Annotated in this window: 52 protein-coding genes, 2 tRNA genes and 3 pseudogenes (1 of these 57 only partly in view); 50 read left to right on the top strand and 7 right to left on the bottom strand. The window is 62.1% G+C overall.

Going from position 1 to position 56,520, the window contains the following annotated elements:
• Positions 1-280: pseudogene (gene ndhC / locus G9C89_RS19815) on the bottom strand (NADH-quinone oxidoreductase subunit A); it reaches 49 nt to the left of the window's first position.
• A gap of 228 nt (positions 281-508) precedes the next feature.
• Entirely contained in the window at positions 509-847 is a 339-nt protein-coding gene (locus tag G9C89_RS19810; RefSeq protein WP_172151329.1) for a DUF190 domain-containing protein, read from the bottom strand.
• A gap of 292 nt (positions 848-1,139) precedes the next feature.
• Here G9C89_RS19810 and pqqA point away from each other — a divergent pair, with 292 nt between their 5' ends.
• From pqqA to G9C89_RS19760, 10 genes are all read left to right on the top strand, one after another.
• Positions 1,140-1,211, top strand: a complete 72-nt coding sequence (pqqA, locus tag G9C89_RS19805; RefSeq protein WP_003284930.1) for a pyrroloquinoline quinone precursor peptide PqqA — start codon at positions 1,140-1,142, stop codon at positions 1,209-1,211.
• Positions 1,212-1,256: 45 nt separating this feature from the next.
• Positions 1,257-2,171, top strand: a complete 915-nt coding sequence (gene pqqB / locus G9C89_RS19800) for a pyrroloquinoline quinone biosynthesis protein PqqB (protein ID WP_172151327.1) — start codon at positions 1,257-1,259, stop codon at positions 2,169-2,171.
• 105 nt (positions 2,172-2,276) lie between these two features.
• Complete coding sequence (gene pqqC / locus G9C89_RS19795; RefSeq protein ID WP_172151325.1) at positions 2,277-3,029, top strand: pyrroloquinoline-quinone synthase PqqC; 753 nt, start codon at positions 2,277-2,279, stop codon at positions 3,027-3,029.
• Between the two features lie 77 nt (positions 3,030-3,106).
• Positions 3,107-3,385 carry a pyrroloquinoline quinone biosynthesis peptide chaperone PqqD gene (gene pqqD / locus G9C89_RS19790; protein WP_172151323.1) on the top strand — a complete coding sequence of 93 codons (279 nt, stop codon included), beginning with the start codon at positions 3,107-3,109 and terminating at the stop codon, positions 3,383-3,385.
• Positions 3,357-4,511 (top strand): pyrroloquinoline quinone biosynthesis protein PqqE, encoded by a 1,155-nt coding sequence (gene pqqE, locus G9C89_RS19785; protein WP_172151321.1) that lies wholly within the window; start codon positions 3,357-3,359, stop codon positions 4,509-4,511. The genes pqqD and pqqE overlap by 29 nt, the downstream gene beginning before the upstream one ends.
• 8 nt (positions 4,512-4,519) lie before the next feature.
• Positions 4,520-6,382, top strand: a complete 1,863-nt coding sequence (locus tag G9C89_RS19780; protein ID WP_172151319.1) for a S9 family peptidase — start codon at positions 4,520-4,522, stop codon at positions 6,380-6,382.
• A 129-nt stretch (positions 6,383-6,511) separates the two neighbouring features.
• Positions 6,512-7,675: an alcohol dehydrogenase-like regulatory protein ErcA gene (ercA, locus tag G9C89_RS19775; protein ID WP_172151317.1), complete on the top strand. Its 1,164-nt coding sequence runs from the start codon at positions 6,512-6,514 to the stop codon at positions 7,673-7,675.
• Positions 7,659-9,404, top strand: coding sequence for a PAS domain-containing hybrid sensor histidine kinase/response regulator (locus G9C89_RS19770; RefSeq protein WP_172151315.1), 1,746 nt, complete (start codon positions 7,659-7,661; stop codon positions 9,402-9,404). The genes ercA and G9C89_RS19770 overlap by 17 nt, the downstream gene beginning before the upstream one ends.
• A 119-nt stretch (positions 9,405-9,523) precedes the next feature.
• Positions 9,524-9,931, top strand: a complete 408-nt coding sequence (locus G9C89_RS19765) for a PA2779 family protein (protein WP_172151313.1) — start codon at positions 9,524-9,526, stop codon at positions 9,929-9,931.
• The gene (locus G9C89_RS19760; protein WP_172151311.1) at positions 9,916-10,890 is read left to right on the top strand and encodes a PA2778 family cysteine peptidase; all 975 of its coding nucleotides are present in this window, start codon (positions 9,916-9,918) and stop codon (positions 10,888-10,890) included. Before G9C89_RS19765 ends, G9C89_RS19760 begins: the two co-directional genes overlap by 16 nt.
• A gap of 56 nt (positions 10,891-10,946) precedes the next feature.
• On the opposite strand, the gene G9C89_RS19755 is transcribed toward G9C89_RS19760, so the two are convergent.
• On the bottom strand, positions 10,947-12,230 hold the full coding sequence (locus G9C89_RS19755) for an NAD(P)/FAD-dependent oxidoreductase (RefSeq protein ID WP_172151309.1): 1,284 nt from the start codon (positions 12,228-12,230) through the stop codon (positions 10,947-10,949).
• A 184-nt stretch (positions 12,231-12,414) separates the two neighbouring features.
• On the opposite strand from G9C89_RS19755, the gene G9C89_RS19750 reads away from it, so the two are divergent.
• The 10 genes from G9C89_RS19750 (at position 12,415) to G9C89_RS19705 (ending at position 20,179) form a co-directional block, all read left to right on the top strand.
• Positions 12,415-12,491: transfer RNA gene (locus tag G9C89_RS19750), tRNA-Val, on the top strand.
• Positions 12,492-12,730: 239 nt separating this feature from the next.
• Entirely contained in the window at positions 12,731-14,653 is a 1,923-nt protein-coding gene (gene thrS, locus G9C89_RS19745; RefSeq protein ID WP_172151307.1) for a threonine--tRNA ligase, read from the top strand.
• Positions 14,653-15,204, top strand: a complete 552-nt coding sequence (gene infC, locus G9C89_RS19740) for a translation initiation factor IF-3 (protein ID WP_170862287.1) — start codon at positions 14,653-14,655, stop codon at positions 15,202-15,204. Before thrS ends, infC begins: the two co-directional genes overlap by 1 nt.
• Before the next feature lie 59 nt (positions 15,205-15,263).
• The gene (gene rpmI / locus G9C89_RS19735; RefSeq protein WP_079202156.1) at positions 15,264-15,458 is read left to right on the top strand and encodes a 50S ribosomal protein L35; all 195 of its coding nucleotides are present in this window, start codon (positions 15,264-15,266) and stop codon (positions 15,456-15,458) included.
• A gap of 25 nt (positions 15,459-15,483) precedes the next feature.
• Complete coding sequence (gene rplT, locus G9C89_RS19730; RefSeq protein WP_079202155.1) at positions 15,484-15,840, top strand: 50S ribosomal protein L20; 357 nt, start codon at positions 15,484-15,486, stop codon at positions 15,838-15,840.
• Between the two features lie 95 nt (positions 15,841-15,935).
• Positions 15,936-16,952 (top strand): phenylalanine--tRNA ligase subunit alpha, encoded by a 1,017-nt coding sequence (gene pheS, locus G9C89_RS19725; RefSeq protein WP_172151305.1) that lies wholly within the window; start codon positions 15,936-15,938, stop codon positions 16,950-16,952.
• 38 nt (positions 16,953-16,990) lie between these two features.
• The gene (gene pheT / locus G9C89_RS19720) at positions 16,991-19,369 is read left to right on the top strand and encodes a phenylalanine--tRNA ligase subunit beta (protein ID WP_172151303.1); all 2,379 of its coding nucleotides are present in this window, start codon (positions 16,991-16,993) and stop codon (positions 19,367-19,369) included.
• A gap of 3 nt (positions 19,370-19,372) precedes the next feature.
• A complete protein-coding gene (gene ihfA / locus G9C89_RS19715; protein ID WP_003243414.1) occupies positions 19,373-19,675 on the top strand; it encodes an integration host factor subunit alpha in 303 nt (100 codons plus the stop codon).
• Complete coding sequence (locus tag G9C89_RS19710) at positions 19,656-20,012, top strand: MerR family transcriptional regulator (RefSeq protein ID WP_079202152.1); 357 nt, start codon at positions 19,656-19,658, stop codon at positions 20,010-20,012. Before ihfA ends, G9C89_RS19710 begins: the two co-directional genes overlap by 20 nt.
• 90 nt (positions 20,013-20,102) lie before the next feature.
• Positions 20,103-20,179: transfer RNA gene (locus G9C89_RS19705), tRNA-Pro, on the top strand.
• Between the two features lie 127 nt (positions 20,180-20,306).
• On the opposite strand, the pseudogene G9C89_RS25590 reads toward G9C89_RS19705, so the two are convergent.
• Positions 20,307-20,447: pseudogene (locus G9C89_RS25590) on the bottom strand (hydrolase or metal-binding protein); the annotation flags it as partial.
• 567 nt (positions 20,448-21,014) lie between these two features.
• Here G9C89_RS25590 and G9C89_RS19695 point away from each other — a divergent pair.
• The 15 genes from G9C89_RS19695 (at position 21,015) to G9C89_RS19625 (ending at position 36,653) form a co-directional block, all read left to right on the top strand.
• Entirely contained in the window at positions 21,015-21,863 is an 849-nt protein-coding gene (locus G9C89_RS19695) for a TauD/TfdA dioxygenase family protein (protein ID WP_172151301.1), read from the top strand.
• Between the two features lie 45 nt (positions 21,864-21,908).
• Entirely contained in the window at positions 21,909-22,964 is a 1,056-nt protein-coding gene (locus tag G9C89_RS19690; RefSeq protein ID WP_172151299.1) for a BKACE family enzyme, read from the top strand.
• A gap of 246 nt (positions 22,965-23,210) precedes the next feature.
• Positions 23,211-24,191 (top strand): quinone oxidoreductase family protein, encoded by a 981-nt coding sequence (locus G9C89_RS19685; protein ID WP_172151297.1) that lies wholly within the window; start codon positions 23,211-23,213, stop codon positions 24,189-24,191.
• 14 nt (positions 24,192-24,205) lie between these two features.
• Positions 24,206-25,054 carry a TauD/TfdA dioxygenase family protein gene (locus G9C89_RS19680; protein WP_172151295.1) on the top strand — a complete coding sequence of 283 codons (849 nt, stop codon included), beginning with the start codon at positions 24,206-24,208 and terminating at the stop codon, positions 25,052-25,054.
• A gap of 73 nt (positions 25,055-25,127) precedes the next feature.
• The gene (locus G9C89_RS19675) at positions 25,128-26,180 is read left to right on the top strand and encodes a BKACE family enzyme (RefSeq protein ID WP_172151293.1); all 1,053 of its coding nucleotides are present in this window, start codon (positions 25,128-25,130) and stop codon (positions 26,178-26,180) included.
• Between the two features lie 204 nt (positions 26,181-26,384).
• The gene (locus G9C89_RS19670) at positions 26,385-27,713 is read left to right on the top strand and encodes an MFS transporter (protein WP_172151291.1); all 1,329 of its coding nucleotides are present in this window, start codon (positions 26,385-26,387) and stop codon (positions 27,711-27,713) included.
• Positions 27,710-28,372 (top strand): DsbA family oxidoreductase, encoded by a 663-nt coding sequence (locus G9C89_RS19665; protein ID WP_172151289.1) that lies wholly within the window; start codon positions 27,710-27,712, stop codon positions 28,370-28,372. Before G9C89_RS19670 ends, G9C89_RS19665 begins: the two co-directional genes overlap by 4 nt.
• On the top strand, positions 28,369-28,695 hold the full coding sequence (locus tag G9C89_RS19660) for a Rieske (2Fe-2S) protein (protein WP_172151287.1): 327 nt from the start codon (positions 28,369-28,371) through the stop codon (positions 28,693-28,695). Before G9C89_RS19665 ends, G9C89_RS19660 begins: the two co-directional genes overlap by 4 nt.
• Positions 28,692-29,702 carry a YeiH family protein gene (locus G9C89_RS19655; protein ID WP_172151278.1) on the top strand — a complete coding sequence of 337 codons (1,011 nt, stop codon included), beginning with the start codon at positions 28,692-28,694 and terminating at the stop codon, positions 29,700-29,702. Before G9C89_RS19660 ends, G9C89_RS19655 begins: the two co-directional genes overlap by 4 nt.
• Positions 29,703-29,859: 157 nt before the next feature.
• A complete protein-coding gene (locus G9C89_RS19650) occupies positions 29,860-31,539 on the top strand; it encodes an alpha/beta fold hydrolase (RefSeq protein ID WP_390623850.1) in 1,680 nt (559 codons plus the stop codon).
• Positions 31,540-31,572: 33 nt separating this feature from the next.
• Positions 31,573-32,268, top strand: coding sequence for a CoA transferase subunit A (locus G9C89_RS19645; RefSeq protein ID WP_172151275.1), 696 nt, complete (start codon positions 31,573-31,575; stop codon positions 32,266-32,268).
• Positions 32,269-32,270: 2 nt separating this feature from the next.
• Positions 32,271-32,900: a CoA transferase subunit B gene (locus G9C89_RS19640; RefSeq protein ID WP_172151273.1), complete on the top strand. Its 630-nt coding sequence runs from the start codon at positions 32,271-32,273 to the stop codon at positions 32,898-32,900.
• A gap of 469 nt (positions 32,901-33,369) precedes the next feature.
• Positions 33,370-34,107 (top strand): hypothetical protein, encoded by a 738-nt coding sequence (locus G9C89_RS19635; RefSeq protein ID WP_172151271.1) that lies wholly within the window; start codon positions 33,370-33,372, stop codon positions 34,105-34,107.
• Between the two features lie 495 nt (positions 34,108-34,602).
• A complete protein-coding gene (locus G9C89_RS19630) occupies positions 34,603-35,817 on the top strand; it encodes a multidrug effflux MFS transporter (RefSeq protein ID WP_172151269.1) in 1,215 nt (404 codons plus the stop codon).
• On the top strand, positions 35,814-36,653 hold the full coding sequence (locus G9C89_RS19625) for an SDR family oxidoreductase (protein ID WP_172151267.1): 840 nt from the start codon (positions 35,814-35,816) through the stop codon (positions 36,651-36,653). Before G9C89_RS19630 ends, G9C89_RS19625 begins: the two co-directional genes overlap by 4 nt.
• 15 nt (positions 36,654-36,668) lie before the next feature.
• Here G9C89_RS19625 and G9C89_RS19620 read toward each other — a convergent pair whose 3' ends face one another.
• Positions 36,669-37,688, bottom strand: a complete 1,020-nt coding sequence (locus tag G9C89_RS19620) for an AraC family transcriptional regulator (RefSeq protein ID WP_172151265.1) — start codon at positions 37,686-37,688, stop codon at positions 36,669-36,671.
• A 274-nt stretch (positions 37,689-37,962) separates the two neighbouring features.
• On the opposite strand from G9C89_RS19620, the pseudogene G9C89_RS19615 reads away from it, so the two are divergent.
• Positions 37,963-38,184, top strand: a pseudogene (locus tag G9C89_RS19615) (PAS domain-containing protein); the annotation flags it as partial.
• Positions 38,185-38,198: 14 nt separating this feature from the next.
• Complete coding sequence (locus G9C89_RS19610; RefSeq protein WP_172151261.1) at positions 38,199-38,447, top strand: hypothetical protein; 249 nt, start codon at positions 38,199-38,201, stop codon at positions 38,445-38,447.
• Between the two features lie 167 nt (positions 38,448-38,614).
• On the opposite strand, the gene G9C89_RS19605 is transcribed toward G9C89_RS19610, so the two are convergent.
• Entirely contained in the window at positions 38,615-39,637 is a 1,023-nt protein-coding gene (locus tag G9C89_RS19605) for an AraC family transcriptional regulator (RefSeq protein ID WP_172151259.1), read from the bottom strand.
• Between the two features lie 152 nt (positions 39,638-39,789).
• Between G9C89_RS19605 and G9C89_RS19600 the strand changes: the two genes are divergently transcribed.
• The 13 genes from G9C89_RS19600 to G9C89_RS19540 all read left to right on the top strand — a co-directional run bounded on the left by G9C89_RS19600 (position 39,790) and on the right by G9C89_RS19540 (position 55,853).
• Positions 39,790-40,770, top strand: a complete 981-nt coding sequence (locus G9C89_RS19600; protein WP_172151257.1) for a quinone oxidoreductase family protein — start codon at positions 39,790-39,792, stop codon at positions 40,768-40,770.
• Positions 40,771-40,784: 14 nt separating this feature from the next.
• The gene (locus G9C89_RS19595; RefSeq protein WP_172151255.1) at positions 40,785-41,633 is read left to right on the top strand and encodes a TauD/TfdA dioxygenase family protein; all 849 of its coding nucleotides are present in this window, start codon (positions 40,785-40,787) and stop codon (positions 41,631-41,633) included.
• Positions 41,634-41,695: 62 nt separating this feature from the next.
• Positions 41,696-42,751, top strand: a complete 1,056-nt coding sequence (locus G9C89_RS19590) for a BKACE family enzyme (protein ID WP_172151246.1) — start codon at positions 41,696-41,698, stop codon at positions 42,749-42,751.
• Between the two features lie 138 nt (positions 42,752-42,889).
• Positions 42,890-44,230, top strand: a complete 1,341-nt coding sequence (locus G9C89_RS19585) for an MFS transporter (RefSeq protein WP_172151244.1) — start codon at positions 42,890-42,892, stop codon at positions 44,228-44,230.
• Positions 44,231-44,271: 41 nt separating this feature from the next.
• Positions 44,272-45,003, top strand: a complete 732-nt coding sequence (locus tag G9C89_RS19580) for an SDR family NAD(P)-dependent oxidoreductase (protein ID WP_172151242.1) — start codon at positions 44,272-44,274, stop codon at positions 45,001-45,003.
• Positions 45,004-45,060: 57 nt separating this feature from the next.
• Positions 45,061-45,939, top strand: a complete 879-nt coding sequence (locus G9C89_RS19575) for an SDR family NAD(P)-dependent oxidoreductase (protein WP_172151240.1) — start codon at positions 45,061-45,063, stop codon at positions 45,937-45,939.
• 75 nt (positions 45,940-46,014) lie between these two features.
• Entirely contained in the window at positions 46,015-46,596 is a 582-nt protein-coding gene (locus G9C89_RS19570; protein WP_172151238.1) for an HD domain-containing protein, read from the top strand.
• Positions 46,597-46,706: 110 nt separating this feature from the next.
• A complete protein-coding gene (locus G9C89_RS19565; RefSeq protein WP_172151236.1) occupies positions 46,707-47,567 on the top strand; it encodes a fumarylacetoacetate hydrolase family protein in 861 nt (286 codons plus the stop codon).
• Positions 47,568-48,088: 521 nt separating this feature from the next.
• Complete coding sequence (locus tag G9C89_RS19560) at positions 48,089-48,655, top strand: RBBP9/YdeN family alpha/beta hydrolase (RefSeq protein WP_172151234.1); 567 nt, start codon at positions 48,089-48,091, stop codon at positions 48,653-48,655.
• 140 nt (positions 48,656-48,795) lie between these two features.
• A complete protein-coding gene (locus G9C89_RS19555) occupies positions 48,796-50,757 on the top strand; it encodes a DUF1302 domain-containing protein (protein ID WP_172151232.1) in 1,962 nt (653 codons plus the stop codon).
• 39 nt (positions 50,758-50,796) lie between these two features.
• Complete coding sequence (locus G9C89_RS19550; RefSeq protein WP_172151230.1) at positions 50,797-52,155, top strand: DUF1329 domain-containing protein; 1,359 nt, start codon at positions 50,797-50,799, stop codon at positions 52,153-52,155.
• Between the two features lie 158 nt (positions 52,156-52,313).
• Positions 52,314-53,387 carry a WD40/YVTN/BNR-like repeat-containing protein gene (locus G9C89_RS19545; protein ID WP_172151228.1) on the top strand — a complete coding sequence of 358 codons (1,074 nt, stop codon included), beginning with the start codon at positions 52,314-52,316 and terminating at the stop codon, positions 53,385-53,387.
• Positions 53,388-53,414: 27 nt separating this feature from the next.
• Positions 53,415-55,853, top strand: coding sequence for an efflux RND transporter permease subunit (locus G9C89_RS19540; RefSeq protein WP_172151226.1), 2,439 nt, complete (start codon positions 53,415-53,417; stop codon positions 55,851-55,853).
• Positions 55,854-56,340: 487 nt separating this feature from the next.
• Here G9C89_RS19540 and G9C89_RS19535 read toward each other — a convergent pair.
• On the bottom strand, positions 56,341-56,520 hold a 180-nt coding region (locus G9C89_RS19535), incomplete at its 5' end, for a hypothetical protein (protein WP_172151224.1).

The following is a 56,520-nucleotide window of genomic DNA, read 5'->3' as shown; positions in this document are numbered from 1 at the left end:
AACACCGGGGCCTCGATAAATCCGGGCCAGCCGCTTTCGCACAGCGAAATGGCCCAGGCAAAGAGAAGCAGGGCTTCGACATCGAAGGTCGCGAGCAGCATTGCAACCAGATAGAGCTTGGCGGAAAAGCGCAGGCGCGTGTCGCCGGTAGAAACGATGCCGGACTCGAATGGCTCGTTCTTGCTATGTCCCAAGCTTTACTATCGAGCAGACTGGAGGCCCCGAGCATGAAGGCGCACAAGCCGGCTACGCCCAACAGAAAAACCGCAAACCCCAGTATGGGTCAGGCTCGCTACCACATCAGGCATGCCGTACTCCTCGACAAGGATGGGGGTTGCTGACGCATCACTCCCTGTGACTCAGTCACAGCGGTTTACTTGATACCAGGCGGGCTTCGGCGAGTCAGTGGCTTTCTGCTGAAAAATCGTTCGAGGGACCCGGCTCAAGACCTGCGCCCTGGTCGGCGGCGAATGTGATCTGCGTGCGGGCCTTGCCTGCCTTGAGGGTTTCAACCGGTCGTATCGGCCCCGGCCTGCTTGCCGAGGGTGCCGAATTCGACTGGTGTCTTCACGTAGAACAAGGCGAGAGCTTCCTGTTGCAAACGCTCAAACAGCCGACTGCATTCCTCTTCGCTGAGCACCAGGGAGACTTCCATCGGCTGATCGGCAAGTTCGAAGAAGTGGTAGGAATGGAGCTTGCCCGTATGGCCGAAGCCCTCGATCCCGGACACCAGGGTGGCGCCGCGCAAGTGCATGTCCTTGGCCAGGGCGACCAGCCAGTCCGCGAGCATCTTGCCCTTGTAACGGCGATTCTGTTGGGTAAAGAAGGTCACCTGATAACCGTGCATGATCGTTCTCCTGACACTTTCAGCATAGCGCCCCCTTTGCTTCGCAGGAGTCAGCCGGTCGCATCACCTTGGGTAACCTGGATCAATCGCGGGCGCGCTGCGATCCGGCAATGGTTCCAGATTGCCCTGGCGCCAGCACCGCTGACGCAGCATGCGGGCCCTGGGCTGGGCGCTGGCCTGTCCTACCAATAGCAGTTCGGCCTCATCCCAAAGTACCATTCTGCCGCGGGCTATCTGGGTGCATAACTAGCACTACCGGAATTCGCCGGTTTGATAAGAAGAGGACCGCGCCATGTGGACTAAACCCGCCTTCACCGATATGCGTATTGGTTTCGAAGTCACCATGTACTTCGCCAATCGTTGATTGGCCTTGCCCCGGCACTGTCGGGGCATCTCACCGGAACTCGCCATGCATATCCAGATTCTCGGTTCCGCCGCCGGCGGCGGCTTTCCCCAATGGAACTGCAACTGTCGCAACTGCCGTGGGGTGCGCGACGGCAGTTTGCGTGCGCAGCCGCGTACCCAGTCCTCGATCGCCCTGAGCGACAATGGCAAGGACTGGATCCTGTGCAACGCTTCACCGGATATCCGTGCGCAGATCGAGTCGTTCCCGGCCTTGCAGCCGGCGCGCAAACCGCGTGACACGGCGATCGGCGGGGTCATTCTGATCGACAGCCAGATCGACCACTGCACCGGTCTGCTGACCCTGCGCGAGGGTTGTCCGCATCAGGTCTGGTGTACCGAGATGGTGCATCAGGACCTGACCAGCGGTTTCCCCCTGTTCAATATGCTCGACCATTGGAACGGTGGCTTGCAGCACAACCTGATCAAGCTGGATGGCGTGCCGTTCAGCATCCCCGCCTGCCCGGATCTGCAGATTACCGCGATTGCCTTGCGCAGCAGCGCGCCGCCGTACTCGCCGCACCGTGGCAATCCGCACCCGGGTGACAATATCGGCCTGTTCGTCGAAGACCTGCGCACCGGCGGCACCCTGTTCTATGCCCCTGGCCTGGGGCAGGTGGATGATCAGCTGCTGGCCTGGATGCGCCGCGCCGATTGCCTGCTGGTCGATGGCACCCTGTGGCGCGACGACGAAATGCGCCAGTGCGAGGTCGGCGACAAGCTCGGCAGCGAAATGGGCCATCTGCCGCAAAGCGGCCCCGGCGGCATGATCGAGGTGCTCGACGGCCTGCCGGGCAAGCAGAAGATTCTGATCCATATCAACAACACCAATCCGATCCTCGATGTCGATTCGCCGGAGCGTGCCGAGCTGTGCGCCCATGGTATCGACGTCGCCTGGGACGGCCTGAGCATCAATTTGTAAGGTGCGCGGGGCCGCCGAGGCCGCGCGCATCACGAGAACGACGTTGCCGCCAGTGGTGCGCATGACGCACCCCGGGCGAGCGGCACCGTGAATTGGAGAGCCTCGATGAGCAAGACAGCCATGAGCCCTGCCGAGTTCGAGCAGGCGCTGCGCGCCAAGGGCGCCTATTACCACATTCATCATCCTTTCCATCAGGCGATGTACGCCGGTCAATCCAGCCGCGAGCAGATCCAGGGCTGGGTGGCCAACCGCTTCTACTACCAGGTGTGCATCCCGGTGAAGGATGCGGCGATCATGGCCAACTGCCCCGATCGCGACACCCGTCGCGAGTGGGTGCAGCGCATCCTCGACCACGACGGCGCGCCTGGCGAGGAGGGCGGCATCGAGGCCTGGCTGCGCCTGGCCGAGGCCGTGGGCCTGGACCGCGAGCAGGTGCTGTCCCATGAACTGGTGTTGCCGGGGGTGCGCTTCGCCGTCGATGCCTACGTCAACTTCGCCCGCCGCGCCTGCTGGCAGGAGGCGGCCAGCAGTTCGCTGACCGAGCTGTTCGCCCCCACCATTCACCAGTCGCGCCTGGATGCCTGGCCGCAGCATTACCCCTGGATCGATGCCAGCGGTTACGACTACTTCCGCAAACGCCTGAAAGAGGCGCGCCGCGATGTCGAACATGGCCTGCGCATCACCTTGCAGCACTACACGACCTACGAGGGTCAGCAACGCATGCTGGAGATCCTGCAATTCAAGCTGGACGTACTCTGGAGCATGCTCGATGCCATGAGCATGGCCTACGAGCTGGAACGCGCGCCTTACCACACAGTGACGGCCGAGCGGGTCTGGCACAAGGGGATAGTGCTTTGAGCAGCAACCCATTGGTGCGCACCGCGCACCCTATGTCTGCAGGTGACACCCCGGTAGGGTGCGGCGGAGTCGATTGTATGAACCAGTCCCTTGCCAGCAAGATCCCCAAGCTGCGCCGCGGCTTTCGCCTGCAGTTCGAGCCCGTGCAAAACTGCCATGTGCTGCTTTACCCGGAAGGCATGATCAAGCTCAATGACAGCGCTGGGGAAATTCTCCAGCAGGTCAATGGTGCGCACAGTGTCGGCCAGATCATCGACACCTTGAGTGAACGTTTTCCGGACGTGCCGGGGCTCCATGAAGACATCCTGGCCTTTATGGAGGTAGCCAATGCTCAGTTCTGGATCGAGTTGCAGTAAACCCGGTCATGCACCGGGTCCTCCTCTGTGGCTGTTGGCCGAGCTGACCTACCGCTGCCCGCTGCAGTGTCCGTATTGCTCCAATCCGCTGGATTTCTCCCAGCAAGGTGAGGAGCTGAGCACCGCCGAGTGGATCGAGGTGTTTCGCCAGGCGCGCGCGCTGGGCGCGGCGCAACTGGGTTTTTCCGGCGGCGAACCGCTGGTGCGCCAGGATCTGGCCGAGCTGATCAAGGCCGCGCGCGACCTGGGCTACTACACCAACCTGATCACCTCCGGCATCGGCTTGACCGAAGAGCGTATCGCCAGCTTCAGCGAGGCCGGCCTGGATCATATCCAGATCAGCTTCCAGGCCGCCGACGAGGAGGTCAATAACCTGCTGGCCGGCTCGAAGAAGGCCTTCGCCCAGAAACTGGCCATGGCCCGGGCGGTCAAGGCAGCCGGTTACCCCATGGTGCTGAACTTCGTCACCCACCGGCACAACATCGACAATATCGAGCGGATCATCGAGCTGTGCCTGGAGCTGGAGGCGGATTTCGTCGAGTTGGCCACCTGCCAGTTCTACGGCTGGGCCGAACTCAATCGGGCCGGCCTGTTGCCGACCCGCGCCCAGCTCGAGCATGCCGAGCGCATCACTAACGAGTGGCGCGCCAAGCTGGCGGCCGAGCACCACCCGTGCAAGCTGATCTTCGTCACCCCGGATTACTACGAGGAGCGACCCAAGGCCTGCATGAACGGCTGGGGCAACCTGTTCCTCGACATCACCCCGGACGGCACCGCGCTGCCATGCCACAGCGCCCGCCAGCTGCCGGTGCAGTTTCCCAACGTGCGCGAGCACAGCATCGAGCACATCTGGCGCGACTCCTTCGGCTTCAACCGTTTTCGCGGCGACGACTGGATGCCCGAACCGTGCCGCTCCTGTGATGAAAAGGCCAAGGATTTTGGCGGCTGCCGCTGCCAGGCTTTCATGCTCACGGGCGACGCCAGCAATGCCGACCCGGTGTGCAGCAAGTCGGCGCACCACGGCATCATCCTCGCCGCGCGCGAAGAGGCCGAGCAGGCACCGGGTGCGCTGGATACTCTGGTGTTCCGCAACGAAAAGGCCTCCAAGCTGATCTGCAAGGTCTAGGGCGCGTCATGCGCACCGACGAAGCCGATGGCATCTGGAATGCCGCCCAGGCTGCAGCCGCCAGTGGCGATTTCGCCGAACTGCACGCCGCCCATGGTGGCCTGCTGTGGGTGGCTTTCGATCCGCAGCAGGCGCGCTGCGGCCTGTTCTTCTGGCGTGACGAGGAACTGCGTGAACTGACCCCGGCGGGTTTCTCCGTGCGCAGCCGGGTTTACGAATACGGCGGTGGTGCCTGCTGCGCCACCGACCGGGGCGCGGCCTTCGTCAACGAGGCTGACCAGCAGATCTACCTGCTAGGCAGCGCCGCGCGCACCAGTGATTCGGCGGCCGCACCTTGCAAACTGACCGCCCGCCCGGATTGCCGTTATGGTGGCCTGTCCTTCGTCCCGGCCTGGCAGGCACTCCTGGCCGTGGAGGAAAGCCACGAGGCGGTCGGGGTGATCCATCGCCTGGTGCGCATCGGCCTGGATGGCAGCCGCCGAGTGCTGGTCGAGGGGGCCGACTTCTATGCCGGCCCGGTTGCCAGCGCGGACGGCCGCCAGCTGGCCTGGATCGAGTGGGACAGACCCTATCAGCCCTGGGTCGCCAGCCGCCTGTGTCTGCGTGAGGGCGAGGGAGGCGGACGGATTCTGGCCGGCGCTGAGCACGACCAGTCCCTGCAGCAGCCGCGCTTCGCTGCCGATGGCAGGCTCTGGGTACTTTCCGACCGCCACGGTTGGTGGCAGCCCGTGCGCGTCACCGATGATTCCGAGTCATCCGAAGGTGCGCATGGCCTCGGCGGCCCCGCGTCACCCTACGATCATGCGCCGGCGCCCTGGCAACTGGGTGGTAGCACCTACCTGCCACTGGAGGCGGGGGGCATGCTGCTGAGCCGTTTCGAGCAGGGCTTCGGCGTGCTGCTGGAGCAGGCTGGCGCGGCTAATGAACGACGCCTGGCCGCAGACTTCAGCCGCTTTCGCGAGCTGGCGGCGGATTCCGGCCACTACTACTGCATCGCCGGGGCAGCGGATCGCCTGCCGGCGGTTCTGGCCATTGCCCGTGACAGCGGCGCGGTGCGCATTCTCGTCGGTGGTGAACAGCCTCTGGGCAAACAGCACCTGCCCAGGCCGCAGCCCTTCAGTTGCCCGGTCGGTGAGGACGAGCGCAGCCAGGGCTTCTTCTATGCACCTGCCGCTCAAGTCGAGAAACCGCCGCTGCTGGTGTTCCTGCATGGCGGGCCCACGTCGGCCTGCTATCCGGTGTTCGATCCGCGCATCCCGTTCTGGACGCTGCGCGGCTACGCCGTGCTCGACCTCAATTACCGCGGCAGCAGCGGGTACGGCCGGGCCTATCGCCTGCGCCTGGCGGGGGAGTGGGGGCAGATCGAGGTGGCGGACGCCCAGGCCGCGGTGGCGCACCTGGCGGCCAGCGGCCTGATCGACCCGGCGCGGGCGTTTATCCGCGGCGCCAGCGCCGGCGGCTACACGGCGTTATGCGCCCTGGCCTTCAGCCAGGTGTTTCGCGGCGGCGCCAGCCTCTATGGGGTCAGCGATCCGCTGGCCCTGCGCCAGGCGACGCACAAGTTCGAGGCCGACTACCTGGACTGGCTGATCGGCGACCCGCTGCGCGATGCCCAGCGCTATCGGGCGCGCACGCCGTTGTTGCATGCCGACCGGATCGCGACGCCGGTGATCTTCTTCCAGGGCGGCCTGGATGCGGTGGTACTGCCGGCGCAGACCGAGCAGATGGTCGCCGCGTTACGGCTGCGCGGCGTGCCGGTGGAATACCATCTGTATCCGCAGGAGCGTCACGGTTTTCGCCAGGCAAAGAACCTCGCCCATGCCCTGGAGCATGAGTGGCGCTTCTATTGCGATGTGCTGAGCGCCTCGTAGCCAACGGTCGCGACTGTCCCTTCGGCAAGCCTGCCTGCTTGATTTGCCTCGCTACACCGCTGGCATTGCATTGGCAGGTGAATGCAGTACGCTGGCCGGTAGTCAGAACAACAAGCAGTAGGCCGTGGCATGAGTGCCGATATCAGTCTTCATCGTAAATTCGTCTCGCCGGAAATCGTCTTTGGGGCAGGTTGCCGACATAGCGTGGGCAACTACGCCAGTAACTTCGGTGCGCGCAAAGTGCTGCTGGTGTCGGACCCGGGTGTGCAAGCTGCCGGTTGGGTGGCCGACGTGCAAGCCAGTCTGTTGCGCCAGGGCATCTCGCACTGCCTGTACACCCAAGTATCGCCGAATCCGCGCAGCGAAGAGGTGATGCTCGGCGCCGAGCTTTACCGCAGTCAGGGCTGCAACGTGATAGTGGCGGTGGGTGGCGGCAGCCCGATGGACTGCGCCAAGGGCATCGGCATCGTCGTGGCCCATGGCCGCAACATCATCGAGTTCGAGGGTGTGGATACCTTGCGCGTGCCGAGTCCGCCACTGATCCTGATACCAACCACTGCCGGCACTTCGGCGGACGTGTCGCAGTTCGTGATCATCTCCAATCAGGACGAGCGGATGAAGTTCTCCATCGTCAGCAAGGGGGCGGTGCCCGACGTCTCGCTGATCGACCCGGAAACCACCCTGAGCATGGATCCGTTCCTCTCCGCCTGTACCGGCATCGATGCGCTGGTGCATGCCATCGAGGCCTTCGTTTCCACCGGTTCGGGGCCCTTGACCGACTCCCATGCGCTGGAGGCCATGCGCCTGATCAACGGCAATCTGGTGGCGATGATCGCCAACCCGAATGAAATCGCCCTGCGCGAGAAGATCATGCTTGGCAGCATGCAGGCCGGACTGGCCTTTTCCAATGCCATCCTCGGCGCGGTGCATGCGATGTCGCACAGCCTCGGCGGTTTTCTCGACTTGCCGCATGGCCTGTGCAATGCGGTGCTGATCGAGCATGTGGTGGCGTTCAACTACAAGGCCGCGCCGGAGCGCTTCAAGGTGGTAGCCGAAACCCTCGGCATCGACACCCGCGGCCTCAATCACCCGCAGATCCGCCAGCGCCTGGTCGAGCACCTGATCCAGTTCAAGCGGGCGGTCGGCTTTCATGAAACCCTGGGGTTGCAGGGGGTTGGTTGTTCCGACATCCCATTCCTGTCGCGCAATGCCATGCAGGATCCATGCATCCTGACCAACCCGAGGGATTCGACCCAGCGCGATGTCGAGGTCGTCTATGCCGAAGCCCTCTGACCAGCAACGCCAGGCGCTCACCGAACTGCTCGGGCTGGGCAGTCATTCGGTGCGCAAGAGCCATTACCCGGAATTGCTGGCACGCCTGGAAGACCTGGAAACCGAGCGCAATCGCTACAAGTGGCTGTTCGAGCACGCGGTACACGGCATCTTCCAGGCCAGCCTGCAGGAGGGCCTGCGCTCGGCCAATCCGGCCTTGGCGCGGATGCTCGGTTATGCCGATCCGCAGGAGGTGCTGTGGTCGCTGACCGACCTGGCCCACTACCTGTTCGTCGGTGGCCGTGAGGAGTTGCAACATATTCGCCAGGTGCTGGAGCATGCGCCCGGCCTGTTCGGCTATGAGACCCAGTTGCGGCGCAAGGATGGCAGCACCGTCGATGTCTTGATGAACCTGCTGCTGAAACCGGGCGAGGATGGGCTGATCGAGGGGTTCGTCGCCGACATCACCGAGCGCAAGCAGGCGCAGCGGCGCCTGCAACAGCTCAACGACGAGCTGGAGCTGCGGGTCAAGGCACGCACTGCCGAGTTGCAGGAGGCCAACCGCAACCTGTTGCAGCAGATCGTCGAGCGCAAGCGCATCGAACAGGCATTGCGAGAGGCGCGCGATGCCGCGCAAGCAGCCAACCACAGCAAGGACAAGTACCTGGCAACCGCCAGCCATGACCTGTTGCAGCCACTCAACGCGGCGCGTCTGCTGATCTCCACCCTGCGTGAGCGCAGCTTGCCGGCGGCCGAGCACAATCTGGTCGAGCGCAGCCACCAGGCACTGGAGGGGGCCGAGGATCTACTCACCGATTTGCTCGATATCTCCAAGCTCGATCAGGCGGCGATCAAGCCGGATATTGATGTGTATCGTTTGCAGGATCTGCTGGCGCCCCTGGCGTCTGAGTTTCAATCGGTGGCCGCCGCCGAGGGTTTGCGCCTGAAGACGCGGATTCCCGACTATACGATCAGCACGGATTTCCGCCTGCTGACGCGCATCCTGCGCAACTTCCTGAGTAATGCCTGTCGCTACACCGAGCAAGGCCGCGTTCTCTTGGGTGTGCGAAAACGCGGCGAGTTCCTCGACCTGCAGGTGTGGGATACCGGCCGTGGCATATCCGAGGATCAGCTGGAAAACATCTTTCTGGAGTTCAATCAGCTGAATGTCGGCCGCGCGGCAGAGCGCCGAGGGGTTGGTCTGGGTCTGGCGATCGTCGAGCGGATTGCGCGGATGCTGGGCTATCCGGTCGAGGTGCGCTCGCAGCCTGGGCGCGGCTCGGTGTTTGCCATTCGGGTGCCGTTGGCGCAGCGCGCTATTAACGCGGCACCCGTTACTTCATCGGTTCAACCGTTAGTCGGTGATCCGCTGCCAGGGCGGCGCCTGTTGGTGCTGGATAACGAGCTGAGTATCCTCCATAGCATGGCCGCGTTGCTCGAGCAGTGGGGCTGCACGGTGGTGACTGCCATCGATCAGGAAGCTGCCGTGCAGGCGCTTGACGGGCAGGCGCCGGATTTGATTCTGGCGGACTTTCATCTTGACCATGATGTGCTGGGTTGCGATGTGGTGGCGTATTTGCGCCAGTACTTCGGCTCGCCAATTCCGGCGGTGATGATCACCGCGGATCGCAGCGATCAGTGCCGTCGCGCGTTGCAGCGCATGGGCATGCCCCTACTCAATAAACCGGTCAAGCCCGGCAAGTTGCGCGCGGTAGTCAGTCAGTTGCTGCGCGAGTCCAGTTTATTGTGAGAAAGATGGTTATATGTGTGCTGTCAGACAGTCGCTGGGGTTTTATTGGCTATGCTGGTGTGGAACCCTCTTAAACCGTTTAGGTCTAGGGGATATGGTCCTTCAAGGAGATAACCCATATGTACAATCACTCGTTTTTCCGGCGTATGGCTGCCATCTTGGCGGTTTTCCACGTTCTGATGATTGTCCAGATCCCCCTGGCAAATGCGGCCATGATCGGCACCGGTGAGGTGTTGGCCGAACAACAGCAACAGGTCGATCGCCAGCAATTGCTGAGCATGCTCGATGAGCAGGCTGTTCAGGAAAAGTTGCTGAGCATGGGGGTAGACCGCTCCCAGGTTGAAGACCGTATCAACAGCCTGACCAGTACCGAATTGGCACAGTTCAATCAGCAACTGTCGGAAGCACCAGCGGGTGCCGATGGTGGTGTTGTTGGAATTATTGTGTTGTTCCTGGTGATCTTCATCATTACCGATCTGCTCTGCGCTACTAACATCTTCAGTTTCGTCAAATGCATAAATCGTTGATTGGCTGGAACCTCCTTCCACTCGTTCTGATTGTTCTGCTTGCCGCTTGCGCGAAGTCTCCGGTGTTACCACCGGAGACTTCGCGTTTGCCTGAACGGGTAGAGCTGAGCGATGTGCCGTTTTTTCCACAGAGTGCCTATCAATGCGGGCCGGCGGCGCTGGCGACCATGCTCAACCAGCGCGGCGTAGTGACCAGCCCCGGCCTGCTCAAGGATCGGGTGTTCATTCCTGCGCGGGACGGCAGTCTGCAAGTAGAGATGGTGGCGACCGCGCGGGCTCACGATATGTTGGTGTACCCGCTGCAGCCGAGTCTGCAAGCATTGCTTGCCGAAGTGTCAGCGGGTAATCCGGTGTTGGTCTTGCAAAACCTGGCCTTCGACTGGTACCCACGCTGGCACTTCGCTGTGGTGGTCGGTTATGACCAGCGTGAGCGAACCTTGATTTTGCGTTCGGGCACCACGCGGCGTTGGCTGACCAGCTTCAACAGTTTCGACAAGACGTGGGCGCGGGGTGGGCGTTGGGCGATCTTGACCTTGCCGACTGATACGCTGCCGGCGCAGGCCGAATTGCGCCCCTGGCTCAAGGCCGCCAGCGATCTTGAGGAAACCGGGCGGGTCGCTGCGGCGCAGCGCGCCTATCGCACCGCCACTCAACATTGGCCGAATGAGTCATTGGGTTGGTTTGCCTTGGCCAATAGCCGCTATGCCAGTGGCGATGCCCCCGGGGCTGAAACGGCTTTACGTAAAAGCCTGGCGCAGCAGCCGGACTTCGCTGCGGGCTGGTTCAATCTGTCGCAGGTATTGGCCGATCGTGGTTGCCTGCAGGCCGCCGAGCAAGCGAGGGTCTGTGCCCAGCGGCTGGCGCCCGATGATCAGCGATTCACTACAAGTGTGAAGCACACGACCGGCGGATCAGTCCAACAGTGCCTATCTCCGCCTGTCTGCCCACAGGCTAACTGACTGAGCTGGAAAACCAACGGCGCCATAAGGCGCCGTTGGTTTGTCTGCACGAGTGGTTAGAACCCGAGCCTGTCGCGCAGGCTGTAGTACCAGGCACCCATCGCCGTGAAGGGGATGCGCAACAGCTGGCCACCCGGGAAGGGGTAGTGCGGCAGTTCGGCGAAGGCGTCGAAACGCTCGGCCTGGCCGCGCAGGGCTTCGGCCAGCACCTTGCCGGCCAGGTGGGTGTAGGTCACGCCGTGGCCGCTGCAGCCCTGCGAGTAGTAGATATTGTCGCCGAGGCGACCGACCTGGGGTAGACGCGACAGGGTCAGCAGGAAGTTGCCGGTCCAGGCGTAATCGATCTTCACATCCTTCAATTGCGGGAAGGTCTTGAGCATGTTCGGACGGATGATCGCCTCGATGTTGGCAGGATCGCGCGCGCCATAGACCACGCCGCCACCGAAGATCAGACGCTTGTCGCCGCTCAGGCGGTAGTAGTCGAGCAGGTAGTTGCAGTCTTCGACGCAATAGTCCTGCGGCAGCAGGCTCTTCGCCAGTTCATCGGACAAGGGTTCGGTGGTGATCACCTGGGTACCACAGGGCATCGACTTGGCCGACAGTTCGGGGATCAGATTACCCAGGTAAGCATTGCCGGCCACTACCACGAACTTGGCCTTGATTCGGCCGTTGGGGGTATGCACCACTGGGTTGGCGCCGCGCTCGATGCGAATGGCCGGGGATTGCTCGTAAATCACTCCGCCCTGGGATTCAACGGCAGCCGCCTCGCCAAGCGCCAGATTGAGCGGGTGGATATGGCCGCCACTCATGTCGAGCATGCCGCCGATATAGTTGTCGGTCGCCACCACTTCGCGGATGCGTTTGGCGTCCAGCAGCTCCAGTTGGGTATGGCCATAGCGCTCCCACAACTTCTTCTGTGCTTCCAGGTGTCCCATCTGCTTGGGCGTGATCGCGGCAAACACCCCGCCATCCTTGAGGTCGCACTGGATGTTGTACTTGGCTACCCGTTCGCGAATGATCCGGCCGCCTTCGAACGCCATCTGGCCCAGCAGTTGCGCATGTTTGGGGCCGACGCTGCGCTCTATGGTGTCGATGTCGCGGCTGTAGCTGTTGACGATTTGACCGCCGTTGCGACCAGAGGCGCCGAAACCGACTTTGGCAGCCTCGACAATGCTCACCTTGAAGCCGTTTTCCAGCAGGGCTATGGCCGTGGACAAGCCGGTGTAGCCTGCACCAACAATGCAGACGTCGGTTTCCACTTCGCCATTCAGTTCCGGGCGTGGCGGAGCCGGGTTGGCTGAAGCGGCATAGTAGGATTGTGGATAAGCCGTGTGCGCCATACTGCAACCTCTGTTCTTTATTTTTTACGGATGCGCTGATGCTACCCGAGTTGAAAATGCCCGGCTAGTGCCCCGTGCGAAATATTAAACGCTGCGCTGAACAGTAAAAAATTCATTTATTCAGGCAGTTAGAGAAAAAAGTGTTGACTCTTTTTAGCGCCTCCGTAGAATGCGCACCCATCGGAGGCACATAGCTCAGTTGGTTAGAGCACCACCTTGACATGGTGGGGGTCGTTGGTTCGAATCCAATTGTGCCTACCAATTCGATAAAAAGGGTCGCCCAGGCGACCCTTTTTTATTGGGCGGCTTGCCAGGGCCCAGGCTTTCTGGAAGCATCCGGCCGTTGCTTCAATGTGTATAAACCTCCAGTGACTCTGGTTCGGTTCAGGTTGGCTCACAAGCTCCTGCCACTGTAAGGCAGGCATACCGCCGAATCGCTTACTGGCTCATCCCAACCCATGTGGCCTTTGGTAGAGGTCACCACTAGGAGAGGAGGCGCCATGCCCATCATTACTCTTCCCGACGGCAGTCAGCGTACGTTCGAGCATCCGGTATCCGTACTCGAGGTGGCGCAATCCATTGGTGCTGGCCTGGCCAAGGCGACGGTGGCCGGCAAGGTCAACGGCAAGCTGGTCGATGCCTGCGATCTGATCGACGACGACGCGACCCTGCAGATCATTACGCCAAAAGATCAGGAGGGGCTGGAGATCATCCGTCACTCCTGTGCGCATCTGGTCGGTCATGCGGTCAAGCAACTGTTTCCGAGCGCCAAGATGGTGATCGGCCCGGTCATTGAAGAAGGTTTCTACTACGACATCGCCTCCGAGCGTCCCTTCACGCTGGAGGATGTGGCGGCGATCGAGCAGCGCATGCAGCAGCTGATCGAAAAAGATTACGACGTGATCAAGAAGGTGACCCCGCGGGCCGAGGTGATCGATGTGTTCGCCTCCCGTGGCGAGGACTACAAGCTGCGCCTGATCGAAGACATGCCGGGCGAGCAGGCCATGGGTCTGTACTACCACGAAGAATACGTGGACATGTGCCGTGGTCCGCACGTGCCGAATACGCGTTTCCTCAAGGCGTTCAAGCTGACCAAGCTGTCCGGTGCTTACTGGCGCGGCGATGCCAAGAACGAACAGCTGCAGCGGGTCTATGGCACTGCCTGGGCCGACAAGAAGCAGCTGGCGGCCTATATCCAGCGTATCGAAGAGGCCGAGAAGCGCGATCACCGCAAGATCGGCAAGCGCCTGAACCTGTTCCATACCCAGGAAGAAGCGCCGGGTATGGTGTTCTGGCATCCCAATGGCTGGACCCTGTACCAGGTGCTCGAGCAGTACATGCGTAAGGTGCAGCACGAGCATGGCTACCTGGAAATCAAGACACCGCAGGTGGTCGACCGCTCGCTGTGGGAGAAATCCGGGCATTGGGCCAACTACGCCGAAAACATGTTCACTACCGAGTCGGAAAGTCGCGATTACGCGATCAAGCCGATGAACTGCCCGTGCCACGTGCAGGTGTTCAATCAAGGCTTGAAGAGCTACCGCGAGCTGCCGATGCGTCTGGCCGAGTTCGGTGCCTGCCACCGCAACGAGCCGTCCGGCGCGCTGCACGGCATCATGCGTGTGCGTGCCTTTACCCAGGATGACGCGCATATCTTCTGTACCGAAGAGCAGATGCAGGCCGAATCGGCGGATTTCATCAGGCTGACCCTGGCGGTCTATGCCGATTTCGGCTTTACCGACATCCAGCTCAAGCTCTCGACCCGCCCGGACAAGCGCGTCGGTTCCGATGAGTTGTGGGATCGTGCCGAAGCGGCGCTGGCGTCGGCGCTGGACAGTGCGGAGTTGCCTTATGATCTGCAGCCGGGCGAGGGTGCCTTCTACGGGCCGAAGATCGAATTCTCACTGAAGGATTGTCTGGGGCGGGTCTGGCAGTGTGGTACCCTGCAGCTCGATTTCAACTTGCCGGTTCGCTTGGGCGCCGAATACGTCAGCGAAGACAACAGCCGTAAGCATCCGGTGATGTTGCATCGCGCCATTCTTGGCTCCTTCGAGCGCTTTATCGGGATTCTGATCGAGCACTATGAAGGTGCGTTCCCGGCGTGGCTGGCGCCAACTCAGGCTGTGGTGATGAATATCACCGACAAGCAGGCCGAATTTGCCTTGGAAGTGGAAAAAACACTCGGCCAAAGCGGTTTTCGTGCCAAGTCTGACTTGAGAAACGAAAAAATTGGCTTTAAAATCCGCGAGCATACTTTGCTCAAGGTTCCCTATCTCTTGGTTATCGGAGATCGGGAGGTGGAGATGCAAACTGTCGCCGTGCGTACCCGTGAAGGTGCTGATCTGGGCTCGATGCCCGTCGCTCAATTCGCTGAATTCCTCGCGCAGGCGGTTTCCCGGCGTGGTCGCCAAGATGTGGAGTAATCATTATTAAGCGTGAAATGAGACAAGATAAACGAGCTGCCCCGAAAGCCCCGATCAACGAGAATATCTCGGCACGCGAGGTTCGGTTAATTGGCGCTGAAGGCGAGCAAATTGGCATCGTCTCGATTGATGAAGCGCTTAGAATCGCAGAAGAATCCAAACTGGATTTGGTGGAAATTTCTGCTGATGCGATCCCTCCGGTTTGCCGAGTCATGGACTACGGCAAGTCGATCTTCGAAAAGAAGAAGCAGATCGCTGCGGCGAAGAAGAACCAGAAGCAAGTCCAGGTTAAAGAAATCAAGTTTCGTCCAGGGACGGAGGAAGGGGATTACCAGGTAAAACTGCGCAACCTGGTACGTTTCCTGAGTGAAGGGGACAGGGCCAAGGTATCCTTGCGATTCCGTGGCCGTGAGATGGCGCATCAGGAGCTGGGAATGGAGCTGTTGAAGCGGGTTGAAGCTGACCTGCTTGAATATGGCTCGGTTGAACAGCATCCAAAGATGGAAGGACGCCAGCTGATAATGGTCATCGCCCCCAAAAAGAAGAAGTAACCACCAGGGCACGGCAGGCCTTGCGGTTATGTTTATCAACTGAATGCGGAGTACCGAACATGCCAAAGATGAAAACCAAGAGTGGTGCAGCCAAGCGTTTTCTTAAAACCGCTAACGGCTTCAAGCACAAGCACGCTTTCAAGAGCCACATCCTGACCAAGATGTCCACTAAGCGTAAGCGTCAACTGCGCGGTAGCACCATGGTGCATCCGTCTGACGTGGCAAAAGTGGCGCGCATGCTGCGCGTTCGTTAATCGGTCAAGATAGAGGAAATTACTCATGGCTCGTGTTAAGCGCGGCGTTATCGCTCGCAAGCGTCACAAAAAAATTCTGAAACTCGCTAAAGGCTACTACGGTGCGCGTTCGCGCGTATTCCGCGTTGCCAAGCAGGCAGTGATCAAGGCAGGCCAATACGCCTACCGCGACCGCCGTCAGAGGAAGCGTCAGTTCCGTGCCCTGTGGATCGCTCGTATCAATGCTGGTGCTCGTGTTAACGGTCTGTCCTACAGCCGTTTCATTGCCGGCCTGAAAAAAGCGTCCATCGAGATCGACCGTAAGGTGTTGGCCGATCTGGCAGTGAACGAAAAAGCGGCGTTTGCTGCGATTGTCGAAAAAGCGAAAGCCACTCTGGCTTAAGTCCCCGACAATCACCGGGTTCGCCCGGTGCTAAACGTCACCAATAGGGGAAGAGCCTTCAAGCTCTTCCCCTATTTCGTATCTGGAGTCTGTAAATGGAAAATCTGGATGTGCTGGTCTCGCAAGCGCTCGAGGCCGTTAGCCACACCGACGATGTGAATGCCCTCGAGCAGTTGCGAGTTCATTATCTGGGCAAGAAAGGCGAGCTGACTCAGGTGATGAAGACCCTGGGCAATTTGTCTGCTGAAGAGCGCCCGCAAGCCGGTGCTTTGATCAATGCCGCCAAGGATCAGGTGCAGGAAGCCCTGAACAGTCGCAAGGCGACTCTTGAGCAGGTGGCGCTGAGTGCCAAGCTGGCGGCCGAGCGCATCGATGTGACTCTGCCTGGGCGCGGCCAGACTTCTGGCGGCCTGCACCCGGTTACCCGGACCCTGGAGCGTGTCGAGCAGTTCTTCACCCGGATCGGCTACGGCATCGCCGAAGGCCCCGAAGTGGAAAACGACTACCACAACTTCGAGGCGCTCAATATCCCCGGCCACCACCCGGCCCGGGCGATGCATGACACCTTCTATTTCAACGCGAACATGTTGCTGCGTACCCACACCTCGCCGGTTCAGGTACGTACCATGGAATCGCAGCAGCCGCCGATCCGCATTGTCTGCCCCGGCCGTGTATACCGCTGCGACTCCGATATCACTCACTCGCCGATGTTCCACCAGGTCGAAGGCCTTCTGGTCGACGAGAATGTGAGCTTTGCCGACCTCAAGGGCACCATCGAAGAGTTCCTTCGGGTGTTCTTCGAGAAACCTCTGGGTGTGCGTTTCCGTCCGTCCTTCTTCCCCTTCACCGAACCCTCGGCAGAAGTCGATATGCAGTGTGTGATGTGCAGCGGTAAAGGTTGCCGCGTGTGCAAGCAGACCGGCTGGCTGGAAGTCATGGGCTGCGGCATGGTCCATCCGAACGTGCTGCGCATGTCAGGCATCGACCCCGAGAAGTACCAGGGTTTTGCCTTCGGCATGGGCGTCGAGCGTTTGGCCATGCTGCGTTATGGCGTCAACGATTTACGCCTGTTCTTCGACAACGACCTGCGATTCCTGGCGCAATTTCGCTAGAGCCGCACGACCGTAACCGAATTGTTTAGGAGAGCAGGATGAAATTCAGTGAACAATGGCTGCGTAGCTGGGTAAACCCGCAGGTTTCCCGTGACGAGCTGGTGGCGCGCCTGTCCATGGCGGGCCTCGAAGTAGATAGCGTGACCCCGGCTGCCGGGACATTCAGCGGCGTGGTGGTAGGCGAGGTGCTCAGCACCGAGCAGCATCCCGATGCTGACAAGCTGCGGGTGTGCCAGGTCAGCAATGGCGCAGAGACTTTCCAGGTAGTGTGCGGCGCGCCGAATGTGCGCCCCGGCCTGAAGATTCCCTTCGCCATGATCGGCGCCGAGTTGCCGGGCGACTTCAAGATCAAGAAAGCCAAGCTGCGCGGTGTCGAGTCCAACGGCATGCTCTGCTCGGCCTCCGAGCTACAGATCAGCGAAGAAAACGATGGCCTGATGGAGCTGCCGGCCGATGCACCTGTTGGCCAGGATATCCGGGCTTATCTCCAGCTGGATGATGCCAGCATCGAGGTCGATCTGACGCCGAACCGTGGCGACTGTCTGTCCCTGGCCGGTCTGGCCCGTGAAGTCGGTGCCCTGTACGACGCGCCAGTGGAGCGTTCAGCTATTGCTGCAGTGGCACCGAGCCATGATGAGGTGCGCCCGGTCGAAGTCCTGGCCTCCCAGGCTTGCCCACGTTATCTCGGCCGAGTGGTACGCAATGTCGACCTGTCCCGGCCAACACCATTGTGGATGGTCGAGCGCCTGCGCCGCTCCGATGTGCGCAGCATCGATGCCGCGGTGGATATCACCAACTACGTGATGCTCGAGCTGGGTCAGCCGATGCATGCCTTCGACCTCGCCGAGATCAATGGTGGCATCCGTGTGCGCATGGCCGAGGAGGGCGAGAAGCTGGTGCTGCTCGACGGTCAGGAAGTCAGTCTGCGTGCCGACACCCTGGTTATCGCCGATCACCAACGCGCGCTGGCGATCGCCGGCGTGATGGGCGGTGAGCATAGTGGCGTGAGTGCCAAGACCTGCGACCTGTTTCTCGAAAGTGCCTTTTTCGACACCATCGCCATTGCCGGCAAGGCGCGCTCTTATGGCTTGCACACCGACTCTTCGCACCGTTTCGAGCGGGGCGTGGATTGGCAGTTGGCACGTGAAGCCATGGAGCGGGCCACTGGATTGTTGCTGGAGATCGTCGGCGGTGAGGCTGGTCCGGTCATCGAGGTGGTCGATCAGCAGCAGCTGCCGAACATCGCCCCTGTGACCCTGCGTGCCGAGCGCATCGAGCAAATGCTTGGCCTGAAAATGGACGACGAAGAAGTCGTGCGTTTGTTGGTCGGCCTGGGCTTGGGTGTCAGTGCCGGTGGAGAAGGGCAGCGGCAGGTTACTGTTCCCAGCCACCGCTTCGATATCAGCATCGAGGTCGATCTGATTGAAGAACTGGCGCGCTTATACGGCTACAACCGTCTGCCGGTGCGTTATCCGCAAGCGCGTCTGGCGCCGCAGCCCAAAACCGAGGCTGCTGTCGAGTTGCCGGCGCTGCGTCGATTGCTGGTGGCGCGCGGTTACCAGGAAGCCATCACCTACAGCTTTATCGATCCCAAGCTGTTCGAACTGTTTCACCCTGGTGCTGAGCCGCTGATGTTGGCCAACCCGATATCGGCCGACATGGCTGCTATGCGCTCATCGCTGTGGCCAGGCTTGGTCAAGGCGCTGGAGCATAACCTCAATCGTCAACAGTCGCGTGTGCGTCTGTTTGAAAGCGGCTTGCGCTTTGTTGGTCAGCTTGAAGGGCTCAAGCAGGAGCCGATGCTCGCTGGGGTAATTTGTGGCAGTCGGCTGTCGGAAAACTGGGCCCATGGCCGCGACAATGTCGACTTCTACGATGTGAAGGCCGATGTCGAGGCATTGCTGGCCAGTGCTGGGGCGGGCGAGGACTTCACTTTTATTCCCGCTGAGCATGCGGCTTTGCATCCAGGACAAACCGCACGCATCGAGCGCGAAGGTCGATTGGTTGGCTTCTTGGGTGCAATGCATCCGGAGCTGGGTAAGGCGCTTGGGTTTGATCAGCCGGTGTATATGTTCGAGGTGGTATTGGCGGAAATCGCTCAAGGTCGTATGCCGAAGTTCCAGGAGCTGTCGCGCTTTCCTGAGGTGCGTCGCGACCTGGCTTTGCTGGTGGATCGTGATGTGCCGGCTGCGACATTGCTCGCAGTTATTCGTGAGGCCGCGGGCGAATGGTTGACTGACCTCAAGCTATTTGACGTGTATCACGGTAAAGGTATTGATCCGCATAGAAAAAGTCTTGCCGTCGGCTTGACCTGGCAGCATCCATCGCGCACTCTTAATGACGATGAGGTGAGTACTGCGACACAAAATGTCCTCACCTCCCTGGAACAAAGGTTTAACGCCACGTTAAGGAAGTAGCGTATGGGGGCTCTGACGAAAGCTGAAATGGCGGAACGTCTGTATGAAGAGCTGGGCCTGAATAAACGGGAAGCCAAGGAATTGGTAGAACTGTTCTTCGAAGAGATCCGCCAGGCGCTGGAACTCAACGAACAGGTCAAACTCTCGGGGTTCGGCAATTTTGATCTGCGCGATAAGCGTCAGCGCCCCGGTCGTAATCCAAAAACGGGAGAGGAAATCCCCATCACGGCGCGCCGTGTGGTGACTTTCCGTCCAGGCCAGAAACTTAAAGCCAGGGTTGAGGCATATGCTGGAACCAAGTCATAACGACGAATTACCCGCCATACCCGGCAAGCGGTATTTCACGATCGGCGAGGTAAGCGAACTCTGTGCAGTCAAGCCGCATGTTTTGCGGTATTGGGAGCAGGAGTTCCCCCAGCTCAATCCGGTCAAGCGTCGCGGTAATCGGCGATACTATCAACGCCAGGATGTGTTGATGATTCGTCAGATTCGCGCATTGTTATATGAGCAAGGTTTTACCATAGGCGGGGCTCGTCAGCGTCTTTCTGGTGATGAGGCCAAAGATGACACCACTCAGTACAAGCAGCTCATCAGGCAGACGATTGCCGAGCTGGAAGATGTACTGCATGTGCTCAAAAAATAGCAGAGCTATTCAAAAAAGTTTCCATATTTCAGAAGCTTATAGTATAGTTCGCGACGTTTCCGGATGTACGGAAACAGTTTCACGCTTAGTCGGGGCGTAGCGCAGTCCGGTAGCGCACTAGCATGGGGTGCTAGGGGTCGAGTGTTCGAATCACTCCGTCCCGACCATATAATCCTAGAAAATCCAGTCACTTAGCGGTGACTGGATTTTTTTATGGGCGAGTGTTTTGCGTTGATCCAGAATTTTTCCCCCACTTTTTGCCCCACCGAGATTTTTTTCTTCTATCGCCGCATGCAGAGGCATCGACAAGTTGTTCAACAGCGTGTAGCCAGCACGGAAGTTCAGATCAGGCTCATTGAACAGCACCCGAATCGGAATGCTGCGGATCTTGCCGTCCTGAGCTTTGTGCAACTCGTCATTGAGGGGATGCAGCAGCTATCCCGACATTACCCGACAGTCGACTGACGGGCGAGGCGCATAGCGCGCCAGAACCCATCGTGAAGCCGCCGTAGTGTGTCGATGCGACGATATTCGACATGTACCCGAGCCGCTAGGGGCCGCGGTTCATTCATGGGGCATGCGGATCGCGCCGAGTGGATCCGCTCAGTTTGCATGACGACTGAGCTGTCGGTCTGTTCGATCACTTCGAGTTAGTCCAGACGCAGCGGATCCAGTTCGGATAGATCTTGATCGATAACGAGAGACTTCTGCCTCGAGCGTGCGGCTGTAAGTGATATCGGTGATTGACTTGATCAACTGGCAAGAGCGTCCAGTCCCGCGCGCAAAAAACTGACCTGGGTCAATACCCGGTGCAATCCCCTGGAAGACGACGGGGATTAGTCATGAAATGAGAAATAACTGTCGCCGAATGAAAGGTCGGCGCGGCTCCTCCCTCCTAAATTCGCTCTCACGGCCGGTCCCGCGCAAGCCGCTGCGACTCCGTTCGCGGCGCTGGCACGGTACCCCGTTCGATGAACTACGTACCCCCTTGAGGATAATAAGATGCGCGTAGAGCAACTCACCTGCAGTATCGGCGCCGAGCTGGTCGGCGTGAACCTGGCCGATGCCGTCCGCGACGACAGTCTGTTCAATGAGATCAAGGGCCTGCTGCTGCAGCACAAGGTGCTGTTCCTGCGGGACCAGGACATCTCGCGCCCGGACCACGTGGCCTTCGCCCGCAAGCTCGGCGAGCTGGAAGATCACCCGATGGCACCGAGTCATCCAGAGGCGCCGGGCCTGGTGCAGATCTACAAGCGTCCCGAGCAGCCGATCGACCGCTATGAGAACGCCTGGCACAGCGACGGTTCCTGGCGCGAAACGCCGGCCCTGGGCTGCGTGCTGCGCTGCGTGGAATGCCCGCCAGTGGGTGGCGACACCCTGTGGGCGAACATGGCCCTGGCCTACGAGCGTCTGCCGCAGGCGATCAAGCAGCAGATCGAGGACCTGCGCGCCAACCACAGCTTCGAGTCTTCCTTCGCCGCCGCCATGCCGATCGACAAGCGTCTGGCGATGAAGGCCCAGTACCCGGACGCCGAACACCCGGTGGTGCGCACCCACCCGGAAACCGGCGAGAAGATCCTCTTCGTCAACGCCTTCACCACCCACTTCACCAACTACCACACCAAGGATCGCGTGCGCTTCGGCCAGGATGCCAACCCCGGTGCCAGCGACCTGCTGCGCTTCCTGGTCAGCCAGGCCTTTATCCCCGAGTACCAGGTGCGCTGGCGCTGGCAGCCGAACAGCAACGCCATCTGGGACAACCGCTGCACCCAGCATTATGCCGCGATGGATTACCCGGCCTGCCATCGCAAGATGGAGCGCGCCGCGATCATCGGCGACAAGCCGTTCTGACCCCTGACGACCACACACCACTCTTCTTATTTCGAGGTAAATGCCATGAACTTTATCGATGGTTCGCTGTTTGTCGAAAACATGCAGAAACTGGTCATCACCGCCGCGCCCTATGGCCCGGAATGGATGCCGGCGGATTTCCCGGAAGACATCCCGGTGAGCATGCAGGCGCAGATCCAGAAGGCGGTCGATTGCTACAACGCCGGCGCCACCGTGCTGCATGTGCACGTGCGTGAAGAGGACGGCAAGGGCTCCAAGCGCCTGTCCAAGTTCAACGAACTGCTGGCCGGCATCCGTGAAGCCTGCCCGGGCATGATCCTGCAGGTCGGCGGCTCGATCTCCTTCGCCCCGGAAAACGACGGCGACACCGCCAAGTGGCTGTCCGACGACACCCGCCACATGCTCGCCGAGCTGAAGCCGACCCCGGACCAGGTGACCATCGCGATCAACACCAACCAGATGAACGTCTGCGAGCAGATGACCGCCCAGGACGTTGCCGGCACTTCGCTGGCCGATCCGGCGATGTTCCAGGCCTACCAGGAGATGACCATCCCGGCCGGCCCGGCTTGGGTCGAGGAGCACATCCGCCGACTGTCCGCCAACAAGATCCAGACCCACTTCCAGCTGGCCAACATCACCCAGCTCAACACCGTCGAGCGCATGATGCGCCGCGGGGCGTGCAACGTGCCGCTAATCCTTACCTGGGTGGCCATCGGTGGCGGCTTCGACTCGCCGAACCCATACGACTTGGCCAATTTCGTGCGTGCCTGCCCGGACGGCTCGGTGCTGACCCTGGAAACCAGCATGCGTCACGTGCTGCCGCTGAACATGATGGCCATCGCCCTGGGCCTGCATGTGCGCTGCGGCATCGAGGACAACATCTGGAACCAGCGCCAAACCGACAAGATGACCAGCGTCGCGCAGATCGAGCAGCTGGTGCGCATCGCCCGCGAGTTCGGCCGCGACGTGGCCAACGGCGAGGAGGCGCGCGAGATCTACAAGATCGGCACCTTCTACAAGGACGCCGACGAGACCCTGACCAAGAACGGCTTCGCACCCAACCGCCAGCCAGGGCAGGTGGGCTTTACCCAGCACGCCTGATGCCTGGCGGGCAGCGAGGCCCGCTGACAGTGCCAGGTGCTTTACGCCGCCGCGCGCGGCCGGTTCAGCGGGTGATCCGCAGGATCGGTTGCGGCGGCGGCTTCCGGCCTGGTGGCCGCCGGGCGTCTGTCATGAAATGAAAAGTCGCTGTCGCCTGATGAGAAGCGTCGGGCCGGCCAGCGGCCTAAAGTCCAATCAACGTAAATCGACGCAGTTCGTCCAAATCGCAGATTGGAGATAACAGACATGGCCAATGCCGTACGCTTCTATGAAACCGGTGGTCCCGAGGTTCTTCGCTACGAAGACGTCGAGGTCGGCGAGCCCGGTCCGGGTCAGGTTCGTTTGCGTCATGTCGCCGTCGGCCTCAATTACGCCGACACCTACTTCCGCAACGGCACCTACCCGATCCCGCTGCCCAACGGCATGGGCGTGGAAGCCTCCGGCGTGGTCCAGGCGGTCGGCGAGGGCGTGACCAACGTGGTGGTCGGCGACCGGGTCACCTACACCGGCTTTCTCAATACCCTCGGCGCCTACAGCACCGAACGCCTGATCCCGGCCGCGCCGCTGATCAAGCTGCCGGAAACCATCGCCTTCGAGACCGCCGCGGCCATGACCATGCGCGGCCTGACCTCGTCGTACCTGATGCGCCGCATCTATGACTTCAAGCCCGGCGACAGCATCCTCCTGCACGCCGCCGCCGGTGGCGTCGGCCTGATCGTCTCGCAGTGGGCCAAGCTGCTCGGTCTGACCGTGATCGGCACCGTGTCCAGCGACGCCAAGGCCGAAGTGGCACGGGCCCATGGCTGCGACCACACGATCAATTACAGCCATGAAGACGTCGCCAAGCGCGTGCGTGAGCTGACCGATGGCGTCGGCGTCAATGTGGTGTTCGACAGCGTCGGCAAGAACACCTTCATGGGCTCGCTGGACTCGCTCAAGCGCCGCGGCCTGCTGGTTTGCGTCGGTACCGCCTCCGGCCCGATCGAAGGCTTCAACCCGCAGCTGCTGGCAATGAAAGGCTCGCTGTACATGACCCGTCCGGCCCTGGCCGACTACATCGCCGATCCGGCCGAGAAGGCCGCCCTGGCCGGCGAGCTGTTCGACCACGTCGGCAGCGGCCGGATCAAGATCGAGATCAACCAGCACTATGCCCTGCAGGACGCCGTGCAGGCCCATCGCGATCTGGAAGCGCGCAAGACCACCGGCTCGTCGATTTTCGTCATCTGAGGAGAGCAGCAGCCATGCAAGTCGAACAACTGACCTGCAACATCGGCGCCGAGCTGATCGGCGTCAACCTCGCCGACGCCATCCATGACGACGGCCTGTTCGGCGAGATCCGCGCGCAACTGCTCCAGCACCGCGTGCTGTTCCTGCGTGATCAGGACTTCAGCCGCGCCGAGCACGTGGCCTTCGCTCGCCGCTTCGGCGAGCTGGAAGATCATCCGGTGGCCGGCAGCCACCCGGAGCATCCGGGCCTGGTGCAGATCTACAAGAACCCGGACAGCCCGATCGATCGCTACGAGAACGCCTGGCACACCGACGCCACCTGGCGCGAGGCGCCGCCGCTGGGCTGCGTGCTGCGCTGCGTGGAGTGCCCGCCGGTGGGCGGCGACACCATGTGGGCGAACATGGTGGTGGCCTACGAGCGCCTGCCCGATGACGTCAAGGCGAAGATCGCTGACCTGCGCGCACGCCACAGCATCGAGGCCAGCTTCGGTGCGGCCATGCCGATCGAAAAGCGCCTGGCGCTCAAGGCACAGTTCCCGGATGCCGAACACCCGGTGGTGCGCACCCACCCGGAAACCGGCGAGAAGGTGCTGTTCGTCAACGCCTTCACCACCCATTTCAGCAACTACCACACCCCTGAGCGGGTGCGCTTCGGCCAGGACGCCAACCCCGGTGCCGCCGACCTGCTGCGCTACCTGATCAGCCAGGCGTACATCCCGGAGTACCAGGTGCGCTGGCGCTGGAAGCCCAACAGCGTGGCGATCTGGGACAACCGCAGCACCCAGCATTACGCCGTCATGGATTACCCGGCCTGCCATCGCAAGATGGAGCGCGCCGGGATCATTGGTGACAAGACCTACTAAGCCCCTTTGGCCCGCTCCGGTTTTACCGTTCCGGGGCGGGCGCCTTTAACAAGAAGCAAGCGAGGACCCTCTCATGCAATTCTTCGACGATTCCCTGCACCCGGAAAACATGGAAAAGGTAGTCATTACCGTCGCCCCTTACGGCCCGGAGTGGATGCCGGAAGACTTCCCGGAAGACATCCCGCTGACCATGGACGAACAAGTACAAAAGGCGGTGGACTGCTACGAAGCGGGCGCCACTGTGCTGCACCTGCATGTGCGTGAACTGGACGGCAAGGGTTCCAAGCGCCTGTCCAAGTTCAACGAACTGATCGCCGGCGTACGCGCCGCGGTGCCGGACATGATCATCCAGGTCGGCGGTTCGATTTCCTTCGCCCCGGAAAGCGATGGCGAGGCCGCCCTGTGGCTGAGCGACGACACCCGCCACATGCTCGCCGAACTGACGCCGAAGCCGGATCAGGTCACCGTGGCGATCAACACCACGCAGATGAACATCATGGAGCTGCTCTATCCGGAATACCTGGAAGGCACCTCCCTGGCCAACCCGGCCTACCAGGCTGCCTACAGCGAGATGACCGTGCCGGCTGGCCCGGGCTGGGTCACCGAGCACCTCAAGCGTCTGGCCGCCAACAACATCCAGCCGCACTTCCAGCTGACCGGCATCCATGCCCTGGAAACCCTTGAGCGCATGGTGCGCAAGGGCCTGTACATGGGGCCGATGAACCTGACCTGGATCGGCATCGGCGGCGGCTTCGACGGCCCCAACCCATTCAACTTCTTCAACTTCATTCACCGCGCGCCGAACGGCGGCACTATCACTTCCGAGTCGCTGCTGAAGAACGTCCTGCCCTTCAACACCATGGCCCTGGCCATGGGGCTGCACCCGCGCGTCGGCATCGAAGACACCATCATCGACCAGCACGGCAAGCGTTTCAGCTCGGTACAACAGATCGAGCAGACCGTACGCGTGGCCCATGAACTGGGCCGCGAAATTGCCTCTGGCAAGGAAGCGCGCGAGATCTACAAGATCGGCGTGCAGTACCACAGCATCGAGGAAACCCTGCTGGCCAACGGCATGGCGCCGAACCGCAAGCCGGGGCAGAAGGGCGTGCCGCAGCGCGGCTGACGGCAGTGCCCTGTCCCGCCGCCAGCGGGGCAGGGCACCCATCCAAGCCGTTTGCGAAAAAGCTTCAGCCACGCCCGCATTATCCTGCCGACAAGGATTTCAAGCGTCACAGCGGTCTCTAAACGGGAGGCTCCTGAAGCTTTTTCACAACCGGGTTGTTACCCGTTACAACAATAACAATCGACAGTAGAACGAGGAGGCAGCATGGCCGCACACCACATCAGCGACGACGGTGAAGACACCTCGATCGGTATTCCGCGCACCTATGCCTGGATCGTCTTCGCCCTGACCTTCGGCCTGCTGATTTCCGACTACATGTCGCGGCAGGTGCTCAATGCGGTGTTCCCGCTGCTGAAGGGCGAGTGGGCCTTGAGCGACAGCCAGCTCGGTCTGCTCAGCGGCATAGTCGCGCTGATGGTCGGCCTGCTGACCTTCCCGCTGTCGCTGCTCGCCGACCGCTTCGGCCGGGTCAAGAGCCTGGCGCTGATGGCCATGCTCTGGAGCCTGGCGACCCTCGGCTGCGCCCTGGCGGAGAACTACCAGCAGATGTTCATTGCCCGCTTTCTGGTCGGCGTCGGCGAGGCCGCCTATGGCAGTGTCGGCATCGCCGTGGTGGTGGCGGTATTCCCGCGCGAGATGCGCGCCACCCTGTCCGGCGCCTTCATCTCCGGCGGCATGTTCGGCTCGGTGCTGGGGATGGCCGCCGGCGGCGTGCTGGCCGAACACCTGGGCTGGCGCTGGGCGTTTGCCGGCATGGCGCTGTTCGGCCTGCTGCTGGCCGTGCTCTACCCGATCATCGTCAAGGAAGCGCGGATCAACCCGCAGCGTGCCGCCACGGTCGCGAGCAAGGCCGCGGTGGCGTTGACCCGGCCGTTGCGTACCCTGTATTCCAGCCGCTCGGTGATCAGCGCCTACGTCGGCAGCGGCCTGCAGCTGTTCGTCGGCGGCACCGTGATCGTGTGGATGCCCAGCTACCTCAATCGCTATTACGCGATGGGCACCGACAAGGCCGGCGCGGTGGCGGCGATCATCGTACTGTGCAGCGGCGCCGGCATGATCCTCTGCGGCATGCTCAGCGATCGTATGTGCCGCAACCGTCCGGATCGCAAGATCAGCCTGGCCATCGCCTTCTGCCTGGGTAGCTGCGTATTGCTGTCGCTGGCCTTCGCCTTGCCGGTGGGCATGCCCCAGCTGGTGATGATCTGTCTGGGCATGCTGATCGCCGCCGGTACTTCGGGACCGGCCGGCGCCATGGTAGCCAACCTCACCCACTACAGCGTGCATGGCACCGCCTTCGCCACCCTGACCCTGGCCAACAACCTGCTGGGCCTGGCGCCGGGGCCGTTCATCACCGGCAAGGTGTCCGACGTCATCGGCCTGGACAATGCCTTCCAGCTGGTGCCGCTGATCAGCATCGCCGCCGCAGCAGTGTTCTTCTACGGCAAGCGCCACTACCACAACGACATGGCCCGCCTGCACGGTGAGGGCGTCGAGGAGAAGGCTGTCGCGGCCGCGCTGGAGGTTCAGCCGTGAGCCGTAGCCTGCGCATCGATGTGTTCTTCGAGTTCATCTGCCCCTGGTGCCTGATCGGCAAGCGCCAGCTGGAGCGCGCGCTGGTTCAGCTGCGCGCCAACCAGGCGGACGTCGAGGTCGAACTGGCCTGGCATGGCGTGCAGTTGCTGCCCAACATGCCGGTGCAGGGCGAGCCCTTCGCCGAGTTCTATCGCCAGCGTCTGGGCAGCGCCGAGGCCGTGCGCCTGCGCCAGGCCCAGGTGCAACAGGCCGCCGCCGTAGCCGGGGTGGAGATCGACCTGGCCCGCATCGCGTGCATGCCCAATACCGCAGATGCCCATCGCCTGCTGGCATGCGCCGCCGGCCTGGGCAGTGCGGCGCAGCGTGAAGCCCTGCTCGAGCGCCTGTTCGCCGCCTATTTCCATAATGGCGAGGATCTTGGCGATACCGCCAGCCTGCTGGCCATCGCCGCAGCCTGCGGCTTCGAGCCCGCGCAACTGGCTGCCAGTCTGCGCGGCGATGGCAGCCCCTTCGTCGGTGAAGCCGCCGGCATGGCCGGCAGCGGCGTGCCCTATTTTGTCTTCGATCGGCGCCTGGCGGTCTCCGGCGCGCAGCCGGCCGAGGTGCTGCTCGACGCCATGACCGAGGCCCTGGCCCATTGCGCGAGGCAGCCGGCATGAGCGTGCGTCTGCAGGTGCCAGTCGACAAAGTGCCGGTCCCCGGCGGTCGCGCCCTGTTCGAGCAGGATGGCAAGAGCCTGGCGCTGTTCAATGTCGCCGGCCAGTTTTACGCCATCGACGACAGTTGTCCGCACCAGGGCGCTTCGCTGTGTGGCGGCAAACTCGAAGGCAAGGTGATCCAGTGCTGCGCCCACGGCCTGCGCTTCGATCTGGCCAGCGGCTACCTGCTCAACTCGACCCAGCTCAAGGTCGCCAACTACCCGGTCGAGCTGATCGACGGCCAGGTGTTTATCGTCATCGTCCCCGAGGAGTCCGCGCCATGAGCGCCATCGCTCTCGTCAGCATTCAAGACCGTGTGCGCGAACTGGCGCCGGGTTTCGTCGTCAGCCTGATCGTCGCCGCGGCGGCGACCTTTCTCTCCGAGCACTACGGTGCGCCGGTGATGCTGTTCGCCCTGCTGCTGGGCATGGCGCTGAACTTCCTCGCCGCCGACGGCCAGTGCAAGGCCGGCATCGAATTTACCGCACGCACCGTGCTGCGCATCGGCGTGGCCCTGCTGGGCATGCGCATCACCCTGGAGCAGATCGTCGGCCTCGGCTGGAAACCGGTGGCGCTGGTGGTGACCCTGGTGCTGGTGACCATCCTGGTCTCGGTGGTGGCGGCCAAGGCCCTGGGTTTCCAGCGCCTGTTCGGCATGCTCACCGGCGGTGCCACTGCCATTTGCGGCGCCTCGGCGGCGCTGGCGCTGGCCGCCGCACTGCCCAACCATCCGCAGAAAGAACGCGCCACCCTGTTCACCGTGATCGGCGTGTCGGCACTGTCGACCCTGGCGATGATCGTCTACCCGATGATCGCCAACTGGTTCGCCCTGTCGCCGCAGGAGGCCGGGGTGTTCCTCGGCGCCACCATCCATGACGTCGCCCAGGTGGTCGGCGCCGGCTACAGCATGTCGCCGGAGACCGGTGACACCGCCACCGTGGTCAAGCTGATGCGCGTGGCCATGCTGGTGCCGGTGATCGTCGTCGCCGCCATGATCACCCGCATGCAGGGCGCCGACCCGACCGGCAAGCGCCCGCCGCTGCTGCCCTGGTTCGCCGTCGGTTTCATCATCCTGGCCTGCGTCAATAGCACTGGCTGGGTGCCGAGCCTGGTGCAGGGCGGGGTCAACGAGTTGTCGCGCTGGTGCCTGGTGGTGTCGATCAGTGCGCTGGGCATGAAGACCCAGCTCAAGGAATTGGCCTCGGTCGGCATCAAGCCGATCCTGCTGATGATCGGCGAGACCGTCTTCCTGGTTGCCCTGGTGCTGCTGCTGCTGCGTTGGGCCTGGTGACAGCAGTCGCCTGCGCCCGCCCTGAACTACTGTCTTGACCCTGAGAATTGCCATGCGCAAAGCATCCAATGTCCCCCCACAAGCAATCCCCGCCAAGCCTCGCGCGGCAGCCCCTGCTGGCCGCCGCAAAGCGAAGCCGGCGGTCGCGCCCCAGGGGATGGAGTTGGCCAGCGTGGCCGAAAAGCACACGCTGGCGGGCACGCCGCTGCTCGGCGTGCGCCCGGTCGATCTGCTCGGTGCGGCCGGCTCCCTGCTCAAGGCTGTCGGCAGGACGCCGTTCAAGGCCGGGCTGCACACCGGTAATTACCTCAAGGCACTGTTCGACATCGCCATCGGTGATTGCGCTGTCGCGCCGCATCCGAAGGACAAGCGCTTCGCCGATCCGGCCTGGCAGGACAATGCCTTCCTGCGTGCCCTGATGCAGAGCTACCTGGCCGGCGACAAGGCGCTCGGCGCCTTTATCGAGGTGGCTGATCTCGGCCCGCTGGACAAGGGGCGCGCGCGTTTCATCGCCTCCCTGCTGGTCGATGCCCTGGCGCCGAGCAACCTGGTGCTGACCAACCCGGCGGCGCTGCGCAAGCTGGTGGATACCGGCGGCATGAACCTGATTCGCGGCGCGCGGCAGTTTTCCAGTGACCTGCTGCACAATCGCGGCATGCCGTCGCAGGTGGACAGCACGCCATTCAAGCTCGGCGAGAACATCGCCACGGCCGAGGGCCAGGTGGTATTGCGCAACGAGATGTTCGAACTGTTGCAGTACGCCCCGACCACGGCAAACGTGCATGCACGGCCGCTGGTGATGTCGCCGCCGCAGATCAACAAGTACTACGCCATCGACCTAGCGCCGGACAAGAGTCTGATCAAGTGGATGCAGGACAGCGGCGTGCAGCTGTTCGTCATCAGCTGGCGCAACCCGACCGCCAAGCACCGCGACTGGGGCCTGGCCGAGTATGCGCTGTGCCTGGATCAGGCGGTCGAGGCGGCGCGGCAGATCAGCGGCAGCGACGATGTGAACATGTGGGGTTCCTGCTCCGGCGGCCTGACCCTGGCGGCCTATCTCGGCTGGCTGGCGGCGCGCGGCGAGGGCGGCAAGGTGGCCAACACCTGCTGGGCGGTGTGCGTGCTGGACATGCCGGCGGTGCTGGACGACACCACTCTCGGCCTGTTCGCCACCCCGGCGGCCCTGCGTGCGGCCAAGGCCAGCTCCTGGCGCAAGGGTGTGCTCAGCGGCCAGGACATGGCACGGATGTTCGCCTGGATGCGCCCCAACGACCTGATCTGGAACTACTGGGTCAACAACTACCTGCTCGGCAACAAGCCGCCGGCGTTCGACATCCTGGCCTGGAACAACGACACCACGCGGCTGCCCGCGCAGCTGCACGCCGACTACCTGGATCTGATCCAGCTCAACCCCTTCAGCAACCCGGGGGCGCTGCAGATCGCCGGCGAGTCGATCGACCTGACCCAGGTCAAGGTCGGCGCCTATGTGATCGGCGGCACCACCGATCACATCACGCCCTGGCAGGGCTGCTACGGCACCGCCCGGCTGTTCGGCGAGGACAGCACCTTCGTCCTCTCCAACGCCGGCCACCTGCAGAGCCTGGTCAATCCGCCGGGCAATCCCAAGGCGTATTTCTACGCGGCCGAAGCGAGCGCCAGCGACCCGCAGGAATGGCTTGAAGGCGCCGGCGAGCGCCACGGCGGCAGCTGGTGGCCGCACTGGCGGCAATGGATCCAGGCGCGCTCGGGCGACAGTCGGCCGGCGCCGAAGAAGCTCGGCTCGCGCCAATACCCACCCATGTGCGCCGCCCCCGGCACCTATGTACTGCAGCGCTGAAGCAACTGGCTTAGATCAACGCAGAGGAACTTCATGAACAAGATCTACCCCGACGCCCATGCCGCCCTGGCCGGCATCGTTCACGACGGCATCACCATCGCCTCCGGCGGCTTCGGCTTGTGCGGTATTCCCGAGGCGTTGATCGAGGCGCTGGGCGAAACCGGCAAGCGTGGTTTCACCATCATCAGCAACAACTGCGGGGTGGACGACTTCGGTCTTGGTCCGCTGCTGTTCAGCCGGCAGATCAAGAAGATGATTTCCTCCTACGTCGGCGGCAACAAGGAGTTCGAGCGCCAGTACCTGGCCGGCGAGCTGGAGCTGGAGTTCACCCCCCAGGGCACCCTGGCCGAGAAGCTGCGCGCCGGCGGCGCCGGCATCCCGGCGTTCTTCACCCGCACCGGCTACGGCACGCTGATCGCCGAGGGCAAGGAAACCCGCCAGTTCGACGGCGAGTGGTACGTCATGGAGCGCTCGCTGACCGCCGACGTGGCGCTGATCAAGGGCGCGGTGGCGGACAAGGCCGGCAACCTGATGTTCAACAAGACCGCGCGCAACTTCAATCCGTTGTGCGCCAAGGCCGGACGGGTGTGCGTCGCCGAGGTCGAGGAGATCGTCGAGGTCGGTGAATTGTCGCCGGACGAGATCCACCTGCCGGGCATCTATGTGCAGCGGCTGGTGCGCAATGGCAACCCGGAAAAACGTATCGAAGTGCGCACGGTGAGGAACTGAACATGGCGTGGACCCGTGAAGAAATGGCGCAACGCGCCGCCCAGGAATTGCAGGATGGCTACTACGTCAACCTCGGCATCGGTCTGCCGACCCTGGTCGCCAACTACATCCCCGAGGGCATGGAAGTCTGGCTGCAGAGCGAAAACGGCCTGCTCGGCATCGGTCCTTTCCCCGGCGAGGAGGAGATCGACGCCGACCTGATCAACGCCGGCAAGCAGACCATCACCACCCAGCCGGGCAGCAGCTTCTTCGACAGCGCCGAGAGCTTCGGCATGATCCGCGGCGGCCACATCAACCTGGCCCTGCTCGGCGCCATGCAGGTGTCGGAGCAGGGCGACCTGGCCAACTGGATGATCCCCGGCAAGATGATCAAGGGCATGGGCGGCGCCATGGATCTGGTGGCCGGAGTCAAGCGCGTGGTGGTGCTGATGGAGCATACCGCCAAGGGCGGCGCGCACAAGATTCTCGAGCGCTGCGAGCTGCCGCTGACCGGCGTCGGCGTGGTCGACCGGATCATCAGCGACCTGGCCGTGCTGGATATCAGCGCGGATGGCCTGCGCCTGGTGGAGATGGCGCCGGGCGTCAGCTTCGACGAGTTGCAGGCGGTCACCGGCTGCACGATTTTGCGTTAAAAGACCGTTGAAAAAACGTAGCGAGCGAAGGCCAGGCAAGGCGAAATCAGCCGAAGAAGCGCAGTTTACGAGCTGTAAATGAGCTTCTGAGGCTGATTTCAACGCAGCATGGCCGAGCGCAGTAGTTTTTCAACGGCCTGTTAAGCGCCTTACCCCGTTACTCCATGCGGGGGCAGGGCACTTTATCCGGGGAGCGGTCCCCGGGTCCCTTTGCGGCGGCTGTTTCGGCAGTCGACCGCTTTTTAACGCTACTTGCCGTGACACCTTTTGCCCAATTTCGGACCCTCCCATGGAAGCCAGATTGGCGCCCCGAATGCGTGACTTCTACCTCTTCGTCGTTCGGATCGTCAGTCTGGCTCCCATGGGCCAGTTCGCCCGCCGCACCTTGCGGGCCTGCAGCGTTAGTGCGCCAGGCCCGGCAGAGACACCACAGGATCTGACATAACAACAAGAACCGAGGGTAGGGAAGATGCGAACCACTGTGCTGTTGTGCCTGCTGTATCTGCTGTGTCAGCCGGCCTGGGGTGACGGGCGTAGCGCCCAGCAACTGAGCGAGCTTGACAGCCGTAGTCACCTGCTATGCGCCAGCGCCATGGTCTATTTCAACCCGCAGGATCGCACTCCTGACCCGCGCAGCCTGACGGCGGTCTTTCATCACCTCAATACGCTGGAAACCTTTGTCCTGCAGCTCGGCCAGCCGCCACAGCTATTGCGGCCAGTCACGGCTATGAAGCGTGTATTTGCCAAGCTGGAAATCTTGCCGCGGGCGCAGGGCGAGCGTTATCCCGAGCTGGTTCAGCAGCTGCTTGAGCACCACCGGCAACTGCAACTGGCCGCCGCAGATGCCTACGTACGTGCCCAGCAGGATCCGGCGTTGAGCGCATCGGCACTGCTGCTCAATGCGCAGAGCCAAGCCTTGGCCCGCCTGTTGCTGGACTACCAGCTACGCCTCTATCCACTGCCAGACAAGGGCGGATTCGCCCTGATGCCCGCGCAACTGCAGGCCCTCGACGGCGCTATCGAACAGCGTTTCGACAGCCTGCTGGCCGCGCATCCGGCGCACGCCGAGGTGCTGCTCAAGGTCAGGGGCAACTACCGCTTCGTGCGCGCCGAACTGCAGCAGAGTAAAGGCCGCACCCAGGGTGGCGCCGAGTTCTATCTCAGTCGCGCGGTGCTCGATCTCGACGAGCTGGCGATGACACTGTGAGCGGTTGTAAAAAAACTCCCGCCTGTTGCGGCTGTCTCCAGAGGTCCTATGTCCGGAGCAATTGCCTCGTGCAATCCACGATCGGGGTGTGTCACTGGCCGCAGGCAGTGCAGCGTCGCTCACCGGTATGAGGTGAGCGAGCGAGGCACTGAATGTCGTCCCGCAAGGTCAAGTGAATGCGCCGGCGCCGCACTATGCTGGCGCCTATCGTGACCCGCTTTGGCCGTTCGATGGTTCTGGCAATCAGCACCAATGCCTTGAGCCGATTGGATGTAGGCGGCAGTCGTCTGCTTGAAGAAAACGGCAGTTGGTCAGTGTTGTCCAACTGCCGCGCAGTGAGCGTGAAAGATCCCAGCGATGGGGTGATCTGTCGGGGTGATGAGTCCCGGGCTTTGCGGCGACTGTTTCGGCAGTCGACCGCTTTTATTGCTTGCGGTCGCGGCGACGCTCCTTACGGACGGCCGGGGCCGTCCACGGAGAGCGGCGAGCGCCCCAATGCGAAACTCCCACCTGTTTGTCCTGCTGGTCGCCAGCCTGGCCTCCATGGGCCAGTTCGCCATCGCCACCTACATGCCGGCGTTCGCCGCCATTGCCGAGGAGCTGGCGGCGACGCCCGCCCAGGTGCAGCAGACGCTCACCGCCTATCTACTGCCTTTTGCCCTGGCCCTGTTCTGGCACGGCGCGATTGCCGACGCCATCGGTCGCCGGGGCTTCCTCCTGTTCGGCCTTGGCCTGTTCTTCGGCGCCTCGCTGCTGTGCATGCTGGCGCCGAGTATCCAGTGGCTGTTCGCCGGACGTGCCCTGCAGGGGCTGAGCGCCGGTATCGGCATGGTGGTCGGGCGGGTGATGATCCGCGACCGTTTCGACGGCGTGCACGCGCAGCGGCAGATGGCGCTGGTGGCCATTGGGTTTTCCCTGGCTCCGGCGCTTGCCCCGCTATGCGGCGGCTGGCTGCTGCCCTGGTTCGGCTGGCGTGGCATCTTCGCCTTTCTTGCCCTGCTCAGTGCACTGCTGTTGTTTGGTTGCTGGCGCCACTTGGCGGAGACCCTGCCCATCGACAAGCGCCAGTCGTTGCATCCGCTGGCGCTGAGCCGCGCGTTCGCCGAACAGCTGCGCGATGCTCCATTCGTGCTGATCTGCCTGGCCAACGCCGGGGCCAATGCCGCGATCTACCTCTACGTGCTGAGTGCGCCGACCTTCGTCATCGAGCACCTGGGGCTGGGTGCGCAATCCTTCGCCTGGTTGTTTCTGCCGATTGTCGGTGGCCTGCTGGCCGGCGCCTTCGCCGCCCATCGGGTGGCCGGCCGCATGAGTGCCGCAGGCGGTGTGCAGCTTGGCAGCGCCGTGATGCTGCTCGCCACCCTGCTCAATATCGGCCTCTGCCTGTGGCTGCCGAGCCACGTGCCCTGGCCGCTGCTGGCCCTGCCGATCTTCGCCCTGGGCCTGATGCTGACCCAGCCGGGCCTGCAGCTGCTTGCCCTCGATCGCTTTCCCGAGCGTCGCGGTTTGGCCTCCAGTGGTTTCATCACCGTCCATCAACTCGTCACCGCGCTGTCCTCGGCGCTGCTGGTGCCGTTGCTGCAGGACAGCACGCTGAGCCTGGCGCTGGGTATGGCTGCCCTGCAGTACCTGGCCCTGCTGGCGTTCTGGCTTTCGCAGCGCGGTCCAACTGCACGCCATGGCACACCTCACAAGGAGCAGAACACATGAAGTCTTTCGTCCTGATCACCGGCGTCTCTTCGGGCATTGGCCTGGACAGCGCTCGCCTGCTGATCGAACAGGGTTACCGGGTCATCGGCACGGTGCGCCGTGACGAGGACGGGGTGCGTGCCCGCGCCATCCTCGGCGAGGCGTTCCTGCCGCTGCGCCTGGACGTGAGCGACAGCGCCGGCTTGCCGCAGGCGGTGCGCCAGGTCGAGCAGTGGGTCGGCGCCGAGGGCTTGGCGGCGCTGGTCAACAACGCCGGGATCGCCTCGCCCAGCGGCCCGCTGATGCTGCAGCCGCTGGAGGAAATCCGCGGCATGTTCGAGGTCAACCTGTTCGGCCTGCTGGCCGTCACCCAGGCCTTCCTGCCGCTACTCGGCGCGCGCCAGGACAGCACACGACCGGGCAGGGTGATCAATATCGGCTCGGTATCCGGGCGGGTGGCGACACCGCTGACCGGCTGCTATGCCGCCACCAAGCATGCGCTGGAGGCGGTCAGCGACGCACTGCGGGTGGAGCTGGGCATCTACGGCATCCAGGTGGTAGTCATCGAACCGGGGCCAATCCGCACACCGATCTGGAGCAAGGCGCAACCCGACACGCGCTACCTGGACAGCGATTACGCGGGCGCCATGCAGGCGCTGTTCGGTCTGTTGGCGCACAACGGGGCCAAAGGGGCGCCGGTGGCGACGGTCAGCCGGGCCGTGCTCAAGGCCATTGAAGCGCCCCGGCCAAAGCCGCGCTACCCGCTCAACCCGATGTGGTACCTGGCCGCGCTGCTGCCGACCCGGCTGCTCGATCGGCTCTTGGCGAACAAGACGGCGTTGCCGCGTCGCGCCTAGCACTAGCCAGGGGCTTCAGCCGCTGTTGCGCGGCACCTGCTTGTGCGTACCGCGCCAGGTTGCCGGCGGCATGCCGAACTGGGCGATGAACCAGCGGGTGAAGGAACTCGGCATGGAGTAGCCGAGCATGTCGGCGATCCGTCCCAGCGAGTAGTCGGGGTTTTCCAGGTAGCGGAGCACCAGGTCGCGGCGCACGTCGTTGATCAGTTCGTTGAAGGTGCTGTCGCCTTCCTTCAGGCGGCGCTGCAGGGTGCGCACGTTCATGCCCAGGGTTTGGGCGATCTGCTCGATGGTGGCGCGGCCCATCGGCAGCAGCAGGTAGATGGCCTTGCGCACCTCGAACAGCATCGACTCGCCGTTGCCGCTCTGCAGGGAGTCGAGGTAGCGCTGGGCGTAGCGTGCCATCGCCGGGTTGGCATGGGGATTGGTCGCGTCCAGGTCGGCGTCGGGGCAGACGATGCCGTTGAACTCGCTGCCGAACTCCAGCTTGCAGCCGAACAGGCGGCGATGCAGTTGCAGATTGTTCGGTGCCTGGTGGGTGAAGTTGACGCTGTAGGGATGCCAGTGCGTGCCGAGCAGGGCGGCGCACAGGCGGAACATCACGCCGATCGCCAGCTCATTGGCCTGGCGACAGGGCAGGTGCGACTCGGTGACCACTTCCTCGCGAATGATCACCATCTTGCCGGCTTCTTCGATGAAGATCGCCAGCGAATCGTTGAGCAGGTGACGGTACTGCACCACCACCTGTAGCGCTTCGCGCAGGGTGCGCTGGTGGGTGAGCAGCAGGCTGACCGCACCGAAGTCGGAGAGCTGGCGCGATTCGGCCATGCTCAGGCCGAAGTTCTGACAGCCGCTGGCGGCTGCCGAGTCCTCCAGCAGACGCACCGCGGCATCGACCGGGATGCGCTGCTCGGGATCCTGCAGCATGGTCTTGTTCAGGCCAACCCCGGCCAGCAAATTGTGTGGATTGAGGCCGAGATGTTGGGCGGTTTCCAGGTAGTTGGTCAGGACGGCGGCGCGAACCAGTTTTGTCATGTGCGGGCATTCCTGGGGGAGGGCTTGCTCTGGGCAGCGGCCCCGGCAGAAAGAAAATTGACATGGATCAAGGCTGGTCTGCAAGTCATGAAATGAGAAGTTTTTGACGTCCTTTGTGGTTTTCAAGAAATTGGCCTCCAGTAAATTCTGTCTCCAGTGTCAGTTTTGAAAAAACGGCCCCGATGCACACGTGACGATATCTGCTGGCGCCCTGTTTGTCTGGTCGCCGAAGTCGTTGGTGGGGGAACTAAGCGAAAGACTTGAGAGAGCCTGTATGCGACTGAATACGCCGATCACCGACCGGGAACGCAGCCTCCCAGCCGAGCAACGGTTGATTTCCGCGACAGACGAACATGGCAATCTCACTTATTGCAACGACGAGTTTGTCGCGGTCAGTGGCTTCACTCGTGAGCAGTTGATCGGCAGCCCGCACAATATTGTGCGCCACCCCGACATGCCGCCGGCGATTTTCGAGCATATGTGGAGCCATCTGAAGGCCTGACTGGCAGTGTGAGCAATATCGAGCGCATCGATCTGGGCACAGGGGATGCTGGTTCAACGCTTTCGCTAACCGCCGAGGCTATCGAGTTGCTCACCGATACCGACAACGAGTTGCAGATAGGCGGTGACAGCTTTGATACCCTGAATATCGTGGGTGCTGTTCAATCAGTAAGTACCACCGTCGATGGTGTCGCCTACGACCAGTATGTGTTCGGTTCAGTCACATGCACTTGGTTGACGATATCATGCACATCTTGAGGTGCCACCTGGCTAAGGAAAGCCAATCGCCACGCATCAAGCCAGCAAGAGCGCGAACATTCGGGACCGGTCAACTCCGCCAGTAGAGCGGCACAACCCCTCAGCGTTATTACTGGCACGCATTGAGGAGCCAAGGAGCTCATGCCACCATGACGACTCCTGGCTATTCAAACTGTGGAGGTTAAAACCGGCTGGCGTATTTCGCGGCGCCACGTCGACACACTGCAGCCGAAGCGGTCCGAGAACCATCGAGAAAAGGCACTCAAGGACGAAAAGCCCAGCAAAATCGCCACATCAGACAGCGGCCGTTCTCTGTTTTCGACGTATTGAATCACCAGATCGACCCGAACCGCATCGACGATGGAGGAGTAATTCTGGCCGTGACTGGCCAGATGGCGGTGCACGGTCTTGCGATCCATACCCAGTTGCTCGGCCACGCGCTCGGCAACGCACTCGCCTTTCGGTAGCAGGGCCAACACCAGCTTTCTGACCTTGTCTGGCATCGTCACATCAGACTGCGCCAGCTTCGCATTCAGGAAGTCGCGGGCATGCCACGCCAGGACGGGGTCATACGAGGAGATCTTTGTATCGAAATCGGTTTGGCTCAAGACAATACCGTCGAAGTCCTGATTGAACAGGATTGACGTGCCAAACACGCGTCTGTGCGTGACCAAGCTGGCTGGCGCCTTGTGCTCGAAGCAGACACTTCTGGGCTTCCAGCTTGCGCCAAGGAACAGTTTGAGGATGCGGTACAAGGTGCACATGACGATCTCGATTGATTGCCGCAGAGATCCGCGCGCGCCGTGTATCACCAGCAGCTTGAGGAGCGCCACGCCATCCCCTTCCTCGATGCGCAACTCCATCGATTCGTTGTACAGCACTAGATGGCGTGCGACCGATCCCAGAGCTTCGCGCAGCGTGGCTTCCTCGCGCAGGGCAATCGCCAATGGCCCGAGGTTGTCCAGTTGGCGCGTTTCGCCCATGCGCAGGCCGAAGTCTTCGACTCCTGATGCCTGAGCCGAATCCTCCAGCAGGCGCATCACCGAATTCGCCGGGATCTTGATGTCCGGATCCAGTAATGCGGATGTGCTGACGCCGGCTTTTCGCAACTGGCGATAGGGATCCAGGCCAGCTGCGCGGGCCACGTCGATAAAGTTTGTCAGGCTTGAGCTTCTTATCAAGTTCGGCATCGAGATCCCCTCTGTCGCCCCAAAATGTAAAGTCTTCGCCCCAGAATATCAAATTCGCACCAGCTCATTCACAGATACTTTTCCTGCACGGCGATGACATCGCGATGTAGTGAAGTCAGAGCGCCGAACATATTGGATTTGGGAGAGTTGATATGCCACACGCCATACGCATGTATGAAACAGGCGGTCCGGAAGTCCTGCGCTGGGAGGAAGTAGACGTCGGCGATCCCGGTCCTGGTCAGGTTCGGCTGCGCCATGAAGCGGTCGGATTGAACTTCGCCGACACCTATTTCCGCAGTGGCCTGTATCCGATGCCGTTGCCCGCTGGCATGGGCGTCGAAGCTGCCGGCGTGGTCGATGCCGTTGGTGAAGGCGTGACCAATGTCGCTGTAGGCGATCGTGTGACCTACACCGGCTTTTTGAACACGCTGGGTGCCTACAGCACCGAGCGCCTGATTCCGGCTGCGCCCTTGATCAAGCTGCCCGAGTCGATCAGCTGTGAAACCGCTGCCGCCATGACCATGCGCGGCCTGACCTCGTCCTATCTGATGCGGCGCATCTACGACTTCAAGCCGGGCGACAGCATCCTCCTGCACGCCGCCGCCGGCGGCGTCGGCCTGATCGTCTCGCAGTGGGCCAAGCTGTTGGGTTTGACGGTCATCGGCACGGTTTCAACCGAAGAGAAGGCGGCCATCGCCCGGGCCCATGGCTGTGATCACACCATCAATTACAGCCATGAAGATGTGGCCAAGCGTGTACGCGAATTTACCAATGGCGTCGGCGTGAACGTCGTCATCGACAGCGTTGGCAAGAGCACCTTCGATGCCTCACTCAACTCCGTCAAGCGGCGCGGTCTGGTGGTCTGCCTGGGCTTCACGTCCGGAACCATCTCGGGTTTCGATCCGCAAATTCTGGCCACCAAGGGTTCACCTTATCTGACCCGTCCAGCCTTGGCTGACTACATTTCCGACCCGGCCGAGAAGGCGGATCTGGCCGGCGAGCTGTTTGGTCATGTCGGCGCGGGCCGCATCAAGATCGAGATCAACCAGCGCTATACGCTGGAAGGCGCGGCACAGGCGCACCGCGATCTGGAAGCGCGCAAGACCACCGGCTCCTCGATCTTCGTCATTTAAGGAGGGCGGCGCAAATGAGAGTCGAACAACTGAGCTGTGCCATCGGTGCCGAGCTGATGGGTGTCAGTTTACGTGACGCGGTGCATGACGATGGCTTGTTCGCACCCATCCGTGAGGCCTTGATCAAGCATCGCGTGCTCTTTCTGCGCGACCAGGACATCACTAGCGTCGAACATGCGGCTTTTGCGCGCCGCTTTGGCGACCTTGAAGATCACCCGGTGGCACCCACTCACGCGGACGCGCCGGGCCTGGTGCAAATCTACAAGAGCCCGGACAGTCCGATAGACCGCTACGAGAACTGCTGGCACACCGACGCTACCTGGCGCGAAGCCCCGCCCTTGGGTGCCGTGCTGCGCTGCGTGGAATGCCCGCCGGTCGGTGGCGACACCATGTGGGCCAACATGGTGTTGGCCTACGAGAAGCTGCCGGATGACGTCAAGGCGAAGATTGCCGACCTGATTGCCAGCCACAGCATCGAGTCCAGTTTCGGCGCCGCCATGCCGAAGGAAAAGCGTCTCGCGCTGAAGAGCCAGTTCCCAGATGCCGAACACCCGGTGGTGCGCACGCATCCAGAAACCGGTGAAAAGATCCTGTTCGTCAATGCATTCACGACCCACTTGGTGAATTACCACACCCGGGAACGGGTGCGTTACGGCCAGGATTACAACAAGGGCGGCAGTGACCTTCTGCAGTACCTGATCAGCCAGGCTTACAACCCCGAGTACCAGGTGCGCTGGCGCTGGAAGAAAAACAGCGTGGCGATCTGGGATAACCGTTCGACCCAGCATTACGCCGTGATGGATTACCCGCCCTGCCATCGCAAGATGGACCGCGCCACCATCATCGGCAATCAGCCTTACTGAAACAGCACCAGCACCATCGGCCCCATTTGGTCTCCCGTAGCAATTATTGAGGAAGTGAGAATATGCAATTCCTGGACGATTCCCTGCACGTAGAAAACATGGACAAGGTGGTCATCACCGTGGCCCCGTACGGTCCAGAGTGGATGCCGGAAGACTTCCCGGAAGACATCCCGCTGACCATGGACGAGCAGGTACAGAAGGCCGTTGACTGCTACGACGCCGGCGCCACCGTACTGCACCTGCACGTACGTGAACTGGACGGCAAGGGTTCCAAGCGTCTGTCCAAGTTCAACGAACTGATTGCCGGCGTGCGCGACGCCGTGCCGGACATGATCATCCAGGTGGGCGGTTCGATCTCCTTCGCGCCGGAAGGTGACGGTGCAGAAGCCCTGTGGCTGTCCGACGACACCCGTCACATGCTGGCCGACCTGACGCCCAAACCTGATCAGGTCACCCTGGCGATCAACACCACCCAGATGAACATCATGGAGCTGCTGTATCCGGAATACCTGGAAGGCACCTCCCTGGGCAGCCCGGCCTTCCAGGCTGCCTACAGCGAAATGACCGTGCCGGCCGGCCCTGCCTTTGTGGCAGAACACCTGCGCCGCCTGCAGGCGTCCGGCATCCAGCCGCACTTCCAGCTGACCGGCATCCACGCCCTGGAAACCCTCATGCGTCTGGTGCGCAAGGGCCTGTACATGGGGCCGCTGAACCTGACCTGGATCGGCATCGGCGGCGGTTTCGACGGCCCGAACCCGTTCAACTTCTTCAACTTCATCCACCGCGTGCCAGACGGTTGCACCCTGACCTCCGAATCGCTGCTGAAGAACGTGCTGCCGTTCAACACCATGGCTCTGGCCATGGGCCTGCACCCGCGAGTGGGCAACGAAGACACCATCATTGACCACAAGGGCGATCGTTTCGGCTCGGTCGATCAGGTCAAGCAAACCGTGCGCATCGCCCACGAACTGGGGCGTGAAATCGCCACCGGCAAGGAAGCGCGCGAGATCTACAAGATCGGTGTGCAGTACAACAGCATCGAGGAAACCTTGGCCGCCAATGGCATGGCGCCGAACCGTAAACCGGGTCAGAAAAATATGCCCCTGAGCGGAGTCTGATGCGCAACCTGCCCCCCAGTGTTGCCACACGGCAAGACTGGGGGGCAGGGGGGCAGAGATGCCTGCCAGCCTGTCGGATAGGTAGTGAATCAAGCTATTGGCGCGACGCCTTTCGTCGCAACAGACCAAGGCACACCCATGCAGGAAGAATCTGTCGCTTCGTTTGCCAACGCCGGCCTTGCGCTCGAGGCTCCACGCTCGCGCGCCTACGCTTGGTTGGTGTTTGCCATCATCTTCGGCCTGATGCTGTCAGATTACATGTCTCGGCAAGTGCTCAGCGCCGTGTTTCCCCAGCTGAAAACTGAATGGAGCCTGAGCGATGCCCAGCTCGGTTTGCTCAGCGGTATTGTCGGTCTGATGGTTGGTTTGTTGGCTGTCCCGATCGCGGTACTGGCCGACCGCTTTGGACGGGTTAAATGTATCGTGCTGATGGTGCTGTTCTGGAGCCTCGCCACCCTGGGGTGCGGAGTCGCGCAAAACTATGGCCATATGCTGCTCGCGCGCTTTTTTGTGGGGCTGGGTGAGGCCGGTTACGGAAGCGTCGGTCTGGCCATCATCCTGAGTATTTTTCCCCCGGCCAAGCGCGCCACTCTGACCGGTGCATTCACGGCTGCGGGCATGTTCGGCTCGGTGCTCGGCATGGCGGCTGGTGGCGTGTTGGCTACCCACTTTGGCTGGCGGGCGGCATTCATTGCCATGGCCCTCTTCGGCCTGCTGCTGGTGCTGGTCTACGTATTGACCATTACCGAAGCCCGCGTTGCCCTGCATGTGCACAAGGGTTCGTCTGAAGCAGTGAGTGGTGCGGGCGGACTGAAAAACATGGACCGCAAGCTGCTGCGCAAGATCGTCAAGGCGTTGTTTGGCGCTCCTACGCTGGTGTTCGCCTACGTCGCCAGCGGCCTGCAGCTGTTTATCGCCTACTCCGTCATCTCCTGGGTGCCGAGCTACATTAACCGCTACTACGGTATGGCCCTGGACAAGGCGGCACTGGCAGCGGCTTTGCTGCTCATTGCCAGCGGGATCGGCATGGCCGTGTGCGGTGCCTTCGCCGACAGATCCGGGCGCGACGCGCCGGAGAAACAACTGACGCTGGCGATCAAGTTCTGTCTGGGCGCCTGTGTCTTGCTGGTGATCGCCATGCGCTTGCCGCCGGGCGCTGCACAGTTTGTCATGATCGCCGTTGGCGTCTTTTTCGCGGCTGGCAGCTATGGTCCAGCTGGCGCCGTAGTGACCAACCTGGTGCACCCGGCCATTCACTCGACGGCCCTTGCCACGCTGGTGTTGGCCAACAATCTGCTGGGTGCTGCGCCAGGCCCCTACCTGACGGGCGTGCTGGCCGATCAGATTGGCCTGCTGGGGGCCTTGCAATGGATCCCACTGATATCTATCGCTGCTGCGCTGATGTTTGCTTGCGCGAGGGCCAGCTATGTGCGCGATCTGCGCCGTTTTGAGGCTACCAGTTCACAACCATTCTTTTGAATCTCGACCTTTCATCCTACAAACAATAAAGGAAACAGCTCATGAACCACTCCAATCCCACCCCGCTCGAGGGTAAGGTCGCCATCATTACCGGTGCCGGTCGTGGCATCGGTCGCAGTATTGCCATCGCCTATGCAAAGGCTGGCGCTGCCGTGGTGTGCAGCGCTCGCAGCGGCGCGGAAATCGCAGAAACGGCCGCTCAGATCAAGACCTCGGGTGGTCGGGCGCTTGCGCATGTCGCTGACGTGGCTGACTACGCTTCGCTGGTCTCTTTATTTCAGCGCGCCAGCGATGAATATGGTGGGGTCGATATTGTGGTGGCCAATGCCGGTGTCGCCACCGAGCAACGCCGGATCGAAGACAGCGACCCTGAGTTGTGGCGCAAGACGATCGACATCAACCTGACAGGTGCTTACTACACGGCACATGCCGCTATCCCGCATCTGCGTAAGCGTGGCGCCGGCAAGATCATCATGGTCGGCTCCGGTCAACGCAATCGCCCTGCGCCAGGGTTTTCGGCTTATTCCTGTTCCAAGAGCGGCATGTGGATGCTCACTCAATCGCTGGCGTTGGAACTGCATGAATACAACATCAGCGTCAACGAACTCATTCCTGGCCCGGTCAAGACCGCCATGACCCGCGATGCGGCCATCCCCCCAGGAGAGTGGTTCAAGTCCCCCCAGGAGGTGACGCCCATGGCCTTGTTCCTGGCGAGCATGCCCGACGGCGGTCCGACGGCCCAGAGCTACAGTCTCATGCGCCGACCTGCCTGAGACCTGGCCACGAATAAGCGCTGAAGAATTGATCGTACCTAAACCCGGGAGAACGCCATGCAGTCGTCACAGCAATCACAACGAACCGAACATGCGACAAGCGACAGAACACAAGGCAAGCTCGCTGGCCGCATTGCCCTGATCACTGGTGCAGGCCGTGGTCTTGGCGGCAGCATCGCGGTCGACTTGGCCAAGGCCGGCGCGGATATCGTTATCTGCGATATTGATATGCCTGCCCTGGAAGAAACCCGGCAAAAAGTGGAAGAGGCGGGCGCTGCCTGTCTGGCACTGCGCTGCGACATTACTTCAAGCCGTGAGGTGGCAGAGATGTTTGCCAGCGCCGTTGAGCGTTTTGGCGCGCTGCATATTCTGGTGAACAACGCAGCGGTCGCGCCCACCGGAAAAGCCGACGCGGAGCGACGCAACAAGCACTACGCCTACATGACCACGCCAGTGCCTCGTCAGTCTCTCGGCTTCACCAGCCAAATCACCGATGAGGACTGGCTCCGCTACTGGAATGTCAATGTGCATGGCATGTTCTACTGCACGCGCGAAGCCCTCAAACTGATGGAGGCGCAGCAGTACGGCAGAATCATTAACCTGGCCTCCATCGCAGGCTTCTCCACCATCAGCCTGCACAGCCCCCACTACTGCGCCACCAAGGGAGCCGTTATTGCGTTCACCAAGTCGGTCGCAGCCGAAGTGGCCGGAGCCAATATCCTCGTCAACGCGCTGGCGCCGGGAGGCGTGTCGACACCGTTCTTCGAGGAGTATCTCGACTCCATCGGCGAAGTAGGCAGGAACAGATTCTGGCAGATGATTCCCGCGGGGCGTTTCGGCCAGATGGAGGAATATGCATCCATGGCGACGTACCTGGCGGGAGACCATTACTTTGTGGGACAGGTGATCAGTCCCAATGGCGGCGCCGTGATTTGAATGAAATGAACCGTAAGCCATCTGGCGCGTATGCGGATGGCAACCTCACACGGCAGATCAGAAATGAAGACTTCCATGATGAAACTGGCGAAATTCAAACGCATGCAGGACAGCACCCAGGAAGACTGGGACATCATCAAACCCCAGGCAGCGAAATTCTTCAGCGGACTGCCTGAGCGCGTACTGGCGCACCTGAAGCTTCTGGAGGGCGACTTCGGCGGCTTTCCGATCGACCGCTACAGCCACTGCCTGCAGAGCGCCACGCTGGCCTTGAAAGACGGACGCGACGAAGAGTATGTGGTGTGCGCCCTGCTGCACGATATAGGCGATACGTTGGGCTCGTACAACCACCCCGAAGTCGCAGCGGCGATCCTGAAGCCTTTCGTATCCGAAGCTAACTTGTGGATGATTGAGCATCACGGCATTTTTCAGGGGCACAATTTCTTTCACTACATCGGCATGGATCGCAACATGCGTGACCAGTTCAAGGGCCATCCGCATTATGAGCGCACGCTAGAGTTTATCGATAAATACGACAGCCCGGCCTTCGATCCGGACGGCGAGATTTATCCGCTGAGCACCTTCGAGCCAATGGTGCAACGAGTGATGGGAGCGCCAAAGCGATCCATCTACAAGGCGGTCATGGATACGAAGTAAAGCACTTGGGAGCGGTACGTAAGTTGTGCTGACAGTTAGGGCGGTCAATTAGTGAAGTAGGTCGCGATGACCGCTGGTAGCACTCAAGCAAAGAAATTGAGGAAAGAGGCATGCGATTTCAAGTATTCAAGTCGTGCGGCAAGCAAGGCTTGGGAGTTGTGGATACAAAAGGACAGTTGCGCGGTTGTTTGGAGGATGAAAATGCCTACCCCGGAACCTTGGAAACCTTGATCGAGAAAGGTGACGAAGTGCTTCAGGCAGCCGGACGGTGTCTGCTGGATGGGCGCACATTCAGCGCCGCAGAGGTTGAAGTGCTGCCGCCGTTGCAAAGTCCGGGCAAGATCATTTGCATTGGCTTGAACTATCTGGAGCATGCAAAAGAAGGCGGGTTCCAGCCCCCCACCTATCCAGCTGTTTTCGCCCGCTTTCAGTCAAGTTTGATTGGTAGCGGCGCACCTTTGGTGCGGCCAAAAGCCTCGGAACAATTTGACTTTGAAGGTGAGCTCGTCGTCGTGATCGGCAAGCCCGGACGCCACATCGCCAAGGAAAAAGCGCTTGAACACGTTGCGGGTTATTCGGTGTTCAACGATGGCTCAGTGCGCGATTACCAGATGAAGGGTGCGCAATGGACGGTCGGGAAAAATTTCGACGGCACGGGCGCTTTCGGCCCCTATCTCGTCACCCCTGACGAGGTGCCGGCAGGCGGCAAGGGTTTGCGCGTGCAGACCCGCTTGAACGGCACGATTGTGCAAGACGCCTCCACCGACGACATGATTTTCGATGCCGCCACGTTGATTGCCTTGTTGAGCGAAGCGCTCACGCTCCAGGCAGGCGACGTCATTGTGACCGGCACACCGCCGGGAGTCGGGTTCACCCGCCAGCCGGCGCTTTACATGAAAGCTGGAGACGTGTGCGAGGTCGAGATAGAAGGCATCGGCTTGTTGCGCAATCACGTGGTAGATGAAGCCTGAATGTTTCAGCAGCACGGACCAGCCGGTACTCAGCGTCAATGTCGGAAAACTTGCCTATTCAACTGAGCTGGCGCCACCAGTTGCAATGACCGTGTTCTATGCGCAGGCAGTCCGACAGGATTCAAGTCGATGCAGTCGCCAGAATGACCGGTATCCAGAATCGATGATCGGCAGCAATTGGCCCAGACTGTGTAAGAACGTAGTGAGTGATGGCAATCAACTTCCGGGGAATTTTATCAGTGTCCAGGAGGCCGTCGGAGGGCCAATCAGGCGCAATCGGTGATTCTGGTTGTTGACATTGAGTGCCAGGCTGGCGTCTGAACTAATCCTTGTCTTGATTGTGTTTGTTGTGTCGGCTGGCAGTGGCGCCATGAGTGCGAAGGTGATCAGTGCCTGTCATCAATAGAAAAGTGACTGACGTCAAATGCGAAGCACGCCGGAGGGGGGGGCTTTATTGTCGACACTATAAAAAGCGCTGGCGGTTTGGCTGGCCGAATCATCGAGAAGACGAGGGTGCTGAAGTGGATAAAAAGCAAACTGCCGCAACCGTTCTGATCGTGCCGGGCCTGCGTGAGCATGTCGCCGAGCATTGGCAGACCTTGCTCGAGGCCAGGTTGGCCAAGGTGCGCAGCGTGCCACCCCTGGAAACCGACAAGCTCAGTTGCGCCGCCCGGGTCGAGGCCATCCAGCGCGAGCTGGAGCAGATCGACGGGCCGGTGATCCTGGTCGCGCACAGCGCCGGCGTGCTGATGGTGGCGCATTGGGCCGCGCGCTACGACCGTCCGATCAAGGGCGCGCTGCTGGTCGCACCGCCGGACCTCGATGCCAGCTGGCCGGAAAACTACCCGACGCCGGACAGCCTGCGGGCCAACGGCTGGAACCCGCTGCCCAAGGGCAAGCTGCCGTTTCGCAGCATCCTCGCCGGCAGCTCCAACGATTACCTGGCCAGCCTGGACGCGGTTACCCGCATGGCCCAGGACTGGGGCAGTGCACTGGTCAACCTCGGCGCGGTCGGCCACCTCAATCCGGCTTCCGGCTACGGCAAATGGCCGCTGGCCGAGGATTTCATCGACGATCTGGATCACTAGTCGGGAACGCCAGCGTATGCGCTGCGCGCAGCAAACAAGTATGCGTCCAGGAACAAACTGAATAAGTAAAACTCGCATCGCAGCTATACAGGATGTGAGCCGTTGTTAGAGCAACAATTACAAGAAGCGGAGACAACATAATGCACAACAACAAGAGTCACGGTTCCAGCCCCTTGCGTCGCAGCCTGCTGGCCACGGCCATCCTGGCCGCTTCCATGCCGGTCGCCCAGGCCTTCGAATTCGATACCGGCAGCGAAGACTGGTCGGTGCGCTTCGACAACACGGTCAAGTACAACTACGGCGTGCGCACCGAAAGTGCCGACAAGCGCATGCTCGGTACGCCGAACAACAACGACGGTGATTACAACTTCCGCAAGTCCGGCACCAATATCACCAACCGCGTCGACCTGCTGTCCGAGTTCGACGTGGTCTACCAGAATTCCATGGGCTTCCGGGTCAGCGCCGCGAGTTGGTATGACAAGGCCTACGACAATACTGGTTCGAACTCCAATCCGTTCGTCAACGGCAATGGCGCCGTGAGCGGCATGGTCGGCCAGCATCCCCTGGTCGGCGGCTTCACCGGTCTCGACGGCGTGGGTAACGGTAGCCCGCACCTGAGCAACTATGCCCAGCGCTACTACAGCGGGCCATCCGGCGAGATCCTCGACGCCTTCCTGTTCTACAGCACCGAGGTCGGCGAGGAGTCGCTGTTCAGCATCAAGGCCGGCCAGCACAACGTGTTCTGGGGCGAGACCATCCTCAATCCGGTGCATTCGGTCAGCTACGGCCAGTCCGGCCTGGACCTGGCCAAGCTGGCCGCTTCGCCAGGCACCGAGGCCAAGGAACTGTTCGTTCCGCGCAACCAGATTTCCACCACCTTTACCCTCAATCCCGAGCTGACCTTCGGCGCCCAGTATTTCCTCAAGTGGGACGAGGCGCGCCTGCCCGAGGCCGGCACCTACTACGGCACTTCCGATGTGCTGGGCGAGGGCGCACAGTCCTTCCTGCTCGGCCACACCGCCACGCCGCCCGGCTTGCTCGGCCAGGACGCGCTGACCAACGTGCGTCGCGGCGATGACAACACCCCCGATGATCGCGGCGACTGGGGCCTGATGGTCAAGTGGTCGCCGGAGTGGCTGGACGGCACCCTGGGCGCCTACTACCGCAACACCTCGGACATCCTGCCGCAGGCCGTGCTGGATGCCCGCTCGCTTACAGTTGTGGGTAATAGCTGCGGTTTTGGCGGCCTGGGTGGGGCGGTCTGTACTCTGGTCGACTCCCTGGCCGGCACCAGCTACAACCTCAGCTACGGCGACGACATCGACATCTACGGTCTGAGCCTGTCCAAGAACTTCGGCGACGTCAGTATCGGCAGCGACCTCAACTTCCGCCAGAACATGCCGCTGAGCAGCATCCCGGCGATCCTCAGTGCGACTGGTCCTCTCGGGCTTGGTTCTGGACTGGGCCTGTTGCCGGCGCGCACCCCGGGCACTGGCGTGGTTACCGACGTGCCAGGCGAAGGCGACAGCATGGCAGCCACCGGCGAAACCCTGCACTGGACCGTCAACGGTCTGGTCGCCATCGGCGACACCCCGCTGTTCGATTCGGCCGTCCTGCTCGGCGAGCTGTACTACAGCAACCTGATCAGCCTCGATAGCGAGAACGAGGCGCTCTACAAGGGCAAGAGCACCTACCGTGGCATCGACAAGCCGACCCGCGACAACTGGGGCCTGGCGGTCAACTTCACCCCGACCTGGTACCAGGTGTTCCCGGGTGTTGACCTGAGCGCGCCGCTGTCGATCAACGTCGGCCTCGATGGCGTCTCCCCGGTCGTCGCAGGCGGTGCCGAAGACACCGGCAACTATGCGGTGGGCGTCAGCGCGGCGATCTACAGCAAGTACTTCGTCGACCTCAAGTACGTCGACTCCTTCGGCGAGACGGAGAAGTGTAACGACGGCGCCACCGACGGGGCCACGCCGAACGCCCTGGATGGTCCTGAGCGCTACACCTGCTACGGCGGCGGCTACTCCTCGTTCTCCGGCGGCGGTGCCACCGGCGAAGATCGTGGCGCCATGTACCTGACCTTAAAAACCACCTTTTGATCCGCGAATGACCTAGCCACTAGGCAGGAGTACAACAAGATGAAATTCGTGACTACGCTGCTGGCCGCCTCTCTGGCCTCCATGATTTCAGGTGCCGCCCTGGCGGCGGTATCGGCCGAGGAAGCGGCCAAGCTGGGCACCAGTCTTACTGCAGTGGGTGCCGAAATGGCGGCCAGTGCCGATGGTTCCATTCCGGCCTTCGACGGCGGCCTGAAGACCGCGCCGGCCGGGTTCAAGGCGGGCGACACCTTCCGCCCCGATCCTTTCGCCGATGAAAAACCGGTGCTGGTGATCGACGGCAAGAACGTCGACCAGTACAAGGACCAGCTGACTGCGGTCACCGCCGAGCTGGTCAAGCGTTTCCCCAGCTTCCGCATTGATGTCTACCCGAGTCATCGCACGGCGACGCTGCCCCAGACCCTGCTGGACAACACCCTGAAGAACGCCACCGGCGCCAAGTCGCTGGAAGGTGGCAATGCCATCGAGAACGTCCTGCCGGGCGTACCCTTCCCGATTCCGCAGAGCGGGGCGGAAGCCATGTGGAACCACTTGCTGCGTTACCAGGGGGTCGCGTACTCCACCAAGTACGACTCCTGGAACGTCGACTCCGCAGGCACCCCGACCCTGGCCACCACCGGTATGGCCTTCAATTCCTATCCGATCTACGAAGACCTGAATAAGGTCATTGAGGCCAAGGACACCTACTGGCAGATCAAGCTGTACTACAGCGGTCCGGCCCGCCGCGCCGGCGAGTCGCTGATGCTCAAGGACGCCGCCAACCCGCTGGCACAGCCGCGCCGTGCCTGGCAGTACCTGCCCGGCGTGCGCCGGGTGAAGCTCGCGCCGAACCTGGCCTACGACACGCCGAACCCGGGCACCGCCGGCTCCGGCACCTACGATGACGTCTATGTGTTCAACGGTGGCCTGGACCGCTACGACTGGAAACTGGTCGGCAAGCAGGAAATGGTCGTGCCGTACAACACCTACGCGCTGACCTACATCAAGGATCCCAAGCCGATGACCACGCCGAACCACCTGGCGCCGGAGTTCGTGCGCTGGGAGAAGCATCGCGTGTGGGTGGTCGAAGGTACCCTCAAGGGTGATGCTCGCCATATCTACCACAAGCGCCGCTTCTATCTGGACGAGGACACCTGGGTGGCCCTGGCCTCTGACCAGTACGATGCCCGCGGTCAGCTGTATCGCGGCTCCTACAGCTTCTTCACCCAGAGCTACGACGTGGATACGCCCAACTCTGCACCTCACGTGATCTATGATCTGGTCGGTGGCAGCTACAACGTCAACGGTGTGGTCGGCCCTTACGGCGGCATCAAGTACATCGAACCCCTGTCGAAGGTACAGTGGTCGCCGGAGGCTCTGGCGGGCGCCGGTATTCGCTGATCGCGCTATGAAAAAAGCCCTGGCCGGAACGCTGTCGTTAATCACGACAGCGTGACGTGCTGACGGTCGGTGTAAGTCGCCGATCGTCCGGAGCTGCTGATTCCCACGCCGGGCTGCCTTCGCGGGTACCCCGGCGCTGTTTCCCTTGAGGACGCGGTATGTGTTCTTTCAAAAAGTTCATGCTAGTGACATTCTGCGCCACGTTGACGCTGCTGCAGGCTGTCGCTCAGGCAGCCAGCTATGTCGATGTACTGGAACTGCCGGCCAAGCCGAGTGCCCTGGCCGTGCGCAGTCCCTTGCTGGACGTGACCCGCGCGGGTGAGCGTCTGGTCGCTGTTGGCCAACGTGGCCACATTCTCTATTCCGATGATGCCGGTGCGCAGTGGCAGCAGGCCGCCGTGCCGGTCAGCGCCGATCTGAATGCCGTGCATTTCCCCACCGCCGAGCTGGGCTGGGCGGTGGGCAACGATGGCGTGATCCTGCACAGCAATGACGCCGGCGCGACCTGGAGCAAGCAGCTCGACGGCCGTGAAATCGGCGCTTTGCTGGTGCAGCATTACGGCGCCCTGGCCAGTGCCGAGCCGGCCAACGAGCAATGGCCGCTGCTGGTGGCCGAAGGCCAGCGCCTGATCGAAGAGGGCGCCGACAAGCCGTTTCTCGACGTCTGGTTCGCCGACGCCAAGCGCGGTTACGCGGTCGGCGTGTTCAACCTGATCCTCGCGACCCGCGACGGCGGCCAGAGCTGGACGCCGCTGCAGGACCGCACCGACAACCCGCAGGGCTTGCACCTGAATGCCATCGCCGCGGCCGGCGAGGCGCTGTACCTCGCCGGCGAACAAGGCCTGCTGCGCAAGTGGGATGCCGATCGGGAGCGCTTTGTCGCCGTCGCCACGCCCTACCAGGGCAGCTTCTTCGGCCTGATCGGCAGCCCTGGCGAGCTGCTGGTCTACGGTCTGCGCGGCCATGTGTTCCGCAGCGCCGATGGTGGCGCCAGCTGGAGCCCGCTGGATAGCGGCCTGCAGGTCAGCATCAGCGCCGCCAGCCGCGATGCGGCTGGCGCTTACCGGCTGTTCACCCAGGCCGGGCACATGCTGCTCAGTGAAAATGGCAGCACCCACCTGCAGTTGCTGCCGCAGCAGAGCCAGTCGCCGGTCGCCGGCGCCACCCTGGCCGCCAATGGCGCCCTGGTGCTGGTCGGTGGCCGTGGCGTACGCGCCTTGCCCGTCGAATAACAGAACAACAAGAGCGAGTACCCTGACATGGGCACAATCAAGCAAGACAGCATGCCGGTGATCCGCGATCTGCGCGACTTCGATCCGCACAGCGGCAACCTGCTGGAACGCCTGGTGTTCAATCACCGACCGCTGTTCGTCGTGCTCATGGCGCTGATCACCCTGGTGTTGGGCTACATGGCCGTGACCCGCCTGGAGATGCGCCCCAGCTTCGAGAAGATGATTCCGCAGAGCCAGCCGTACATCCAGAACTACCTGGAGAACCGCGCCTCGCTGCGCGGCCTGGGCAACTCGGTGCGGGTGGTGGTGGAGAACACCGAGGGCGACATCTACGACCCCGAGTACCTGGAGGTGCTCCGGCAGGTCAACGACGAATTGTTCCTCACCGCCGGCGTCGACCGCGCCTGGATGAAGTCGCTGTGGAGCCCGGGCGTACGCTGGACCGAGGTCACCGAGGAAGGCTTCCAGGGCGGGCCGGTGATGCCCGACAGCTACAGCGGCACGCCGGCGGACATCGAGCTGCTGCGGCAGAACATCAACCGTGCCGGCATCGTCGGCAGCCTGGTGGCCAGCGATTTCAAATCGAGCATGCTGATCGTGCCGCTGCTCGACAAGGACTCGGCCACCGGTCAGGGCATCGACTACCACCAGTTCTCCCAGGTGCTCGAGGAGAAACTGCGCGACCAGTACGAGTTCGCCGGCGGTGGCGCGCTGCAGGCCGATGAGGAAGGCAGCGGCAAGATCAAGATCCGCGTGATCGGCTTCGCCAAGCTGATCGGCGACCTGATCGACGGCCTGATCCAGGTGATGATGTTCTTCGGCGTCGCCGTGCTCAGTGCCTTCTGCATCATTTTGTTGTACACCCGCTGCCTGCGCAGCACCCTGCTGGTGATCGGCTGTTCGCTGATGGCGGTGATCTGGCAGCTGGGCATCGTCTCCTGGCTGGGCTATGCGATCGATCCCTACTCGATCCTGGTGCCCTTCCTGATCTTCGCCATCGGCGTGTCGCACGCCTCGCAGAAGATGAACGGCATCATGCAGGACATCGCCCAGGGCACCCACAAGCTGGTGGCGGCGCGCTACACCTTCCGCCGCCTGTTCATCGCCGGGGTCACCGCGCTGCTGTCCGACGCAGTGGGTTTCGCCGTGCTGATGCTGATCGACATCCCGGTGATCCAGGAGCTGGCGATCACCGCCAGCATCGGCGTCGCCGTGCTGATCTTCACCACCCTGCTGATGATGCCGGTGGCGCTGTCCTATGTCGGCGTCAGCGCCAAGGCTGCCCAGCGTGCGCTGATCATCGACGCCCATGCCACCCAGCATCGCGGCCTGGGCAAGCTGTGGGACCTGCTCGACCTGTTCACCACGCCCAAGTGGGCGACCGGCGCGGTGCTGGTCGCCGTGCTGCTGGGCATCGGCGGCTTCGTCGTCAGCCTGCAGTTGAAGATCGGCGACCTCGACAGCGGCGCCCCGGAGCTGCGCGAGGACTCGCGCTACAACCGCGACAACGCCTACATCACCGGCCACTACGCGCTGTCCAGCGACATGTTCGCGGTGATGATCAAGACCGGCCCGGAAGGCTGCCTGAACTACCAGACCCTGGTCCTGGCCGACCGCCTGGCCTGGGAACTGCAGCAGCACCCGCAGGTGCAGACCACCGTGTCGCTGGTCAACGCGGTGCGCCAGATCACTGCCGGCTCGTTCGAGGGCAACCCCAAGCTGAACAGCATCCAGCGCAACCAGGACATGCTCAACTACGCCGCGCAGCAGGCCTCGGTCAACGCGCCGGAACTGTTCAACACCGACTGCTCGCTGATGCCGGTGATCGCCTACCTGGCCGACCACAAGGCCGAGACCCTCGACCAGGTGGTGGCCATCGCCGAGCGCTTCGCCCAGGCAAACAGCAGCGAGGATCGCCAGTTCCTGCTTGCCGCCGGCAGCGCCGGCATCGAAGCGGCGACCAACATCGTGGTGCGCGACGCCAACCGCACCATGCTGCTCTATGTCTACACGGCGGTGATCATCTTCTGCCTGATCGCCTTCCGCAGCTGGCGCGCGGCCGTGGTGGCGATCCTGCCGCTGGTGCTCACCTCGATCCTCTGCGAGGCGCTGATGGTGTACATGGGCATCGGCGTCAAGGTCGCGACCCTGCCGGTGATCGCCCTCGGCGTGGGCATAGGTATCGACTATGCGTTGTACCTGCTCAGCGTGCAGTTGCACTTCCAGCGCCAGGGCCTGTCGCTGTCGGCGGCCTACAAGAACGCGGTGGCCTTCACCGGCCGGGTGGTCGGCCTGGTCGGCATCACCCTGGCCGCCGGGGTGATCACCTGGGCCTGGTCGCCGATCAAGTTCCAGGCCGACATGGGCATCCTGCTGACCTTCATGTTCGTCTGGAACATGCTCGGCGCGCTGATCCTGATCCCGGCGCTGTCGCACTTCCTGCTGCGCAATCCAAAGCGGGCATAAGCCGGCTAGGCCCCGCCCGCCAGGGTGGGGCTTTACCGGGCGGCAAGAAACTGCCCTTGGTCTCCGCGTTGCTGGGACTGGGGTTTTGCTGTTCCCCTCTGAATAGAGGGCCTGAAGTGAATGTGATTGGCTGCTTGGGCGTGACGCCTTGCCCTGTTGGGGATGAACCCCAGCGTGTCGGCGGGCGTATTCGGTTGGGCCTGTTGTGCCTGCTGGTTTGCCTGGTCGCGCCGGTTCGGGCCAGCCCCCTGGCGGTGTGCGTCAGCGATGTGGCATTCCCGCCGTTCACCTTTCCCGACCGTGAGAGCGATGGCCAGCGCCTCGTGTGCTTGGCCAGCGGGCGGTCGGTCTGCCCGCTGGCGCAGAGACCCACGGCCAAGTGATGCAGGCCGGCGCTCTGGTCGAGCGAACTGGCCGACTGGCTGCAGGCCCTCCAGCATAAAAAAGCCCCGCACTGGGCGGGGCTCTTCTTCACGCAGGGTTACGTTCAGGCTTGCACGACCGGGATGTTGGCGTTCGCTGCCGCTTCACGGAACTCGGCGATCTGGTCGAAACTCAGGTAGCGGTATACGTCCGCTGCCATGGTGTCGATTTCCTTCGCGTAGACCATGTATTCCTCAACGGTCGGCAGGCGACCGAGGATCGAGGCAACAGCGGCCAGCTCGGC

The organism is Pseudomonas tumuqii, from assembly GCF_013184545.1.
GTDB classification, from domain to species: domain Bacteria; phylum Pseudomonadota; class Gammaproteobacteria; order Pseudomonadales; family Pseudomonadaceae; genus Aquipseudomonas; species Aquipseudomonas tumuqii.
The sequence above is the reverse complement of the archived record's forward strand: the minus strand, read 5'-3'. Positions and strand labels throughout refer to the sequence as shown.

What these genes read in the sequence shown, in the direction of transcription:
- G9C89_RS19810 (WP_172151329.1), bottom strand. Translation starts at nt 847, where the DNA reads ATGCACGGTTATCAGGTGACCTTCTTTACCCAACAGAATCGCCGTTAC.
- pqqB (WP_172151327.1), top strand. Translation starts at nt 1,257, where the DNA reads ATGCATATCCAGATTCTCGGTTCCGCCGCCGGCGGCGGCTTTCCCCAA.
- pqqC (WP_172151325.1), top strand. Translation starts at nt 2,277, where the DNA reads ATGAGCAAGACAGCCATGAGCCCTGCCGAGTTCGAGCAGGCGCTGCGC.
- pqqD (WP_172151323.1), top strand. Translation starts at nt 3,107, where the DNA reads ATGAACCAGTCCCTTGCCAGCAAGATCCCCAAGCTGCGCCGCGGCTTT.
- pqqE (WP_172151321.1), top strand. Translation starts at nt 3,357, where the DNA reads ATGCTCAGTTCTGGATCGAGTTGCAGTAAACCCGGTCATGCACCGGGT.
- G9C89_RS19780 (WP_172151319.1), top strand. Translation starts at nt 4,520, where the DNA reads ATGCGCACCGACGAAGCCGATGGCATCTGGAATGCCGCCCAGGCTGCA.
- ercA (WP_172151317.1), top strand. Translation starts at nt 6,512, where the DNA reads ATGAGTGCCGATATCAGTCTTCATCGTAAATTCGTCTCGCCGGAAATC.
- G9C89_RS19770 (WP_172151315.1), top strand. Translation starts at nt 7,659, where the DNA reads ATGCCGAAGCCCTCTGACCAGCAACGCCAGGCGCTCACCGAACTGCTC.
- G9C89_RS19765 (WP_172151313.1), top strand. Translation starts at nt 9,524, where the DNA reads ATGTACAATCACTCGTTTTTCCGGCGTATGGCTGCCATCTTGGCGGTT.
- G9C89_RS19760 (WP_172151311.1), top strand. Translation starts at nt 9,916, where the DNA reads ATGCATAAATCGTTGATTGGCTGGAACCTCCTTCCACTCGTTCTGATT.
- G9C89_RS19755 (WP_172151309.1), bottom strand. Translation starts at nt 12,230, where the DNA reads ATGGCGCACACGGCTTATCCACAATCCTACTATGCCGCTTCAGCCAAC.
- thrS (WP_172151307.1), top strand. Translation starts at nt 12,731, where the DNA reads ATGCCCATCATTACTCTTCCCGACGGCAGTCAGCGTACGTTCGAGCAT.
- rpmI (WP_079202156.1), top strand. Translation starts at nt 15,264, where the DNA reads ATGCCAAAGATGAAAACCAAGAGTGGTGCAGCCAAGCGTTTTCTTAAA.
- rplT (WP_079202155.1), top strand. Translation starts at nt 15,484, where the DNA reads ATGGCTCGTGTTAAGCGCGGCGTTATCGCTCGCAAGCGTCACAAAAAA.
- pheS (WP_172151305.1), top strand. Translation starts at nt 15,936, where the DNA reads ATGGAAAATCTGGATGTGCTGGTCTCGCAAGCGCTCGAGGCCGTTAGC.
- pheT (WP_172151303.1), top strand. Translation starts at nt 16,991, where the DNA reads ATGAAATTCAGTGAACAATGGCTGCGTAGCTGGGTAAACCCGCAGGTT.
- ihfA (WP_003243414.1), top strand. Translation starts at nt 19,373, where the DNA reads ATGGGGGCTCTGACGAAAGCTGAAATGGCGGAACGTCTGTATGAAGAG.
- G9C89_RS19710 (WP_079202152.1), top strand. Translation starts at nt 19,656, where the DNA reads ATGCTGGAACCAAGTCATAACGACGAATTACCCGCCATACCCGGCAAG.
- G9C89_RS19695 (WP_172151301.1), top strand. Translation starts at nt 21,015, where the DNA reads ATGCGCGTAGAGCAACTCACCTGCAGTATCGGCGCCGAGCTGGTCGGC.
- G9C89_RS19690 (WP_172151299.1), top strand. Translation starts at nt 21,909, where the DNA reads ATGAACTTTATCGATGGTTCGCTGTTTGTCGAAAACATGCAGAAACTG.
- G9C89_RS19685 (WP_172151297.1), top strand. Translation starts at nt 23,211, where the DNA reads ATGGCCAATGCCGTACGCTTCTATGAAACCGGTGGTCCCGAGGTTCTT.
- G9C89_RS19680 (WP_172151295.1), top strand. Translation starts at nt 24,206, where the DNA reads ATGCAAGTCGAACAACTGACCTGCAACATCGGCGCCGAGCTGATCGGC.
- G9C89_RS19675 (WP_172151293.1), top strand. Translation starts at nt 25,128, where the DNA reads ATGCAATTCTTCGACGATTCCCTGCACCCGGAAAACATGGAAAAGGTA.
- G9C89_RS19670 (WP_172151291.1), top strand. Translation starts at nt 26,385, where the DNA reads ATGGCCGCACACCACATCAGCGACGACGGTGAAGACACCTCGATCGGT.
- G9C89_RS19660 (WP_172151287.1), top strand. Translation starts at nt 28,369, where the DNA reads ATGAGCGTGCGTCTGCAGGTGCCAGTCGACAAAGTGCCGGTCCCCGGC.
- G9C89_RS19655 (WP_172151278.1), top strand. Translation starts at nt 28,692, where the DNA reads ATGAGCGCCATCGCTCTCGTCAGCATTCAAGACCGTGTGCGCGAACTG.
- G9C89_RS19650 (WP_390623850.1), top strand. Translation starts at nt 29,860, where the DNA reads ATGGAGTTGGCCAGCGTGGCCGAAAAGCACACGCTGGCGGGCACGCCG.
- G9C89_RS19645 (WP_172151275.1), top strand. Translation starts at nt 31,573, where the DNA reads ATGAACAAGATCTACCCCGACGCCCATGCCGCCCTGGCCGGCATCGTT.
- G9C89_RS19640 (WP_172151273.1), top strand. Translation starts at nt 32,271, where the DNA reads ATGGCGTGGACCCGTGAAGAAATGGCGCAACGCGCCGCCCAGGAATTG.
- G9C89_RS19635 (WP_172151271.1), top strand. Translation starts at nt 33,370, where the DNA reads ATGCGAACCACTGTGCTGTTGTGCCTGCTGTATCTGCTGTGTCAGCCG.
- G9C89_RS19630 (WP_172151269.1), top strand. Translation starts at nt 34,603, where the DNA reads ATGCGAAACTCCCACCTGTTTGTCCTGCTGGTCGCCAGCCTGGCCTCC.
- G9C89_RS19625 (WP_172151267.1), top strand. Translation starts at nt 35,814, where the DNA reads ATGAAGTCTTTCGTCCTGATCACCGGCGTCTCTTCGGGCATTGGCCTG.
- G9C89_RS19620 (WP_172151265.1), bottom strand. Translation starts at nt 37,688, where the DNA reads ATGACAAAACTGGTTCGCGCCGCCGTCCTGACCAACTACCTGGAAACC.
- G9C89_RS19605 (WP_172151259.1), bottom strand. Translation starts at nt 39,637, where the DNA reads ATGCCGAACTTGATAAGAAGCTCAAGCCTGACAAACTTTATCGACGTG.
- G9C89_RS19600 (WP_172151257.1), top strand. Translation starts at nt 39,790, where the DNA reads ATGCCACACGCCATACGCATGTATGAAACAGGCGGTCCGGAAGTCCTG.
- G9C89_RS19595 (WP_172151255.1), top strand. Translation starts at nt 40,785, where the DNA reads ATGAGAGTCGAACAACTGAGCTGTGCCATCGGTGCCGAGCTGATGGGT.
- G9C89_RS19590 (WP_172151246.1), top strand. Translation starts at nt 41,696, where the DNA reads ATGCAATTCCTGGACGATTCCCTGCACGTAGAAAACATGGACAAGGTG.
- G9C89_RS19585 (WP_172151244.1), top strand. Translation starts at nt 42,890, where the DNA reads ATGCAGGAAGAATCTGTCGCTTCGTTTGCCAACGCCGGCCTTGCGCTC.
- G9C89_RS19580 (WP_172151242.1), top strand. Translation starts at nt 44,272, where the DNA reads ATGAACCACTCCAATCCCACCCCGCTCGAGGGTAAGGTCGCCATCATT.
- G9C89_RS19575 (WP_172151240.1), top strand. Translation starts at nt 45,061, where the DNA reads ATGCAGTCGTCACAGCAATCACAACGAACCGAACATGCGACAAGCGAC.
- G9C89_RS19570 (WP_172151238.1), top strand. Translation starts at nt 46,015, where the DNA reads ATGATGAAACTGGCGAAATTCAAACGCATGCAGGACAGCACCCAGGAA.
- G9C89_RS19565 (WP_172151236.1), top strand. Translation starts at nt 46,707, where the DNA reads ATGCGATTTCAAGTATTCAAGTCGTGCGGCAAGCAAGGCTTGGGAGTT.
- G9C89_RS19555 (WP_172151232.1), top strand. Translation starts at nt 48,796, where the DNA reads ATGCACAACAACAAGAGTCACGGTTCCAGCCCCTTGCGTCGCAGCCTG.
- G9C89_RS19550 (WP_172151230.1), top strand. Translation starts at nt 50,797, where the DNA reads ATGAAATTCGTGACTACGCTGCTGGCCGCCTCTCTGGCCTCCATGATT.
- G9C89_RS19545 (WP_172151228.1), top strand. Translation starts at nt 52,314, where the DNA reads ATGTGTTCTTTCAAAAAGTTCATGCTAGTGACATTCTGCGCCACGTTG.
- G9C89_RS19540 (WP_172151226.1), top strand. Translation starts at nt 53,415, where the DNA reads ATGGGCACAATCAAGCAAGACAGCATGCCGGTGATCCGCGATCTGCGC.